Raw genomic sequence first — 53,400 nt, forward strand, 5'->3', positions numbered from 1 at the left:
TTAAAAGACGGGGCGTATGTTTCCCACTGGTTGTTGGGGCTATCTCTTTCCCTACACCCCACACCCCACACCCTACACCCCGCCCCAACGGGGCTTGGTCAAGTCGTTAACACTACCAAAACAATAAAAGGTGCTAATTTTTATCTTTATGGTATGAGATTTATTGCTATCTAGAATATGCAATGAGCAGAGAAAAAATATCAAACCTATGATGATGTTATCATAAACTATTTACACGATAATTTCCGCCCAGCGTAGGTTTTTATGAGAAAAAACAGGTAATTTGGTACGAGCTTTTTTCTCTGGTTGCTTAATAATTAAACGGAGGTAGATTCTGCCCAAATGCAAACTTATTAATTTTTCCGAAAAGTCATCTGCAAAAGTCGAAAATATTATTCCTTTTGCTTTGAATGTGCTTGTATTATGACAAATTATAAGTATAAACACGAAAAGTGTCCACTTATTTATTTATACTTTGAGATAAATTTAAAATTCCTTTATAAAATCTGGTATAGCAATTCTCGGTTACGTGAGGTACACCCGTAGGGGCACGGCACTGCCGTGCCCCTACACGCGACGATATAATGTTGTACCGCATCTGAATGGGAACTGCTATAATGCATTACGGTAACTTTATAAATTACAAGTATTCTTGTCTGGTAAATGGGGAGTAAGGGCTAGGTAAGTTAAATTTAATACTTTTTTTTCAAGCGACACATAAGGGGTATATTTGTAAATAAGGATAATATTTTTTACATAGATACTTAGAGAATTGAACTTACCCGCCGTGATACTATCGTGATTTGACTATTAGAGAAGAAATGATATGGTGCGGCTGATTTTGACAGCGATTTTGCTGTTACTATTGACAGCATGTGGTAGTGGATTTTTGCCAACTAGCCGATTGGTGCAAAAAGCGATCGCAATTCAACTTGAGCAAACCCAGCAGCAACTTGAGGGACAGCTAAATCTGGATTTTCGCGGTTTTGAAATCAATCGACTAAAAATTACTCAGGAAAAATCCTTAACGATTCAAAATTTACCAGTTTATCACATTCGCGGAACTTACAATCTCGTCTTTAAACTACCAGAACGCAAGTTAACGCAACCTCAAAAACCTTTTGAAGTTTATCTACAACTTCAAAAAGAAGGCAAAACCTGGCGATTGCTGCTTCCGCAAAAAGATAGCAACAATTCTCAATCGTCTTGGCGCAGTTATTTAATTGAAAGTTAGCAAAAAGTTATGAGTTATGAGTTGTTGATTCAAAACTCAAAACTTTCAATCTATAACTTTGAAATCTTAACTCCTAACTCCTAACTCCTACTTTGTTCTCCTAACTTTTTACAGTAACCCTGCTGATTCATACAATCGTTTAAGCATTGCTGTAATTTTGGTGCCATATTGCAAATCTGCTGACCAACGTCCTGATAATTTATCTATGGTTGGTGCTACACCACGAGTCACAAAGCGAAATCGAGGATCTACTAGTTCATTAACCAAAGGTTCTAGACTGGCGTAAGCTTTTAAATGTTGAATGTGCGCTCGTACTCCTGTTCTAGCATTATCAAACTTCGCCGCTTCTAAACTACCACCAATTGTGCCTAACCCGGCAAAGTTATTTTGCTCGGGTTTAACATCGCCGCCAAAGCGTAAAAATCCCGTTTCTAAACACATTTGACAAAAGGCGATGTCATAGTTTACCCCTTCTACAGTGGCTTCTTCTCGATAAAGTTTCGGCAAGTCGGGAAACTTCGCCAAAGCGCTTTCGTTGTTGTTTTTCAGGAACAGCTGTAACTGCACTTCTGAGGTATAACCACGCGCCATAATTTGGTCAATTTGATTGGGATTAATTACCAAATTGGAGCGTAAAGAAATAGTGCGGGTAGTACTGTCCCAGCTAATCGAAACGTTAAAATCTCGCAATTCGACTGCTTTGACATAAACAACTTTGCGATAGGTAATACGCCGCACGTTAGGTGCTTTTGATAAATCGATTCGCAAGCGATCTACTAAATCAATGGGGATGTATGCATTACCATTAATTAGTATTCCTTTTTCGGAATAATTTTGACCGTTAATTTTGATGTTGATTGGCGGATAATTTGGATCTGGTGTAGGAGCAGAACCCGGATCGATTGTACCACTCCAAGATGCAAGTCCATCGGCGATTCCTAAGGCAAAGTCGCGACGCCGATTTTGTAGTAAAGCGCGATCGTCCGGACTGCTGAGAAAGCCAACTTGCATTATCATTGAAGCGATCGCTGTTTGCCGACAAAATGCCAAACTACCCAATCCACTATCTGTATCTGGCTTGACTCCCCGATTTGGTAACTGGGGTACGCGACGCAATAACCCCACCAGCAGCAATTCGGCATTACTTCTACGCTCATCGTTGTTGGCGATGTAAAATACACTAGCCCCACGCACAGAAGGGTTACTAGCAGCATCAGCATGAATTTCTAACGCCACATCGCGATCGCGTGCGCGAGAATTGATCCAGTTAATAGTTTGCGCTGCGCTTAAGTCATCCGGAACCGCCAAAACTTCAACAGATCGCGATCGCAATTCTGTCACAATCAAATCTCGCAACAGTATCATCTCTCTCGCTTCGGTTGTACCACCCGCGATTGAACCGGGATCGATTCGTGTTGCTTCTTTGCCTCCGTGAGCCGCCGAAATAAAAATACGTCCCATATATGCGTATTTCCTCTGATAAAATTAAGCATTAGTGATTCTATACATCTTTCTTGGCTTTGGAACAAGAATATAATAGCGATCGGGAGATGGTTGTTGGGCATTGGGCAATGGGCAATGGGCATTGGGCATTGGGAATTGCGAATTGGTAATAAGAAATTCTTTCCATGATGCCAGTTGCGTGACTGCCGGGAAACCCGTCCAACGCACTGGCTGCCCCATGCCCCATGCCCCATGCCCCATGCCCCATGCCCTACTCCCCACTCCCCACTCCCCACTCCCCACTCCCAAAATGCAAATACCCCGCTTACATCCAGACACAATAGACGAAATTAAACAACGGGCTGACATTGTGGATGTCGTTTCCGAGTACGTGGTTTTACGTAAGCGCGGGAAAGATTTTGTTGGTTTATGTCCCTTCCACGATGAGAAAACTCCTAGTTTTACAGTTAGCCAAACCAAGCAGATGTACTTCTGTTTTGGCTGTCAAGCAGGGGGAAATGCCATTAAGTTTTTGATGGAGTTGGGGAAGCACTCTTTTGCAGAGGTGGTGCTAGATTTAGCACGGCGTTATCAAGTGCCGGTGCAAACACTCTTACCAGAACAGCGGCAAGAGTTGCAGCGTCAGCTTTCTTTGCGCGAACAGTTATATGAAGTTCTCGCTTCGACGACACAATTTTATCAACACGCGCTGAGACAACCCGCTGGGGAAAAAGCGATTGAATATTTACGCGATCGCCAAATCAACAAAGAAACAATCCAGCAATTCGGCTTAGGTTACGCCCCAAGCGGTTGGGAAACCTTATATCGCTATCTTGTGCAGGATAAACACTATCCAGTGCAACTGGTGGAAAAAGCGGGTTTGATTAAACCGCGTAAGGAGGGAGGGGGTTATTATGATGTGTTTCGCGATCGCCTAATAATTCCTATCCGCGATGTCCAAGGGCGCGTGATAGGCTTTGGTGGGAGAACTCTCACCGATGAACAACCCAAATATTTAAATTCACCAGAAACTGAGCTTTTTAGTAAGGGGAAAACTTTATTCGCTCTCGATCAAGCTAAAGCCGGGATTTCTCAAGTTGATTCGGCTGTGGTGGTAGAGGGATATTTTGATGCGATCGCTCTTCATGCTGCTGGTATAACTAACGTCGTTGCTTCTCTCGGTACAGCATTAAGTTTAGAACAAGTACGCCTAGTATTGCGCTACTGTGATTCTAAACAGTTGATACTCAACTTTGATGCTGATAAAGCTGGGACAAATGCCGCAGAACGAGCCATTGGAGAAATTGCCGAACTCGCGTATAAAGGCGAAGTTCAGCTAAAGATTCTCAACTTGCCTAATGGGAAAGATGCTGATGAATATTTGCGCGAATATAAGCCGGAAGATTATCGAGAATTGTTAGCAAATGCCCCACTGTGGTTAAATTGGCAGATTGAGCAAATTACTCAAGACCGCGACTTGAAACAGGCTACAGATTTTCAGCAAGTTTCGCAAGAATTAGTAAAATTACTGAAAAGAATAGAAAATAAAGATACGCGAAATTATTACGTTTCCTATTGTGCTGAAATACTCAGCTTGGGAGATAGCAGACTTATACCTTTACGAGTTGAGAATATTTTAACGCAGATTGCGCCTTTGTCTACGTCGTACCGTCAGCCAATACCGCTACGCAAGCACCCAAAAGCTCGTGTAGAAAAGGCAACTATAGATAATAGCGATACCTTCGGCACACTCCGTGAACGCGGTCTTTTAGATCAAGCAGAAGCTTTATTACTGCGGATTTATTTGCATTGTCCCGAACAGCGTCAAGCTATTATTGCAGCTTTAGAGGAGCGAGATTTACAATTTAGCCTTTCGCATCATCGGTTTTTGTGGCAAAAGATTTTAGAGATCCCCCTTGACATAGATGTTAATTTAGTATCCACTTTGCAAGATAGATGTCTGGAATTTTCGGAGGAAATGAAGTTAGTTTCGCATCTATTTCATGTGAGCGAGAAAGAACAAAAAGAAATTTTGCGTACACCCCAAGTGATTCAAGTTACGACTGCTTGTATGGAGCGAGTGCTGCGAGAAAAGCGCTGCCGTCACTATTTGGAATTGTGGAAGCAAACCGATCCAGAAGCTGAACCAGAGCGATATCAATCATATTGTGACGCCTTCTATGCCGAAAACCAGCGAATTCAGGAATTAGATCGGCAACGGCTATATTCGATTACAGATTTGTTGTCGGGTTGAAGCGTGCGTAGACGCGGAGCGGCTTGTCGATAGACATCGCCTACAACTCTACTTTGCAGTAGTTCAAGGAAAAATTCTATAAATGTCTTTGCGGTGAGCAATACGTTGACAGATTAATGTTTTTGTTTCTTGATCAACCGTGATGCCAATTCTGTAGTTACCCACGCGAATTTTATATTTATCGGTATAACCTTTCAGTTTTTCCAGATATCCTAATTCAAAGGGATTTTCGGATTCAAGTTCTTGAAATACGATGAGTTCTACACGGCTTTGAATCTCCACGGGCAAAGCAGCAAGTTCCTTCAAGAATCGCTTTGTGTATTCAAGTTGCCACATTGTCACCTTTTAGTGATTGATAATACTTTATAGCTTCATCTTTAGATAGTGGTTTTTCATTTTGTACTTCCTCCATCAGTTTTGCTAAACCGCAATCCTCAAGAATTGCTTCAATTTTCTCAAACTCGGCAATGGGAATTTGTACAGCGATAGGTTGCTGATTTTCGTCAAAAACGTAATTTTTGTGTATTTGAAGCATTTTAGTGGTTCCTATTGCTGAAAGTGCGATCGCTTTTATTCTTCAATCATCTCAAAAACATTGACAAGTTCGGCACGCGCTCCTAAAAGTGTTTGTCCCCAAGCGCTGCCTTCTAGGAATCGCTCTTTACATAAGCGACAAAAGTACCATTGTCATCGGGACGGATCACAACAGTGTAATCTTGTAGAGACTTCATGGGGATAACCTTACAGGTTTCATATATAATGTAGCGCGATCGCATTTTGGCGTAAGCTTTCGTTAGTTAAAAAATTTATCAAGTAGTTTGCCTGTCTTCAACTGCCAAAAACTCCCGTAGTTCTTCTATTGTAAGTGGAGCTTTGTAAATATTAAGTTCTGCCTCATAAACTTCAAAGGAAAGAGGCGATCGCTTCTTTAAGTTGCTTGATTGCTGTTTCTTGAGTTGTTCCCTGTCCTACCAACCCATTTTCTAAACATAAAGCAACCCAGTAACCCGCACTTTTTTTCAAAACCATTGTGTAGAAGTTCATTGGTATTTATCAACAGGAGGATAACCTAAGTGTAAAGCGATCGCGCTGACCTCTCCCCCAACCCCTCTTTGAAGCAAAGAGGGGAGTAAGATATTCTCCCCCTTCCCTCTCTTCTCCTGTCGGAGACGCTGCGCGAACGAGACGCTACGCGAACGCAGGGAAGGGAGATAGGGGGGTTAGGTCTGCATGTGTGGGGTGCGATCGCATAACTATGCTATTAGTGTTTCTTTAAAATTGATCTCAAGGTTGTGTTTCTTGAGACAGCATCGAATTTTTCACCGCTTGCGTTAGTTCTTGTTCTGTGCATTGATACAAATCCCGCAAGTGGAATACTTGCCATACCTCAAGCTTTGGCGTTGTTCTACCCTTTTCCCAGTTGCGAATAGAAGATTCCGCGCAGTCTAGTTCTTTGGCTACGTCAAAAGTTCTCAGCCCTGCACGTTCTCTCAAGGCTCTTAGATCCATAGCTGACTAGACGTTCTATCTATTTTTTCGTTAAGTATTAGCGTTAAGTATTGACAAAGGGTAATAAGTTGCACTTTAATCATGATTGAAGAGGCGTTAGTGCATCCCCGGCAAGAGACTCGCTAACGCCCTTCACTAAACTTTTTATGGACAACCTAATGATGCCACAAAATAGAGATTACAGCGATTCTTCGTCAGAAACGCAGGCGATCGCTTATAAAGAACGCTTGAATGATTGGGCTATTGCGCGTTTACTTCCCAACATGCAACGGGTAATTGTTGCTAGGTTTCGCAGTCGGTCTGATGCAGAGGGACACATGCAACTTCTACGTCAGTTGATACCCGATGCTTGCTTTGTAGTAGTGTTTGATTGTCAACGCGACGAAGCTGTGATTTGAAGTAATGGAAAAGCGAAGCGCGTTCCGCACCGCTTCGCTAACGCAGTCTTGGAGGTGAAGGTGCGATCACCAACCCTTTCAACGCGAACAAATGAACTAGTAAGAGTAAATTACGAAAAGTCTTTCTATGACTAAATTCTAAGACAAAGCGGGTAAGCGGTTACATTTACCTAGCCAAATAGTCTTTATACACTTGTAATCTTTATCAAAACTTTAAAATTTCTTTCCAGATTTTCTTTTAAATTAGACAAGAGAAGATTTAAAACGTTAGCCAAATTAATTTAGAACCAAAATTTATAACTTCAGATAAATAAAATAAACGAAGAGCAAAAGAACAACTTTTTACAAATTAAAGTTGGCAAAGTAGATACAGCAGATTGCAACTTAGTGAGGTACAGATTATTGTAAGGGCACAACAATGTTGTGCCCCTACCTGTGTACCTAATTTACCTGAAAAACGCTGTAACACACTAATGATGGTAGTGAAACAAAAAGCACCAATTTTTTGGGGTGCTTAGAAGCTCTTGAAAATATCCCTAACACTTTATAATTCAGAAAACAATATCCATGAAATTAGCTCATGTTTCTGCTTGGTTAGTCATGCTGTTAACGGCAGCAGTTACTCCTGCCTATGGCGCATCTTTGTCCTTTGTTCCCATAGGCTCACAGTTAGACAATGACTTGATCAACGACCTCCCCAAAAAGGTAGGTGATACCGTTAGTTTTGATTTACAACTCGATACTACCGGACTCACAGCTAATTTACAATCTTTGGAATTTCTCTTAGTTCGCAATACCACAGAACTAGGATTCATAGATGCTATTGGGACACCCGAACAGATAAGTGCCTTTCCTAATGAAGAAGTAATTATTAAAATCGATCCGGTACTACAGAATATCGTCGGTATCAATCGACTTTCTGGATCTGGAGTTCCTGCCAATACTGTTATCGACTTTGCCACCTTTAATTATCAAGCCCTGCCTGGTTTAACCAATGACGGATTAACCGACTTTACCATTGCTGTCACCTCAGCAATTGATGCCAATGGCACAGATGTAACCAATTTATTTCAACCATCTGAGCAGACCATCGACGTTCAGCCAGTTCCCGAACCCACTTCACTTTTTGGTCTTTTTGGATTAAGTGCGTTAGTAAGCATCTTCTATCGTCACCGAGGGCGCTCGTATGGCAATTGATCGATTTGAATTAGTCTTGTAGAGACTTCATCGGGATAACCTTACAGGTTTCATATATAATGTAGCGCGATCGCCTACGGCGGGGCTTCGCCCATCGCGCTTTTTGATAACAATTAAATGCTATGTAAAACTAGCGACTTCCACAAAACGTTCAACAACCAAGCTTTTACGGTTAAGTTTAATTCGCTCAATTTCATGAAGGGTTTCCGCCGTCAGGTAACTTTCGCCGCAATGAAGACAAGTTATCACGGGAATGTTTTCTATTACCAGCAGGTCTTGACCCTTGCCATAGGTTCTAGTAATCCTGCGGATTCTTGCTTTTTCGCTTCCACAAATATTACACACCATCTAGCATTTTCCTGGTATTTTGGACTTTAACAGTAAAGTGCGATCGCAATGATTGGAGATACAGGTGCGATCATTCTTTTACCGCAGTTGGTTAAATTCTTCTTCAGCAATACCCAACTGCTTGAGAATTTGATAAAACAACCAACTACCAATTTCAGCATTACCATGAATGGGAATTGTGGTTGCTCGTCCATCTGGATGTTGCCAACGAGCATAACTTCCCTTCTGTCGTACTTTTTCAAATCCAAGTTTCCGAGCAACTTTTTCCAATTCACTTGCTTTAACTGGCATTCGCAATCACCAGATCAACGTTTCCAGGAAGCGATCGCCCATATAATGCGTACTCTTCTTGAATCATTTCAAAAACATAGACGAGTTCAGTACGAGCTTCGTCTGGTGTTTGTCCCCAAGCGTGACAACCGGAAATCGCTCTTTACATAAGCGACAAAAGTATTATTGTCATCGGGACGGATCACAACAGTGTAATCTTGTAGAGACTTCATGGGGATAACCTTACAGGTTTCATATATAATGTAGCGCGATCGCCTACGGCGGGGCTTCGCCCATCGCGCTTTTTGATAACAATTAAATGCTATGTAAAACTAGCGACTTCCACAAAACGTTCAACAGCCAAGCTTTTGCGATTGAGTTTAATTCGCTCAATTTCATGAAGGGGTTGCGCGTGTTTTATGCTTCCGAAGGACTTTCCCAAGTGGAAAACTGTGTATCACTATTTCCGCAAATGGCGCTCATGTTGGAACATGGCAAGAAATTCACTCTCCTGTTGCGTTTATGGGTACGTGTATCCTGTTACCGAGAAGCATCCTAAGCGCGAGGCTATTATGGAACGCGACATACGGTTGAGACGGCTACAATGGTATCACTCGTAAGTCGGTTACGACTCTGGCAAAAAGATTAAGGGACGGAAACGCCATATACTCGTTGATACAATGGGTTTACTAATAGTTGTCGATCCGCACTGCCGCAAGTGTGAGCGAACAAGCTGGTGCAAAACAAGTTTTGGCGAAACTTAATTCTGTGCGCGATCGCTTCAATCGTTTGATCAAAATTTGGGTTGATGGAGGATATCGTGGTAAAGATTTTATGCACTGGGTCATTGATCTATATCACTGGATTTTAAGCGTTGTTACTCGTTATGAGGAGCAGAAAGGGTTTGTAGTATTGCCCAAACGTTGGCGCTTTGGAGCGGACATAGGGTAGGTTAAACTGGTGTCGGCGATCTCGTCAACGGATTACGAAGTCTTACCTGAGACGACTGAAGCGTTTGTTTATGTTGCGATGATTCGTTTGATGAAGACAGCAACTTGCGTAATTAAAATCACCTATCTAAAACTTTTCAGACGTCCTCTAAGAGAGGGAATATTTTTAGGCATAAACCTTCCTTAATTCATATATCTCAGAATCTTGTTCTTCTAACAATAAAAATTCGTGCATTTCTTCGATAGAAATAGGAGATTTATAAATATTAGTATCAGATTTATAAACATATTCAAAAGATTCAATAGCCTCTTTTAACTTGTTAATAGCAGTTTCTTGAGTATTTCCCTGTCCAATAATTCCATTTTCTAAACATAAAGCGACCCAATAACCTGTACTTTGCCTAAATACTACTGTGTAAAAGTCCATTTATGTTTACCTCGTAAAGTTGTAATGTAAGGTGGGCAATTGCCCACCCTACTTTAATTATCTCGCAGCCGCCGGCATACCCAAAATATCCTCAATCCTGGGCATATCTTCTAACGCAATCACTCTACCTTCATCCTCAAAACCTGTAATTTGATCGAAGTTCAAATACCGATACAAATCATCAGCAAAAGGATGAATTCTATTCGCCACAATGTCCATATATTCCTGCACTGAAGGAATGCGTCCAAGTAGCGCACAAACTGCGGCTAATTCCGCTGAACCAAGATACACCCGCGCATCTTTACCCATGCGATTATTGAAGTTGCGGGTAGATGTTGAAAATACCGTTGTCCCATCTTCAACTCGCGCTTGATTACCCATACATAAACTGCAACCAGGCATTTCTGTTCGCGCATTTGCCGCATCAAAAATGTTATAAACACCTTCTTCTTTTAGTTGGTATTCATCCATGCGCGTAGGGGGACAAATCCACAAGCGAGTGTTTACTGTTCCTGCACCTTCTAACACTTTCGCTGTGGCGCGATAATGACCGATATTTGTCATACAAGAACCGACGAATACTTCTTGCACTGGGTCATTCACAACTTCTGATAATAACTTAATATTATCAGGATCGTTAGGAGCGGCAACAATTGGTTCTTTGATTTCGTTCAAATCAATTTCAATGACTTCCGCATATTCTGCATCTGCATCTGCTGACATCAAAACCGGATTTGCTAACCATTCTTCCATTTTGATGACGCGACGCATGATGGTACGAGCATCGGCGTAACCGCGTGCTACCATGTTCTTTAATAGCGTAACGTTGGAACGCAGATATTCGGCGACTGTCTCGACACTCAGCTTAATTGTACAACCTGCACAAGAACGTTCTGCGGAAGCGTCGGTAAGTTCAAAAGCTTGTTCAACTTTCAAATCTGGCAAGCCTTCTATTTCCATAATCCGCCCGGAGAAGACGTTTTTCTTATTTTTCTTCTCGACTGTCAGCAAACCTTTTTGAATCGCAACGTAGGGAATTGCGTTCACCACATCCCGCAGGGTAATACCGGGTTGCAATTCTCCTTTAAAGCGTACCAAAACTGATTCTGGCATATCTAAGGGCATTGCACCCAACGCTGCTGCAAAAGCCACTAACCCGGAACCGGCGGGGAAGGAAATTCCCAAGGGAAAGCGGGTGTGAGAATCGCCACCTGTGCCTACGGTGTCGGGTAACAGCATCCGGTTGAGCCAAGAGTGAATTATACCATCACCGGGGCGCAAGGCGACACCGCCACGAGAGGCAAAGAAATCAGGTAATTCTTGCTGAGTTTTGATATCTACTGGTTTGGGATAAGCTGCGGTATGGCAGAAACTCTGCATCACTAAGTCTGCGCTGAAGCCGAGACAAGCGAGTTCTTTTAATTCGTCGCGGGTCATCGGACCTGTGGTATCCTGAGAACCAACGGTGGTCATAATCGGTTCGCAAGATGTGCCGGGACGCACACCTGGTAAGCCGCAAGCTTTACCGACCATTTTCTGTGCTAAGGTGTAGCCTTTGTTTGTGTTGGCTGGTTGGTGGGGACGCCTAAAGACGGTGCTGGGTTCTAAATTAAGTGCAGCGCGGGTTTTATCGGTGAGGGTGCGTCCGATGAGTAAGGGAATGCGTCCACCAGCACGGACTTCATCTAAGATTGTATCTGGTTTGAGGGTGAAGGTAGAAATAACTTCCCCAGCCTCGTTGGTGATTTCCCCTTTGTAGGGATGGATGGTAATCACCATGCCGGTTTCTAATTTGCTGACATCGCACTCGATGGGTAAAGCACCGGAATCTTCAGCGGTGTTGAAGAAGATGGGAGCGATCGCACTTCCTAATATATATCCTCCCGCCCGTTTGTTGGGGACATAAGGTATATCTTCCCCCATATGCCACAATACTGAATTTATCGCCGATTTGCGCGAGGAACCTGTACCGACTACATCCCCAACGTAAGCGACAGGATGCCCTTTTTTCTTTAACTCGTTAATTCTTTCTATACCCCCTGGCATCCGTGATTCCAACATCACCAAAGCATGTAAAGGAATATCCGGGCGAGTTGTGGCGCTTTGCGCGGGTGATAAGTCGTCGGTGTTGGTTTCGCCGGCTACTTTAAATACTGTGACGGTAATAGCTTTGGGTACTTCTGGACGAATCGTAAACCATTCCGCTTCTGCCCAAGAGTTTATCACGCGAAGAGCGAAGGGATTCGTTTTCGATAATTCTAAAATGTCGTGAAAAGCATCATACACTAACAAAATCTTACTCAGGGCAGATGCGGCGTATGCGGCTATTGGTTCCTTTCCTTGTCCCCCCATCACCAAAGGTGTTTCGGAAGAATCGGATACGGATACGGTGGGAACTTGCAGCAGTTCAATTAGCGATCGCACGTTATAACCGCCGATCATCGTCCCTAGCAATTCTACAGCATCGATGGGTGAAATTAAAGGGCTGGTGATTTCCTCTTTAGCAATACCTGTGAGAAATCCGGCTTTGACGTAAGCTGCGGGATCGACACCGGGGGGAACGCGATCGCGCAATAATTCCAATAATGTCTCTTCTTCCCCTGTCGGCGGATTTTTTAGTAATTCGCATAATTCTGAGGTTTGCTTCGCATCCAATGGTAAAGGGGGAATACCGAGTTGGGCACGTTCCGCAACATGTTGACGGTATTGGTCTAGCATTTTTATATTCTCCATTGGAATGTTATCCCTTTAATTATGAAATATTTTTAGGCAATACTTGGCTATCAAATTTTAGGTTACTTTTATTACTTAAAGTCTTACTGGTAATCGGTTCTTAGCATTAAGGTATAGTTTTCGTCAACCGAATATGTTTACACTTTGATAGAATACGAGCAAAGACAGTTTAGTATTGCTGTAAAATCGCAATCATGGTTAAAAATTGGCGTTGCTGATTTCATGTATGAAAATGATTGTGCGTGATGTCAAAACCCTTGTAGAGATGCGATATATCGCTCTACATCCGGATTCATACTGCGATTCAGCAACGCCTAAAAATTAATCTACTAATGATTTATCCTTCTTGTTGGTTTAACCAATTTTCTAAATCAGCAACACTAGAAAAGTCTAGCAATGCTTCTCCTAAATTCTCTAATTGTTCAATCGATAAGCCTTGAATTCGCTCGATTAATGATGCATCAATTTCACCAATACGGCGATTCAGTAAGCGTAGAACTAAACGTTGTTCTCCTGACTGTATAGCTCTTTGATAAAGTGGTTCTAATCGCATAATTAACTCTCTATCATCTGCTTCTAATTGTTGATTTACTCTCAAGTTTTCGCGCAAGTTGTAAACTAATTCCAGGGTTGCTTTCTGGTATGGATGATCTAATGGTAACGCTTGCAACTCGATAATCGCTTGTGATTGCACGCTTCCCCTTCCTAAAAGCCTCAACCATAACGTTTCCGGTGTTTGGGGTAGTTGGTGTATTGCTACAATTGCTGTCCGCAATGCATCTGGCAGAAAATGTACTCCCGATAACCAACTTTCTTTTTGCATAGTTCCGAAGCTAGACAATCTAGTTTCAGATATGGTAGGTGTAAGAACCCACAGTTTGGGTATTTCTGAGTCCTGAAGTTTGGTTTTATTTGCCTTAGCTTCTCGTCGCAATAAAGCCTTGATTTCTAATAATTTTAGAATACAGTCGCAGATTTCATCGGTAGAAGCTGGATTGCGAAAGGGTTCTATGATCGCAGGATTTTCAGCAAATCTTCCTAACAAACCGAGTATTTCTAAATTAGAGTTTTGCTGTTTGGCAGGAGTGAATAAAACATCTATTTCTTTAATCTCTCCTGTAACTTTTTCTGATGCTTTGACTTCTCCGTAATCTTTTAGTAGTTCTTCTAGATAGTCTTTAGCAAATTTATCATGTATAAACCGGGTCATTCATTTTGAAGATTGCCGAAGTTCTGGGTTGATGCAAAGTTTTATTATATAGCAGTCCTGAATCATTTATGAGAAAATAGCTTGGGCGAATATAATTCGCACGCCAGTCGCCTCAACGGGGGAAACCCCCGCACAGCGCTGGCTCGGCTACACAGACAAAACCCGCCTACGCGGGTTGAAAAACCTTGATTTTCTGTTAGTCCGCGCAGGCAGACTTCGTTTGTATAGTAGCGAATTATATTCGCTTTTCAAACATCCTCTAATGTCATACCAATTTAAATAATGTTTGCGACACATAATTTCTTCGTAGGGGCACGGCAATGCCGTGCCCCTACCCATCTGCCGTGCCCTTACCCATCTGTCGCATTCTTTTTTCAAATTGGTGTCACTTTTAATTTTTCATGCTTCGCCTAAAATGCACTTAACTTTACTCGCTTAAACTTCCGCGCAACGGTACTAGGGTGGTTATTGCATTTTCATCTAATGTTTTATCTGTGTTAGTTTTCAAGCGTGTCAATCTACTTTTACGGATACGATCGCTGTCTCGAACACCACCTGCAAGTTCATATTCATTGCTGTTTTTGCCGTACTTGAAACCAACACCCATCAGCATTTTGTCTGAAACCTGACTCAAGGTTTTTTCCATCTCATCCAACTTTTTTTTAGAAGAGTCAATCATAGCTATAGCAGCGTTATAATCTTCAAGCATATTGTGGAAATTCTCTATTAATTGAGTCAGGTTTTGCAAGTTGCAAGTATCATCAAATTTGATATTTGGATCAATAGCTTTCAGTCCGGCAACTCTAAACTCAGCTTTTTCTAGAATCCGGGAACTACGTTTTCTTCGAGACATAAATTTACACAGATTTTAAAGCTTTACAGAGCTATTTTGTCTCAATTAATCTGTATGCTGGTTCAGCAAAAAGCGCAATTTTTTAAGCAAAAGTTTTTACTTATGTCCGTAATTTCTCGGAATTTAATCAGCAAGGGTTGATTTTCAGGGAAATAATATTATGTTTAAGTTGCAGGAAAACTACAATATTGTTGCATAAGCGATCGCACTTTTACTTTTATAGCGGTTCTCGTTTGGATGCAGGTACAGCATTGCTGTGCCCTACAAATAATCTGTATTCTATGCAATTGAGAATCGCTATAGTCAACAGCGATCGCTTTAACCTTAAGCCTTAATGTTGTAAGCTTAAGGCTTGATGTTCTAGCTTTAAGGGTTAATGTTATAACCTTAAGCCTTAATGTTGTAACCTTAAGCCTTAATGTTGTAACCTTAAGGGTTAATGTTATAAGCTTAAGGCTTAATGTTGTAACCTTAAGAGTCATCAATGTTACAATGTTGACTAAAGTTTGTTGGTGAGTGCAATCATCGCTACATAGTGTATATTGTTGATTTACAGCTTCGTTGGGGAAGTCAAAAGTCAAAAGTCAAAAATAACACTTGAGCTTTGATATATGGGACTCATATTTGAATTTTGAAATACACGTAGGGGAGGCAAAAAGGGGTGTGGATGTTCCTCCCCCTTTAGGGTCCGTTGTGTTATGCCGTAGGAAGATCGCACCAAAAGCTTGGAATGGTGCGTTACGGAAGCCGTAACACACCCTACATATATTATCTAATTAATAGTCAACCTCATGCAGGGATTTTGATTGCTAAACGTAGAAGTTCCTATGAAATTGCCGAAAGAATTGCCATCCTTCTTGATAGTTTGACCGCAGACGAAATTGCTAATCAATTATTGTATATTTAGCACAATAATGCTACGACTTTTCATGGCTCGTCCAAAACGCAATTTACAATCAGGTTTTTCCTACCACATTACTACTCGCTGCAATAACCGCGAATTTCGTCTAACGCGCTTAGAATGCCGCGAAGTCTTTCTTTATGCCATCAAGAGGGCACAAGAAAAATATCAATTTAAGCTTTATGCTTTGTGCATTATGAGCAATCATGTGCATTATCTGCTGGAACCCAAACAGCCAGAAGATTTACCGAAAATTATGCACTGGTTGAATTGGTATACTGCTATGTGTTTTAACCGAATGCTCAACCGCACTGGGCATTTTTGGGAAAAGCGCTACCACAGTACAGGTTTTGCCAATACAGACCAACGTCGTGCGTTAAATACTCTGCGATATATTCACGCTAACCCGAAAGCAGCAGGAATACAGCAGGGATTTTTCTACGACTTCAGCAATTATGGCACTCATGACCGTTTGAGTAATGATGGTATCACTCAATGGCATTTGGCGTTTTTGCAATTGGGGAGGACGTTGGAAGAATGTGCGGCTAAATATCGTCAGTTTTGTAAGAAATATCGACCAAAGCCGAAGCCGGAAAAAAGGAATCATTGGGGTAGTAGTTTTTTGCCTTCTTTGAAGAATAAAGGTAAGAAGAAGTCACCGGGGCAGATGAGTTTACCTTGGGACAAGCAGAGAGTAACTGAAGATACTGAGGTGCAGGAGGTAGCAGAAAAGTTTATTCAAGCGAACGGTTATAACCCCGCAGTGCCAGGTATCGGAATTATGAAATGTTGATTCTACCGTTCATCTGGGGTTTGTAATAAATCTTTATAAATATCTGAAAGCCTTAGATGTTACAGTTTACAAGTCTCGATGCGAGAGAAGAGATTCCCACCCCTCCTTACTTCCATTTTCGGGAGGTGTCCTCTTGGGTAAGAGGTATCAAAAGTAACTGATGAGTAAGAGATCCAACTCCTATTCACTCTCCATCCGACGCGATCGCCTAACTTTTCCCAGGCTGATTTATAATACTTGCCGTCAGCTAATCCGCCAACGCTCAAGTAAATTTCCTTCTGGACGCTGAAGCCAAAGTGTCCATTGCTGTATTTTACCCACAAGCGGTCAATTGTGCGTAAGTCAGTGCAAGGAAAATTTAAGAGTTCGTCTTCGTCAAAGTAGTCGCCATCTTCTTTACCTACAGCCTGAATCATCACCCGATAGGTTTCTTGGTCGGCTTCCTTCCAGTTTTTTGCTGCTAGTAAGTTGCGCAGTTTGGTGTAGTCTATGCCTTTTTCTGAGGCTAGGTCATCTGTTTGAGGTGGTGACTGAATAACAGGATTCGAGTTAAGAATCTCTATAGACTGAACTGCTGAGGTGTCTGGCTGAACGAGTTGAGAAAAAACTGTCCTATCTATCTTCAGTTCCTCTCCAGTAATACCCCAATACAAACTCCAAAAAGCTTCAAAGTCTTTTTCAATTTCACATTCAAAACAAACTTGATGAAACTCTCTCAAAAAAATTAGATTTTCTGGAATATTTTTAACTCCAGGTAATAAAACCGGAATTACCGGAATGTCTTTTTCTACGCATTGACTTATAAAACTTTTAAGTTCTAAAGTTTGCCATTTTCCTAAACCGCTTGTACCAATAAAAACAGCAACACATGGGACTTGCTTGATTATTTGTTGTATAACATCTTGGTGGAGTTTCCCTGGTCTAATTCCTTTTTCATCAAGCCAGGGATTCAAACCTAATTGTTTTAGATATTTATAAATAATCCTTATTTTCGGCTTGTCCAAACTATTGTGAGCTAGAAACACATCAAACATAGGCTGTTGCATTTATCACTCCTCCACGCCGGCAATTTTTGCCAAAGCCTTCGCGTAATCTTCCAACCCACCGCGCAAAACTTCCAACTCACTTCGCAACTTGGCTTCCTCCAACCAACTCTGCTCATGTTCTTTAGGACTCACCCCCAGAGGTCGTCTTGCTTCCCACGCTTGCAACAACGGATGCCATTTAGCCAAAAACGGTCTTAAACCATTATTCAACACTGCGATCGCAATTCCCCCCACAGAATCACGAGAAGCACCCACATCGGGACCGGCGGCTTTGAGAACTTCGCGGGTTGTACCAAATAAACTATAAAGAGAGTTCATCGCTTCCCGTACCAAACCCTGGTCAACTTCTAATGGTTGCACAGCAATGCGCGTCACCAATTCGACATAAAGCGACCAAGCGGCTTTCCGTTCTGTGGGGTCAGTATTCCAAGACATCGAACCAATGCCAAAAGGCAGACTTACAGATACAGTTTTTAAGACAACGCGATCGCGCATATTATTTATAGTAAGCAAATTTAACTAAATTATTTAGGTTTATTATAGTAAAATTGCTCATCATAGCTGCACGCATCAGCCTTAAATCATATTGTCGCAGCAACGGACGCGATCGCACCCTGGATTGATCAATGATAACGCGATCGGGATTTGGGAAAATTTCAACATGGAAGTTCAACCAAAATAAATCAGGAATTATTAAGGCGATATTGAGTTTTACAGTCTAAATTCTTTGTTGGATGTAGGGTTACATTTGGCAGTAACAGTAAATCGTGATACATTAACAGAGATACTGCCAGAAATTTTATTAGTATGACAACTACAACAAACTCTCGTTATGTTACCCGACAGCCTGATATTTTATCAGGTGAACCGATTATTAAGGGAACTAGAACGCCTGTGAGAGCAATTGTTGAAAATTGGCGTTTGGGTATTAGACCAGAAGAAATACCGCTACACTTACCTCATTTAACTTTAGCGCAAGTCTTTGATGCTTTGAGTTTTTACTTAGATAATCAAGCAGAAATTAATGAATATATCGAGCGTAATCATGTCCCTGATGAATTAGTCCATCCAGCTATTAAAGCTAGATTAAATCAAAAATGACGATTTTTGCTCAAGTTTATATTGATGAAGATGTAGATGTTCTAGTGGCTACTTTACTCTTAGCAAGAGGTTTTGATGCAACAACAGCACGAGAACAACAAATGTTAGGAAAACCAGATCAAACACAACTAGCTTTTGCTGTATCTATTGGGCATTGTGTTTTAACTCATAACCGACTTGATTTTGAAGAATTACACACAAACTATCTAATTAATAGTCAACCTCATGCAGGGATTTTGATTGCTAAACGTAGAAGTTCTTATGAAATTGCCGAAAGAATTGCCATCCTTCTTGATACTTTAACCGCAGACGAAATTGCTAATCAATTATTGTATATTTAGCGCAACCACAGTGCCAGGTATCGGAATTATGAAATGTTGATTCTACCGTGCATTTGTGGCTTGTAATAAATCTTTATAAATATCTGAAAGCCTTAGATGTTACAGTTTACAAGTCTTGATGCGAGAGAAGAGACCATTAACCCTGGAAAAAGCCCAACCAGGACCCGAAAAAATAACGTCACCAGGGAGATGCCCTCTATGGGAGGCTGTATCAAAATTTATGTGTGAGTAATCAATCGAATTACTTTTCACTGTCCATCCTACGCGATCGCAAAACTTTAACCAGGCTTCTTCATCATACTTGCCGTCAGCTTTATTGCCAACGCTCAAGTAAATTTCCTTCTGGACGCTGAAGCCAAAGTGTCCATTGCTGTATTTTACCCACAAGCCTTCAATTGTGCGTAAGTCAGTGCAAGGAAAATTTAAGAGTTCGTTTTCGTGGAACCAGTCGAACCAGTCGCCATCTTTTTTACCTACAGCCTGAAGCATCACCCGATAGGTTTCTTTGTCGGCTTCCTTCCAGTTTTTTGCTGCTAGTAAGTCGCGTAGTCTGCTATAGTCTATGCCTTTTTCTGATTTAAGTATGTTGGGTTCATTCTGCTGCTCTCTTGGAGGGATGCTGTTAGTAAGCTTTGTTTCTGGTGTTGCAGTCTGAGATGGTTCAGTTTTTGTAGATTCATTCTGCTGCTCCCTTGGAGGGATGCTGTTAGTAGGCTTTGTTTCTGGTGTTGTAGTCTGAGATGGTTCAGTCTTTGTAGGTTCATTCTGCTGCTTGCTTGGAGGGATGCTGTTAGTAGGCTTTGTTTCTGGTGTTGCAGTCTGAGCTGGTTCAGCTTTTATAGGTTGATTATTTCTTACAACGGGCTGATTTCGTCGTTGACTCCAAATCTCTCCACCCACGACTGACGTTACTAAGCCTAGACTTCCCCAACCCACCCATTTCAAAAATTGTCTTCTGTCTGAAGGTTTTTGAGACGGTTGAGATAAAGTGATGGGTTGTGTTTTTGGCTTTTGTCCAGTAATACCCCAAATCAACTGTTCCATTGGATCGGGATTTTGTAGCCGAAAATCTACCCAATGAAAGCCTTTTAAGAATCTCGGAACTATATTTATAAGTTTATCAGGGCATCCAGGAAGAATAACTAAACCTATGCGAAGCTTATGATTCTTCGCAAACTCAACAAGAAACTCCCGCATTTCAATATCTGCCCACGGTCCTACACCAGAGGAACCGATAAATACAGCTACAGCTTTGACTTGAGGAATAATTTCTTCAAGTTGGTCTTGCCAACGTCGAAATGGCTCAAAGTCATACTTATCTAACCAAGCATCTATTCCTTTCTGTAATAGCTGCGCTCTAATTTTTTCTACCTCTGCTTTTTCTTTGCTATTGTGGCAAAGGAAAACATCCTTTGGCATTTATCACTCCTCCACGCCGGCAATCTTTGCTAAAGCCTTCGCATACTCTTCCAACCCACCGCGCAAAACTTCCAACTCACTTCGCAACTTCGCTTCTTCAGACCAACTCTGCTCATGTTCCTTGGGACTCACCCCCACAGGTCGTCTAGCTTCCCACGCTTGCAACAACGGATGCCATTTAGCCAAAAACGGTCTTAACCCATTATTCAAGACTGCGATCGCAATTCCCCCCACAGAATCACGAGAAGCACCCACATCGGGACCTGCTGCTTTGAGAACTTCGCGGGTTGTGCCAAATAAACTATAAAGAGAGTTCATCGCTTCTCGTACCAAACCCTGGTCAACTGACAATGGTTGCACAGCAATGCGCGTCACCAATTCGACATAAAGCGACCAAGCGGCTTTCCGTTCTGTGGGGTCAACTTTCCACGACATGGAACCAATGCCAAAAGGCAGACTTACAGATACAGTCTCTAAAGAAACGCGATCGCGCATATTTATAGTAAACAAATTTAACTAATTTCTCTATGATTATTATAGAACTCTGGTAAAACCCCCGAACACAAGCACGCATCAAACCAGTCTCAGGATGTTTTGTTTAAAATGCGATCGCACATAACTATAAATCAGCAACCCCTATGATAGTAATTACATCTGTGCATCCACCCGCAGGTGTTCATCCGATCGTCTCACCCTTAGCCCCAAGAAAGTTATGTCAGTTGCCCAAGAATTAGAACCAGCAGAAGATATAATATTTCCACCAGGAGATATCTACAGTGACGAACCACCATTGGAAAGCGATTTACATCTACGCCAAATTATTCTGTTATTACAATGCTTAGACTTGTGGTGGCAAAATCGCAATGATTTTTATGCGGCAGGAAATTTGACAATTTACTACAGCCAACGTCAGCTAAAATCAGAAGAATTTCGCGGTCCAGACTTTTTTGTGGTGCTTGGATGCGAAAAAAAACCGCGCAAAAGTTGGGTGATTTGGCAAGAAGATGGTAAATATCCGAATATCATTGTCGAGTTGCTTTCATCTTCCACAAAAGCCACAGACAAAGGCTTAAAAAAACAAATCTATCAAGATATCTTTCGCACACCAGAGTATTTTTGGTTTGACCCTGATAATTTAGAATTTGTGGGGTTTCATTTAGTAGACGCTCATTACCAACCAATAGAAGCGAATCCCCAAGGTTGGTTATGGAGTCAGCAGTTAGATTTATATTTGGGTGTGCAGGACAATCAATTACGCTATTTTACGGCACAAGGGCAGTTAGTGCCGACACCGCAAGAATTGGCTGAACAACAAAAGCAGCGTGCGGACGAGGAAAGACAGCGTGCTGAACAACAAAAGCAGCGTGCGGACGAAGAAAGACAGCGTGCTGAACAACAAAAGCAGCGTGCGGACGAAGAAAAGCAACGCGCAGAACGCCTAGCCGCTAAGTTGCGAGAATTAAATATTGACCCTGATAATCTATAAAGACAATTCGCAATTTGCAATAAAGCGACCAAGCCGCTTTCCGTTGTGTGGGGTCAACTTTCCAAGCCATCGAACCAATGCCAAAAGGCAGACTTACAGATACAGTCTCTAAGGAAACGCGATCACGAAGTGTGGGCAAAGCCCAATCGCGCATATTTACTCACTCTTTAACCTAAAGTTTTATGGTAATATCTGGATATTTTGAACTAATTCAGATAAACTAACACATTTGTCCGTTGCATCACCTTATGATTGTATATGTCTAAAACTTACACCGTTGAAATTTTACACCAAGGCAAAACTCACACTTTGCAAGTTGCTGAAAATGAAACCGTCTTATCAGTTGCCGATGCAGCTGGTTTAGATTTACCAAGTTCTTGTCATGCAGGTGTTTGCACAACTTGTGCGGCTCAAATTACTCAAGGATCTGTAGATCAAACTGATGGCATGGGTGTTAGTCCAGATTTACAAAAACAAGGTTATGCTTTACTTTGTGTCGCTTATCCGCGTTCTGATTTAAAAGTGGAGACAGAAAAAGAAGATATCGTTTATCAGTTACAATTTGGTAAAGGATGATAAATGTTAGTTGTTAATTGTTAGTTGGGAAAAAATTTGACTAACTACTATATGTTAACGACTAAAAATTATTTCAGCAGTATTGCAGTTAAGTCTTAATCAAGCTATTCACGCTCAAACACTAATCAAGCATAAACTAAGATGACTACGCATTTTATAACCGCAGAAATTGACTTGCAAGAAACTCCTTCAGAATTACAAAAAGCAATTGAGACAGAGTTGCAAAAAGAGGGAGAACCTCTGAGATGGGCAATTACTTCTGTAGATGTTGAAAAAGAATCATGCACTGTTGAAGCTGTTGTAACTGTTAGCTAATAACTTTGAATTTTGAATTGATTCGTCCATATACTGCTATCTTAATTGTACCAACTGGCGTTGGGGCAGAAATTGGCGGTTATGCAGGAGATGCATTGCCAGTTGCCAAAGTTGTATCTCAAGTTTGCGATCGCCTAATTACTCACCCCAATGTCCTTAATGGTGCAAGTTTGTATTGGAATTTGCCCAATACTTTCTACGTTGAAGGTTATGGACTTGACAAATTTGCCGCCGGATGCTGGGGTTTGCGTCCAGTTCATCAAAATCGCATAGGTTTGCTTTTAGACCAAGGAATTGAGCCAGAGTTGCGACTGCGACATTTGCAAGCAGCCGATGCCGCCAGAGCCACTTTAGGATTATCCTTGACAGATTATGTAATAACTGATGCACCTTTAGAAGTAGAATTGCGGTCATCGGCATCGGGTGCGAGTTGGGGGACAATTGGCAACCCAGATAGCTTGTTAAGGGCAGCAGAAGTACTGATAAATAAAGCGGGGGCGGAGGCGATCGCAGTTGTTGCCCGTTTCCCCGATAATATTGATGAACAAGCTGATCGAAACTACCGCCACGGTAAAGGAGTCGATGCGATCGCTGGGGCAGAAGCCGTAATTAGTCATTTAATAGTGCGAACCTTTCAAATTCCTTGTGCCCATTCCCCCGCACTTTCTCCCGCACCGTTAGATCCCGATTTATCTCCACGTTCCGCCGCCGAAGAATTAGGTTATACTTTCTTACCATGCGTCCTTGTCGGTTTGAGTCGCGCACCTCAATTTATTGTCCCCCAAACTCATCAATTGCCCGAACCGACTGACATTTGGGCTAATCAAGTTGATGCCGTCATCGTACCCGCAACCGCCTGTGGTGGTAGCACTCTGTTAAGCTTGAATAAGAGACGATGCCAAATCATCACCGTCCTTGAAAACAAAACTCAGATGCAAGTTCCTCCCCAACCCTTGGGAATCAAGTACATACAGGTAAACTCATATTTAGAAGCAGTGGGTGCATTAGTAGCACACAAAGCAGGCATCAACTTATCTGCCCTAAGTTCAAAAATATCGTCTTTGCAGTTATTTGTTAGTAGTTAGTGGTTAGTGGTTAGTTGTTAGTAGTTAGTAGTTAGTAGTTAGTTGTTAGTAGTTAGTTGTTAGTTGTTAGTAGTTAGTTGTTAGTAGTTAGTTGTTAGTAGATAGGTATTGGGCATTTATCCCCCTTGTCCACGCCAGACGCTACAACGGAGGGAACCTCCGCAACGCGCTGGCTCCCCTTGTCCACGCCAGACGCTACAACGGAGGGAACCTCCGCAACGCGCTGGCTCCCCTTGTCCCCCCTGTCCCCCTGTCCCCCTGTCCCCCCCTCCCCCCCTCCCCTCCCGTGGAACAGCAAAAGCAAGAACCAGAAATTCCCTACTTGACACGCACCCAAGTGCTTGTGGCAATGGGTGTGACTGCAATAATGTTATGGATAATTGCCAAGTTGTGGTTGCGTTTTGGCAACGTAGCGATATTTTCTTGGCATTGGCAGGAAAAAGATTTACTTTTAGGAATAGCCTTAGGGTTAATCATCACCGCTGTGAGTGGATTAGCTTATCGTTTTTGGGCTGCTTACCGCAAAAGTGCAGATTATTACTTAGAAATAGTACTTAAACCCTTAGCTTTGCCAGACATAATTTGGCTGGGGTTGCTACCAGCATTAAGTGAAGAATTGTTATTTCGAGGTGTGATGTTGCCGGCTTTGGGAGGAGATCATGTAGCGGTAATTGTATCGAGTCTCTGTTTTGGCGTCTTACACCTTAGCAGTCCCCAACAATGGACTTATGTAATTTGGGCAACTATTGTTGGATTAATATTAGGGTACAGCGCTTTAATTAGTGGTAACTTGTTAGTGCCGATTGTTGCTCATATGTTGACGAATTTGATTTCTAGTTATTTCTGGAAAATTCGGCGATTAGGTTAAAGTAGAGACGTAAGGCGTGGAACGTCTCTACTGCAAATTTTTATATACTATTTGCGTAATTTTTGGGAAAGTTGAGACATATGTCTGTATATAACTAGATATGCTCTCATCAAGGTTAAGCGGAGGCTTTTCCTATGCTTTTCCATTCAAAATCCCGCAGTAACAATACATATCGCTTTTCTAGCATCACCGCAACCCTCATTGTTTCCCTAGTTTATACGGTGTTTAGTCAAGCAGAAATTTTTAAGGCGATCGCACAAAAACCTAGTACAGCCGAAGTTACCCAGCCTTTACAAAACCGCAAGGCAGAAGCTGATAAACTTTTAGAAACGGGGACTAAGCAACTGGATGACGACGAAAATGAAGCTGCGTTGCAGTCCTTTGAAAAAGCACTAGCTATTTATCGAGAGATTAAAAACCGTCAGGGAGAAGGTAAAGCATTACAAAAGATAGGAAATACCTATCTTAATCAGGATAATAATGAGAAAGCGATTGAATATTCACAAGCTAGTTTAACAATTGCAAAAGAAATTAAAGACCGACAACTAGAAGGAAAATCTTTAAGTATTTTAGGTGCAGGTTATAAAGGCAGCAATAACTATAATAAAGCCCTAGAGTGCCAACAGCAAGCTTTAGGCATTGCGCGAGAAATTAAAAATGGTGAACTTGAATCTCATGCATTGCGACGCATTGGTCGTATTTACTATGCCCAGCAGAATTATCAGCAAAGCTTGGCAGTTGCAAAGCAAATTAATAATATTAAATTAAAAGGGTATGCTCTACGTTGATGCGATCGCTGCAACAATTAACAATACTAAAAAATTGGTAGATAACCAATTTAATTTGGATATTGTCTACTCGATGAATGACTACTCAATAGTACATTTGGCAACTCATGCTGCTTTTGTCGCGGGTCAGCCAGAGAATTCTTTCATTCTATTTGGTAATGGAAAATATGTAACTCTACGCGATGTGCAAAACTGGAATTTATCTCATGTAGATTTGGTGGTGTTGAGTGCTTGCGAAACAGGTAATGGTAATGGTTTAACTAACAAGTTGGGTGATGGTAAAGAGATTTTAGGCTTTGGTTATCAAATACAACGAACTGGTGCTAAATCAGCTATTTCTACTTTATGGTCTGTTGATGATGGTGGTACGCAAGCTTTAATGGATAACTTCTATACTATATTGCGAAAGCCCAATACCACCAAAGCTGAAGCACTCCGACAAGCCCAAATCGCTTTAATAACTAATAAAGGTGTATCAACACTTAACAATGATTTCAGCCATCCTCATTACTGGGCACCGTTTATTCTCATCGGCAATGGGCTTTAAAGAGGCGCAAAGTTAAACGTTATTACGTATATTAACTTAATTTAAATATAATTTTTTGTAAATGCAAATGCGATGGGCGCAGCCCCGCCGGAGGCGATCGCCTATCTGCATTTTTGTTCCAATAACATCACTTGGCTTGTAAGCCATAGTATATTTTGTGCTATTGTGTCGATATTATATTTTTAATTACCTAATAGGTAAGCAAATGGATAGGCGAACATTTCTGAAGTACTCACTGGCAACAGGTGTCGTTATCTGGGTGGGTGACAAACTCCCCAAGATGGCAGGAATGAGCAAAGATCGAGTCAAAAAATTGTTTGCTGTAGAATCTGCCAATGCTGTCACACCCATCTTTCCGCAGAGTGTAGCCTCAGGAGATCCGCAACCGCGTGGGATTACTCTTTGGACTCGTGTTGTTCCACCTCAACCTGGTCTGGTTGAGGCTGCCTTTGAGATTTCCACAGACTCTAAATTCAGCACATTCGTCTTGCGTGGTTTCGCACAGACAGATGCGTTCAAGGATTACACCCTCAAAGTTCGCCTGAATTCCAGGCACATCCAACCTTCTACCACCTATTACTATCGATTTATCTATAAAGGAACAGTCAGCAAAACGGGTCGCTTTAAGACACTGCCTGCTTCTAAATCTGAGGTTGACCAAGTTCGCTTCGCATACATTAACTGCCAGGACTACATTAACGGCTACTACAACGCTTATCGCTTTCTTGCAGAAGAGGAGATAGATTTTGTTGTATTTTTGGGTGATTACATTTATGAAACAGTGGGAGACACCAGTTTCCAGAACAATGGCATTCGTCCCCTACAGTTACCCAGTGGCGAACCTGCTGCTGCCACGCTTGAAGACTATCGATTCCTCTATCAGACGTGCAATGGAGATTCAGATTTGCAAAAGCTACGGGAGCGCTTTGCCTTTATCACCATTTGGGACGATCACGAGTTTGCCAACGATTGCTTTCAAGTGAATGCTCCTGACCAAGTTCCATTCTTTAAACCAAAGCTTCGTCAGTTAGCAAATCAAGCATGGGCAGAATACACCCCGACTAGTATTCCTTTCCTGGGTAACAGGGGTCCGCTGGCTTCTCTGCAAATCTACCGCACATTTAAATTTGGCAACTTACTAGAACTAGTAATGACGGACGAGCGCCTCTATCGGGACGGACCTCCCTGTGATAACCTTGAGGCGCAACAGCAGTATTATCTCACACAGAAGCGATATATCACCCCAGACTGTCCCGAACGAAGCAATCCAAACCGAACTATGTTAGGTCAAAGACAGCGTGAGTGGTTCATTAATCAAATTTGCAATTCTTCCTGTATCTGGAAGATTTGGGGCAATGAAGTAATGACCATGCAACTCAAGGTATTGTCAGCATTCGCAACACAATTTTTGGGACAAGCGACCCCGGATTTGTTCGTGGCGTTAGATCAGTGGGATGGCTATCCTGCTGAACGCACCCTACTGTTCCAAACTCTCAAAAACGCTGGAATTAAAAACTTTGTAACAATTACTGGTGACCTCCACTCATTTGTTACTGGATATCAAAAAGTGAACTTTGATGACCCACTTGATGCGCCGATAGGGGTAGAGTTTGTAGTTGGCTCAACCACATCCTCCAATTTTTCTGAAGAAAGTAGTCCTAGCTCGTTGGGAGTTCCCCTACCACCAATCGACCTGATTACTCAAGTGCTTACAGCTAGTAATGCACATATCCAATATTTTAACTCTGCAACCCACGGCTACAATTTGGTTGAAGTGACATCAGAGGCTTTGACTTGTACGTTAAAGGCAGTCAGCGATATTACAACACTAGGGGGAACACTCTCAACTCTGAAAGTTTTCCGGGTGCCCCGCGATCGAGTGTTAATTGAAGACGTTACCACAGAGAAGTAAAGGATTTTGAAAAAAGCTTTCCCTCAGGGGAAACGCATCTTATTTTTTATCTGAAATCAAACTTTCTCCCCCTCTCCCTCTCCCCCCTCCCCCTCTGGAGCCTCAACGAGAAAATTAAAAGCATCACAGCTTATTAGCTTTATTGACTCAAGATTAGTGTTGGGTTTCATTCGGTTCAACTTAATCTACCAAATATTATCAGCGTTGCGTAGGGTGCGTTACGCGCTTCACGATAACGCACCGTCAATGATGTTCGGTGCGTTAGGACTTGCGTCCATAACGCACCCTACCAAACTACCAAATATTATCAGTGTTTAAATAAACTTGATATAAGCAAACAAACTGTTACAAACTATTTGCTTAATTTTGCTAAATTTGAAAAAGAACTTAGTTTTCTATTAAATTGTTTTTCATCCAATTTAAGAACAAGCTTACCATGTATATAAATCGAAAATATTTTAAAAACAAGTCATATCGTTTATCTACACTTACTTCAATTATACTTTTTTCGCTCAATTTTCCTATCGTTCAATTGGCTGTAATTACACCGAGAATATCAACTGCTTTAGCACAGACACCAAACAATCAAAGTAATAAAGCCAAAGCTGATAAGCTTTTTCAAGAGGGTGTACAACTTTTGCGGCAAGGTTCACAGCAATCTCGCAAAGATTTGTTGCAACAAGCCTTGACTATTTTCCAACAAGTGCTAGCGATACGGCAAGAATTACGCGATCAAAAGGGTGAAGGGGAAACTCTGGATAATATTGGAGAAGTTTACAACGGTTTAGAGCAATTTCCTCAAGCTTTGCAAGTGTTGCAGCAAGCTTTGGCAATTCATCGACAAGTAGGCGATCGCACTAAAGAAGGAATATCTCTTTTAAATATAGGAGTAGCTTACAGAAGTTCAAAAGAATACTCTCGCGCTTTAGAATTTCTTAATCAAGCGTTGGTAATTAATAGACAGATAAACAATCAAGTTGCTTTGAGCAAGAATTTATTAAACTTGGGACTAGTTTATTACAACCAAAACCAGTATCCCAAAGCGCTTGAATTTTATCAACAAGCTTTGCCAATTGCGATAAAAATTAAAAATCGCGCTTTGCAAGCTCAAAGTTTGACAGCAATAGGATTAGTTTATCAAAAGCAAAATGAAAATTATCGTCTTGTAGAAGTTTATCAGGAATTATTGCCCATAGCGAGAGAAATTAAAAACCGAAAAATTGAGATGGCTGCTTTGTCTCTGTTGAGTCTTGCTTACTTTCAAAAGGAAAACTATCAGAAAGCAGTTGAATTTGGTCAACCTGCTTTAATAATTGCACGAGAAATCAAAGAGCGCAATGTAGAAGCGTATATTTTGGGAACTCTCGGTTATAGTTACTTTGTGCTAAATGATTATCAAAAAGCAGTTGAATATGCGAAACTTAGTTTAGCGATCGCACCCAAAGATCCAACTATTGCAACGATAAATTCGCTCACTCTCGGCAATGCCTATAATATATTAAATCAGCCTCAAAAAGCAGTTGAGCTTCTTGAACCAGCTTTCTTCATTGCAAGAGAAACTAAAGATCGTAAAATTGAAGGTTCGATTTTGATAACTCTAGGTGCTGCTTACGGTATCTTGGGAAACATTCCCAAAGCGGTTAATTCTTTTGAGCAAGGTTTAGTAATTGCCAGAGAAACCAAACAGCGCGAACTTGAAGGTTTGGCTTTAGCACAACTCGGATTAATTGACGTTTTGCAAGGAAAACCGCAAAAAGCAGTTGAATATGCACAAGCTTCTTTGAGAATATCTAAAGAAGTCAAAAATAATGAAATTCAAGCAATAGCTGTAGCTACTCTCAGCTTTGCTTACGCTTCACAGCCATATACACTGGGAGATCCGCAGAAAGCAGTAGAGTTTGCCAAGCTAGCATTAACACTGACACAACAAAGTAAGCAGCCATATTTAAAAGCGATGGCTGTAAATATTCTCAGCATGAGTTACGCTGCGGTTAATGATTCTCAAAAATCGATTGAATTTGCTAATCAAGCCTTAAAAATTGGACAGGAAATCAAAGTTACCCTATTGCAAGAATGGTCAATGAATCTGCTGGCAATTAATTATCTGGTACTGGGAGATTATCAACAAACGATTAACTTAGTTTCACAAAACTTACAATTTTCTCAACAATCAAAAAATCGCAGGCTGCAAGCAGAAGATTTGGGATTATTAAGCATTGCTTACATTGGAATAGGAGACAAGCAAAAAGCACTTAGTTCAGCACAAACAGGTTTTAACTTGGCACGAGAAATAAAAGATTCTCGATTAGAACGTTTTGCTCTTAGGAATTTAAGCCAAGTTCATAGTGCATTAGGCAACTATGAAAAAGCGATTGAATCTTCACAAGCTAGTTTAGCGATCGCCAAAAAAGTCCAAAGCCGTGATGGAGAAAAAGACGCATTAATTGATTTGGGAAATCTTTATAGTAAACTCGGCAAAACAACGCAAGCAATTAATGTTTATAAACAGTCCTTAGCAATTACCATAACAACTGAAGTTGCTGGCGATCAATTCAAAGCACAGGCTGGTTTAGCTCGCATTTATCGAAAGTTGAATAATCCGCAAAAAGCGATTAAATACTACGAGCAAGCTATTAACGATATTCAAAAGCAGCGTGTTAATATCCAAGGACTTTCTTCCAGATTGCAAGAATCTTTTTTGCAAAATGTTCAAGATAGAGCAAACAATGTAAAGACGGTTGATATCTATCGCGAATATGCAGATTTATTGCTGAAGCAAAATCAAGTTACTCAGGCTCAACAAGTATTAGATTTGTTGAAGTTGCAAGAATTAAAAGCTTATGGAAGCAGCGTACAAACAACTAGACAGCCGCAACCACAAACTCAAGTTGGTATCAACGCCATTTTAGACAAAGCAGTAGCATTAGGTAAAGAACTAGACACGCTAGAGAACATTAAACCTGTCAATAAAAGAACTCCCGCTCAACAACAGCGCGTCCAAGAACTACGAAAAATTCAGGGGCAAATTAATCAACAGTTTGAAGCTTTTCTCAAAAGTCCAGAAGTGGAAAAACTGGTGGCACAATTACAGCAAACTACCGGGGGAGAAGGTTTAAATCCTAATTATTTAAACAACTTACAAGATAACCTCAAACGACTTCAACAAGATGCCGTCCTTTTATATCCTCTCGTTCTCAAAGACCGTTTGGAGTTAGTTGTCGCAACTCCTTATGGTCCCCCGATTCGTCGCACAGTTGCTGTCACCGAAAAAGAACTCAACAGCAGCATAGCTCAATTCCGCAAAGATTTACAAACTCCTAAAAGTAATCCCAAAATTACCGCACAGAAGCTGTATCAATGGTTGATTAAACCTATCGAAAAAGACCTTGCCCAAGCGAAAACCAAAACTATTATTTACGCTCCCGATGGACAATTGCGCTATATTCCCCTAGCGGCTTTACATGATGGCAATCAATGGCTGGTGCAACGCTTCCGCATTAATAATATTACTGCCCTGAGTTTGACAGATTTTAATACCAAACCACAACCACAAATCCAAATTTTAGCTGCTGCTTTTGCTGACACTAAACGTAGTGTCACAGTTAAACTTGGTGAACAGCGATATACATTTCAAGGATTAGAATTTGCCGGACGTGAGGTGGAAGGTATAGCAAGCACAATTCGCAACACTAAGAAAGTTTTAAACGAACAATTCAACTCAGGTATTATTTACTCGATGAATGACTATTCGATAGTGCATTTAGCAACTCATGCGGCTTTTGTTGTCGGTCAACCTGAGGATTCTTTGATTATGTTTGGGGATGGCACTTATGTTACGCTTCGCGACGTGCAAAACTGGAATTTATCGCAAGTAGATTTAATGGTGCTGAGTGCTTGCGAAACTGGTTTGGGTAAGAAATTGGGCGATTTAGGCGATGGGAAAGAGATTTTGGGCTTTGGCTACCAAATACAACGAACTGGGGCAAGGTCTGCGATCGCCTCATTATGGGTTGTTGACGATGGCGGTACGCAAGCTTTGATGGATAATTTCTATACTATATTGCCAAAGCGCAACACTACCAAAGCTGAGGCACTCCGACAAGCCCAAATCGCCTTGATAACTAACAGTAAAAACGCTTTAAAGAAGCAACAAGGCACATCAGCAGCAGGCAATGACTTCAGCCATCCTTACTACTGGGCACCATTTATTCTCATCGGTAATGGGCTTTAAGAAGTTAGGAGTTAGGAGTTGGAAATTATTACGTATATTCATTGATGCAAAAATGTAATTTTTTTAAGCAATGAGTGCGATCTTCGCAGCTTACCGTAGGTATCGCCTGTGGTAAAATTCGATGTTCTAAGACTTTTGTCCAAAGTCCAATATTTCACCTTATGCGCGAACCCACAGATAGCACGACTCAAAGAAATAATCACGCTAAGACAGTAAAACTTCATTAAAACTCCCATCACAAGATATAATCAACAAATCAGAGAAAAATAAATCAACACCAGAAACGATATTAGAGAAGACAAAGCGAAAACCAAAAGAGGCATTACGCGCACATGTTGATTATGCAATTGTATACCCTTCGCTGATTCGTTTTTCTGCGGACTGAATTCTTACCAGAATGAGGGCATTCCTAATGATTTGATGGATTGTCAGTTTTGAGTGAAGTTCTTTAATTTGAGGAAAATATGACTCATTATATCGATGTAATGGAAGGACCGAGGTTTAAAAAAGTATATGAACTTATGAAGGATCAACCTCGAATCAAAACGGTTAAACGAATAAATTTACGGTCATTTTATGACCAATTTGATTTTATTAAAAGAGCAGGTTACCCAATTATAGTTACTGACTATGGTAAAGGATGTAGACAAACTATAGTCTCAAATCTTTGTGAAAAATACGGAAAAATAATTTTCCAGGTGAGAAAAGGTAATTACTATGACCCTATAGTAAGACTCACCTCATCTCGAGAATATGAATTTATAAGTGTTATGGATTATATGAATCTCATGTCCGAAGGAAAGGGTACTTCCCTTTACGCTGCAAAGCAGGTTATTGAGAACATAGCGCTATCAGATTTATTTACAAGTTACCCAGAAGTTTACACAAAAGAGGAATTTGCAAGGCCACGTCTGTGGATTGGTCCGAAAGGTTCAATCACTCCTTTGCACAAGGATTCTATAGACAATTTTATTCATCAAATTGTTGGATTAAAGAGATGGTCGCTTTACCCAGTTCGGGATATTCCTTGGCTTTATATGTCAATTCCTTCATCTAAACCTGATACAGACCTTGGTTACAGCAAGATCGACTTGAGAAATGTTGATTTAACTAAATTTCCTGATTTTGCTCAGGCTAAATGTGTAGAAGTTTTTACCATGCCTGGAGAAATGCTTTACCTTCCAATGGGTTGGGGGCATTATGTAGAGTGTGTAGAAGATTTTTCAATCATGGTAAATTATTGGCTAAAGTAGGTAGGCGTTGATAAACGGTAGTGGCTACATATTAGGGACTTCCAGAAAATAAAATATACAAATAATTAAAATAATAATCATTGTAAGGGGGATAGAGAGGCTGCCGCCGGCAGCCTCTCCCTCCCCCATTTAATAATGATTGAATTTTTGGGTGTCCAGAGGTGTCTATACAATTAACGGATTCACTGAAAAAAATATTGAAGGAAACCGCAGAACAATTAAAAGGTGCGGCTAGCCGTAAATTTATAGCACAAACAGTTATGGCTTTAGGACTAGGAGGACATTCACTTGCAAAACAAAAGTTAGGATGGAATCGCGTAAGTCTTTTAGACTTTGGACAAAAGACTTACGCACTGTACAAATAAACCTAAAGTGCATCAACGACACTGCGCCAAGCCGCACGTTAAGCGCTCTTCATATGCGAATTTAATTAAGCAAACGATAGCTTATACTATATTTTACATTTAGTTCCACCTATGGAAGTATATAGGTCTGACTCAGTTTTCCTAGGCGTTGGATACTTCTACAAATCGGTGTGGCGATCGCCTCTTTATGTAAGCGACATAACCAAACCTTATCACACCAACTAGAGAATAGCCGAAGTGTTTCTTGCTTTAATTACTTTTGGTTCTAACTATGAAGCTAAGTCCAACCTGGTCAAAGCGTTAAAAGCTCTCAATCAACAGGTACAGATATTGGCTGTATCTCCAGTATACGAAAACCCAGCCATTACCAAAACGACTGCAACACCTTATCTCAATGGTGCCTGCTTAGTAAAGACAAGTTTACAAGCACTTGAGCTGCATGAGCAAGTGTTGCGCCCTATAGAGGATAATTTAGGTCGAATCCGGGGAGACGAAGGCAAAGTTAAATGTAGCATCGACCTCGATCTTGTACTTTACGATAAAGAAGTTCTGTCAACTCCCAACCTGCAATTGCCAGCGCCGGATATTTTACAATACGCTTATGTAGCAGTACCACTAGGGTTTCTGGTGCCTAATTGGATTCATCCAATAACAAAACAGACGATGGCTGAAATCGCAAATCGATTTTCCCAACAAAAGGCTACCTTTTATCATCAAGTAGAGGTGAATGAAGCGATCGCAGCTGAGTTATCTGCCCATACCCTATCAACCATGAAACCGATACAACCTTGGCATTGGCGAAAGCTGCCTCTGGGTAAACTAAGTGGAGCGCAAGTCTTCCAGGCACTATTTTTCAATCCAAGTCGTTCTTCTGAACGTATTGCAACTCTTCTAGAAAGCCCAGTTACGCCTAGCACTCACCTAGCTCGATATTCTATTTGTGCAGGTTCTCCCCGCTTGATAGAGGGTCAACAGAGGCTATGGACACCGCCTTTAGGAGATATTCTTCAGTTTTTGCGCTGTCTGCTCAATCATCAAAATGAAGACGCGAGTATAAATGCAGAATCGATTGTGCCTCCTGAACTTCCCTTTACAGGTGGTTGGTTGGGATGGCTCGGATATGACTTAGCATGGGAGATTGAGCAACTGCCCCAACACAAAGTTGATCCGCTTCCTTTCCCGATCGCCTACTGGTATGAACCGGAATCGTTTGCAGTTGCAGATCATCAACAGCAAATTCTTTGGTTAGCCGCTACTGACTTAGCTCAACTTACAGTAATGCAAAGTCAGCTAGAGCAAGCAGATAAAGAAAGGCAAACGCAATCACCGCACGAACACAAAACTACTTCTGTAACTCCGACTTTCCAAATGTCTCAGGAAGATTATATAGCGGCGGTGCAGCAAGCTAAAAAATATATTCAAGCTGGCGACATCTTTCAAGCTAATTTGTCCTTAAGGTTTGAAGCGCATACCCCTTTTGATAGCTGGTCAATTTATCGAGCTTTGCAGCAAATAAATCCTTCCCCCTTTGCCAGTTATTGGCAAACTCCTTGGGGGGCAATTATTAGCTGTTCACCTGAGAGGCTAATACAGTTATCAGGAAGGCAAGTTCAGACTCGACCGATCGCCGGAACGCGATCGCGTGGCGCCACCCCCACGGCTGATGAGCAGTTAGCACAAGAGTTAATCAGCAACACCAAGGAAAGAGCGGAACACATCATGCTAGTTGACTTAGAGCGCAATGACATCGGCAGAGTCTGCGAGTGGGGGTCTGTAAAAGTCGATGAACTTTTGACAATTGAACGCTACAGTCATGTCATGCACCTTGTCAGCAATGTTATCGGTACGCTACATCCAAACTATGACGCTGTAGATTTGATTCGAGGTGTGTTTCCTGGGGGTACGATTACTGGCTGTCCTAAAGTTCGTTGTATGGAAATTATCGAAGAACTCGAACCTGTAAAGCGCAACTTATTTTACGGTTCCTGCGGTTATCTGGATTGGCGGGGAAACCTCGATTTAAATATTCTGATTCGCACGCTCCTATATACTGATATGAGCGATTCTACTGAGGCAATTGTTTGGGGACAAGTTGGTGCTGGCATTGTTGCAGATAGCGACCCTCAAAAAGAATGGTATGAGTCTCTACAGAAAGCACAAGCTCAACTCAATGCTCTAAATCTGGCTGTTGATATTTCATCAAAATACCGCCAGTAAGTGAGTTGTGCGGCTCCCTACCTGAGGCAGGGAACGAGAGAGAAATAGGACTTACGCAAAAACCCTCTGCAACTCTTATTCCTTCTCCTTCAAAGACGCGAAGCGCGAACGTGTCCTTTGCGTCTTTGTGGTTCGTTTTTCCGTTACCTGTGCGTAAGTCCTAAGAAAATATTTTCACGAGGACACTGTAGCCTGTGGTTGACGTTGTGCTGCCAGGGCGATCGCCTGTGGTAAAATTCGATGTTCCTCAACTTGAATTCTGGCGTGAAGCGTTTCTGGTGTATCATCAGGCAACACTGGCACCGCAGCTTGCATCAAAATTGCACCGCTATCCATTTCCAAACATACCAAATGCACCGTACAGCCTGCAATTTTCACACCAGCGGCAAGAGCTTGTTCTACGGCATTAACTCCTTTAAAACTGGGCAACAAACTCGGATGAATATTGATAATCTTATCAGGAAAGGCATCAATTAAAACTGCTGTCACCAATCGCATCCAACCTGCCATAATCACCCATTCTACATCATATTGCCGCAAACTTTGCACAATTTCCCTATCAAATTCTTCGCGGTTTTTGTATTTGCGGTGGTCTAAAAATACAGATGGTACGCCCCAATTTTCAGCGCGTACTGCTGCTTTCGCCGAGGAATTATTGTAAATCAAAACTTGAATTTGAGCGGCAAGTTCTCCATTTTTTATTGCTTGGGCAACAGCTTCAAAATTGCTGCCATTTCCAGAAGCCATGATTCCCAATTTTAAAGGTGCTGACATCAGCTTTTTGGGCAAAATATTGGGTGATATCAAGCTGGGGGTAACTGAATTCATACTCATGCTTTGTTAACGTAGAAGACTGGAACCTGCAGGACATTGAATTTGCCCCCCTTCCTTACTAGGGATAAATTTTAGCATTACTGGTGGTATTTTCGAAGGATTATTAGTCTCACAAATTCCAGCAATTGTCAAGTTTTCTTTATTAAGTTTAGTTACAAATACAGCACTAGTATAGCTTTTGCTTTCCGGACTTTTGGCAGTAGCTGTCATCATCACCCTGGAAGTTGATTTACCTTGAGGTAGAATTTTGTATTGGTAACTTTCAGTTTCTGGCTTAATACCAACAGCAAGTTGCTCAATTGTTGTCGCAAACTTATTGTTTTCCAAATAATAAGCTTGCTGTGCGCGGTTCATAGCGGTAATTATTTGTTTACCTTCCACTGCTGTCTGACTGCTAGCTTGATTTTCTGGTTCACCATTGAAAACTTGCACATTTTCTGGCAAAGTCGTTGCATCAGAAATTTTTTCAAATATCATTGCATTAGCAGAAAAAGCGTTTGGTCTGGGTTGTCCCGGATTAGTACCATGTAACTGCAATCGCATTTTCCCATCAGCAAGAAACTCAAAAATTGTTAATACCGGTTCTGCACTACTTGGTATTGTTACATCCAAGTGCATCGGTTTGAAAGTCGGATTAATGCGATACTGAAATTCTAAGGCAACAGGAGTATTCGAGTTAGATGGTAGCGAGAATAATTTTCCTTCTGGAGTGAAAATGAAAATTAACGTTTCTGAGGATGAAGGGTCTTTAGCCTTCCATTGCCCTAATAATTTCTGGTTAACATTTGTAGCGTTACCTCTTTGAGATTGAGGCGGTAACGGTGTAATTTGGTTTTGAGCTAATACTGTTGTGTTGAGTGTAGCCAGAAGCCCGATAATTATGCTATTGGTCAGCAATTGAAGAGTGTGCCGTTTGTTAATTTTTAGTAGGTTTGGATACATTATGCTTAGATACTAGTTGAATAACAGGATCTTAAACTCTTGTCAATTGATCCGCTACTCAGCAAACAGCCAGGATAAGTACCTGTAAAGGGTTATAGCTTTTTCAACTAAAATTTTGAATATTAACAAGCTTTTATGACATTACCACGATCGCGTCAATTTTTAGATAACGATACAGTAGCTGCTTGGATTTTTCTCACCCCAGCATTGATTTTACTATTCATCTTTCTTGTTTACCCGATCGCCTATTTATTTTTCCTCAGCTTCACCGCTGGTAGTTTCACTTCCACGGGCATTTATTGGGTAGGATTGAAAAACTACTTGCGTTTGTTAATCAACCCGGATTTTTGGCAAGTTCTCAATAACACGTCTTATTTTGCGATCGCCAGCGTCATTCCCAGTATAATTATTTCTTTAGGATTGGCGGCGTTATTAAATCGTAACTTGCCATTGCGAGGAATTCTCCGAAGTGTTTATTTTCTCCCTTCAATTATCTCTTTAGTTGCGGCTGGTTTAGGATTTCGCTGGTTATTTCAAACCTCAGGACCAGTTAACGCAGCTTTAAATTTGTTTGGTATTTCTCCTATTGCTTGGTTGGGAGATACATTTTGGGCAATGCCGGTACTGATTTTATTAAGTATTTGGAAACAACTTGGTTTCAATATGGTGGTATTTTTGGCAGGGTTGCAAGCGATTCCTCCCAGTCGTTACGAAGCAGCAGAACTTGATGGCGCAAATGCTTGGCAGCAATTTTGGTATATTACTTTACCAGGATTGCGACCGACTTTAATATTTGCGATCGTTACTACTGTGATTTTCACATTGCGGAGTTTTGAGCAAGTTTATGTAATTACAGGTGGTGGTCCATTGAATTCTACCAATTTATTAGTTTATTACATATACCAAGAAGCATTTGGTCAATTTGATTTTGGTTACGCAGCAGCGGCAGCAACAGTATTGTTAGCAGTGACGCTGGTATTAGTTTACTTACAATTGCGAACTTGGGGCGAGGATTGAGGGGGAGTGGGGGAGGGGGGGACAAGGGGACAAGGCGACAAGGGGACAAGGCGACAAGGGGACAAGGCGACAAGGGGACAAGGGGACGACTTGGGGGACAATTTCTTTCTATTACCTATTACCTATTACCTATTCCCAATGCCCAATACTTAATTTTTGGTTGTCAATTTGATAATAGCGGCAATTAGCTGTGCTGGTTCGACTGGTTTGGGGACATGGTATGAGAAGCCGGCTGAAATTGCTTGTTGGCGATTGTATTCTCCAGCATAAGCTGTGAGAGCGATCGCTGGAATCTCTCCTCCTTGTTCTGGCAACCACTTTCTCACTTGGCGAATCAGCATGTAACCGTCCATTTCCGGCATTCCAATATCGCTTAATAAAACATCTAATTTCGACTTTGCCAAAATTTGCAGTGCTGACAGCGCTGATGAAACTGCTATCACTTCAGCTTTCTCTTGTTGCAAGACGAAGCTGATAAAGTCTCGCGAATCAGCATCATCATCTACAATCAGTATTTTGATTTTTTCCAAATTAGGTGAATTAAGTTCCGCTTCTGATGTAAAATCACTACAAGTTGAATCTGTTGTTGACAACAATGGCAGCTTAACTGTAAATGTTGCTCCCTGTCCTTCGCCGAGACTTTCTACAAAGACTGTACCACCGTGGAGTTCTACTAACTGTCGCACGATCGCTAATCCTAATCCCAATCCACCAAATTTTCTCGTAGTCGCGCTATCTGCTTGGCGAAAGTAATCAAAAACATAAGGTAAAAATTCCAGACTAATACCTTTACCTGTATCGCTAACTGTAATTTTCGCATAGGAATTGGGTATGGGGCATTGGGCATTGGGAATTGGTAATTGGGAATTGGGCATTGGTAATTGTCCCCCTTGTCCACGGACACGTTCCTTAACGGGGACGCCACATGCTTCAACGGAGGGAACCTCCGCAACGCAGTGGCTTGGGAACCCCCGCACGGAAGTGTCCTCCCCTTGTCCCCCTGTCCCCCTGTCCCCCTGCCCCCTGCCCCCTGCCCCATTCCCCACTCCCCACTCCCCACTCCCCCCTTCCATCGACAATCGCACCTCTACCCGTCCGCCATTGGGTGTGAACTTAACAGCGTTAGAAAGCAAATTCCAAATAACTTGTTGCAAGCGACCTGCATCACCTGCGACTTGCCCCACATTCGGGTCGAAAATCGTCACAATTGAAATCGATTTCGCTTCTGCTGCTAAACGTACTGTCTCTAAAGCTGCTAAAATAATTGATGCTGGACTTACTTTGTCTACATTTAAAGTTAGTTTGCCGCGCAGTATTCGCGAGACATCCAGCAAGTCTTCAATCAGTTGTGCCTGTAATTTGGCATTTCGCTCAATTGTTGCTAAGGCTTCAGCGGTCTTTGTTTCATCAAACTTGCGGGTTCGCAGCAGCTTAGACCAACCGAGAATCGGGTTTAGTGGGGTGCGTAATTCGTGCGAAAGGACGGCGAGAAATTCGTCTTTGATGCGGTTTGCCGATTCAGCTTGGGTACGCGCTAGTTGTTCAGCTTCGTACAAGCGAGTATTTTCAATTGCTACAGATGCCATCTGTGCCAATTGTACCAAGATGGCTTCGTCTTCTGCTGTAAACTCGCCTGCGTCGTATTTATCAGATAATTGAATCAGTCCAATATTGCTACCATCCCGTCCTGTCAGGGGTGCAGCCAGCCAACCGCGCATAGGTGGATGTTTTGCGGCTTCTGCGCCAAATCCGCGCCACTGGGGATGTGCTTCTAGTTCGCTTTGAGTCATGCGGATGGGACGATTTATCTGACAAACGCAGGCATAAATGCCTGAGTTATCGGTTGGTTGTTTATAATCGCGCCATGCAGCATACTTATCTGAAAGTGAGACGGCGTTGATAGCCTGCGCCCAATTACGATCACTCGTCATGCTGGTAACTGATTGATGTGCGCCGATGATGAAACGCGATCGCTCGGTAATTACTTGCAGAACTTCTTCAATAGAAAGTGCTGAATTTATAGTTAATGATGCCTCAGTCAACCCACGCAGTTGACCGGCATATTGTTGAACCCGCACGAGCATTTCTTCTCGTTCGGCTTCAGCTTGTTTGCGTTGCATAGCTTGCCGATAGGCATCGCTAATGTCAATACACGAGCCAATATAACCGAGAAAATTACCTGATGATGTAAAACGCGGCACGCCGTTATCTAAAATCCACCGATACTCACCGTCATAACGTTGCAGCCGATACTCCATGCTAAATTCTTCACGGGCATCAAAGGCATTTATATAAATATCTATACAGTACTGTAAATCTTCTGGATGGACTTTTTCCGCCCAACCATTACCCATTTCTTGCTCAATTGTCTGCCCTGTAAACTCCAGCCAGGTTTTGTTAAAATAGTTACGAAGCTTACTCGGTTCGGACATCCAAATTAAATTAGGAGATGCATCCGCCATTTCCCGGAATCGTTTCTCACTTTCCCGTAATGCGGCTTCCATACCTTTGCGTTCGGTTACATCCAAAACTAGTGATAGCACTGAAACTAGCTTGCCGGATTCATCAAATAAAGTCGAGCTATACCACTCACAGTAAACAATTGAATTATCTTTGGTGTAATTGCGATTGTAACAAATATTACTATTTTTTACTCCGCCAGTTAGTTGAGTCACCGCATCTGTAACAACTTCTAAATCTTCCGTAAAGACAAACTGCCAGTCTTGGAAATTTTTACCGATTACTTCTGATGCTTGCCAGCCAAAAATTCGTTCAGCTTCCACCGACCAACGAGAGACACGAAATTCACGATCCCACTCAATCACCGCCAAAGGCGAGTTTTCTACATGAAAGTTTAACCTTTGCAGGGCATTTTGCAATGATGTTTCCGCAGCCTTACGAGTAGTAATATCGCGGAAATAAATACCCATTCCTTCTGCTGATGGATAAGCATGAACTTCCAACCATATCATTAATGGTTCGTACAGTACCTCAAAATGTACCGGAATTTGCTCTGCAAAAGCTTGACGATATTTTTGCTCAATTATTGTACCAACTGACCAAGACCACATTTCCCAGTGAGTTTTGCCAATTATTTCCTCTGGCTGCATATTGTTGAGCCTTGCTGTCTGTTGGTTCACATAAGTGATTCTAAATTCGCGATCCAGAGCAACAAAAGCATCGGTCATGTTTTCCAGAACGTTCGTTAAATGCTCGTTGGCATCTTGCAGCACTTGCTTCATGCTCTGGCGCATTCTGCTCAATTTTATAGTAGCCTCGACACGCGCCAGCAGTTCACGACCAGAGAAAGGTTTAACTAAGTAATCGTCAGCGCCGAATTCTAACCCCTCAATTCGCGACTCTTCCCCAGCACGGGCAGACAGCAAGATAATCGGTATCTCTTTGGTGAGTGGATCTTGACGCAGTTGCCGCAACAACTCAAAACCATCGAGTCCTGGCATCATAATATCAGTTAAAACTAAATCAAAAGGCTGCTGCCGAATAGCGGCTAAAGCAGCTAATCCATCTCCTACCGCTTCTACCTGATAATTTTGCTGAAGCATACGCTTGACATAATCGCGCATATCTGCATTATCATCGACAAGGAGAATACGGGATATTGAGGATTGGGCATAGGGCATTGGGCATTGGGCATTGGGAATTGGGCATTGGGCATAGGGCATTGGGCATTGGGGAGGCAGTGCGTTGCGGAGGTTCCCTCCGTTGAAGCATCTGCCGTCATTGGTAAAATTCCTCTCCCCCCTGCCCCCCTGCCCCCCTGTCCCCCTGTCCCCCCAGTCCCCAGTCCCTTCTGCTGGCAACCACCGCAAGGCTTCTTCAACGTAGGAGGCAGCCCCGACTGCGGTTGATGGTAATGTATTAATTGCGTCAATGTTAACGCTTGGTAAGTGAGCGTATCCTGTGGGAATAGATACTACAAAGCTGGTTCCTTGGTCAACAATGCTACTTACAGTGATGGTGCCGCCGTGTAGTTTTACTAATTCGTGGACTAACGATAAACCAATTCCAGACCCTTCAAAACTACGTCCCTTCGCACCTTCTACTCGGTGGAAACGCTCGAATAAATGGGGTATTTCTGATTCGGGGATGCCTGTGCCGGTATCGCTTATTTCTAACTCGACGTGATTTTGGCAATCGCGCAATGTTACGGTTATCTCTCCTTGGAAGGTAAACTTAAAGGCGTTGGAGAGCAAATTCAGCACAATCTTTTCCCACATTTGGCGGTCTACGTACACTGATGAACGCAGAGGTGGACATTGTACTATTAAGCGCATACCCGCTGCTTCAATTACTGAGCGAAACAAGCTAGCAAGTTCAGCAGTGAACGCGGAAATATCAATTGGTTCATATACAGCTTGGACTCGTCCTGCCTCAATGCGCGAGAAATCTAGGAGACTGTTGACCAATTTCAGCAAGCGCTGTGAGTTGCGATGTATTAATTGCAATTGTTCTTGGTCTTGTGGCGCAAATTCTGTTGCGCGATCGCCCAACATTTCCTCTAAAGGTGAGATAATTAACGTTAGCGGCGTGCGAAACTCATGGCTAATATTGCTAAAAAAAGTCGTTTTTGCCCGGTCTAACTCAGTTAGCGCTTCCGCTCGTTTTCGTTCTGTTTCATAGGCACAAGCATTAGCGATCGCTGTTGCAATATTACCCGCAATCAACTGAAAAAAACCGCTATACTCTTCATCTAAAGCACGTCGCGGATTGATTCCAACTACCAGTAAACCCGCAGGAAGATCCTGATTTGCTTGGGTTATCGGTAATATTAATGCCGAGTCAGCTAAGTCTGCATAGCTAGAGACACCCCAATTATCTACCCGCTCTGGTTCACCTGTCCGCACAACTTTTACCAACGGGAAGCTGTGTGTATCATCTGACAATAAATCTAAAGTTTCTTGGCAAGCTATTTCTTGAGGTGCTAATCCCCCTGCTTTTATCAACTTAGCTTGTTTACCTGCTTCATCCAGCAAATAAATTAAAGCAAAGGGAATATCAGCGACATTATCAGCTAAAGTTTCCATACTGAGTTCGCAAGCTTCTTCAACAGTCTTCGCTTGGGAAGTTTTTGCGGCTAACTCCCGCAGAGTGCGTAACCGTCGTTCGCTCAAAACCCGCTGAGTTGTTTCTGTAACAGCAGTAAAAACCCCACCTATACCACCTGTTTCATCTCGGATGGGACTATAAGAAAAAGTGAAGTAGCATTCCTCAAGATAACCATTGCGGTCTATTAAGAGTAACTGATCGTCAGACCAAGTAGCATTGCCTGTAATCATCACACCTTCGAGCATCGGTCCGATGATATCCCATATTTCTGCCCAACACTCCCGTCCTGCTTGACCTAAAGCTTGCGGATGTTTAGTCGCTCCCAGAATTGGACGGTAAGCATCGTTATAAAGCATGACCAATTCCTTACCCCACCAAATCAAAATTGGGAATCGAGAGGATAAGCAAATACTCAGAGAAGTACGCAAACTCTGATTCCAATGCTTAACAGAACCGATTGGTGTAACTGACCAATCGAGAGTCCGCATCATCAGACTCATTTCCCCATTGCCAGGAAAGATATCTTCTTGCTGATAATCTGGGGATGTCGAGCGATCGCTTTCTAGTTGGTAGTCCGATTCCTTGTCTTGCATTTTCACAGGTTAAATCAAAGGAGTGGGAATTTTTTGTCCAATATTAACCTACATTTAGGGTAATCTATTCTGGAGATACCGCTTCGGGCGATCGCAACCGTCCATATAAATTTTTGACGAAAATCGTAGAGACGTTCTACTAGAACGTCTCTACAATCGGCAGAACGTCTCTACAATACGTTGATATCAACATATATTGCAAAATTATCCCGTAAAAAAGCAACGCCAATTTTTTTACTTACATAGGACTTACGCAAAAAACCTGCCAGTTCCTTAATTTTGGTAGGGATAATTCATGAATTATCCCTACTTACGATCTGTTTTGCGCTCATTCCTGTTACATTTACAAAGAAGTGTTAATAAATTCGCGTCTTTGCTCTCTAGCTTGCTCTATATTATGTAAAGTATTTAAAGACAAAAAGCCAAAACCGACTTTAGAGGCTAAATCAAGCAATGTAAAAAACATTGTTTCCGCACCTTGAGCAAAAACGTTAAACCCCTCTGTTCCTAAAATCCACACAACTGGATAAAGCGTCCACAACACTAAATGCACAGTCACCAACTTACGGAATGCTTGCTTTGATTTTGGGTGATTGCGTTCAGCCTCAATCCGATACTGATTTAACAACATATAAGCAACTGCAAGATAAGCAGCGCAACTAACAATATACCAGATATAGCTAATAGGTTTGGGTGAAATCGTCGCTACAAAACCAGTAGCAATCATATAGGCATTTGCTCCTAACAAGCTACCAGTAATTGGTAAACTAGTTCTGCCTAAAAAAGTCAGATCCAGCAGCAACAGCGGAGTTGACAAAAACCAAGTTACATATCGTACCCAATAAGTAGGGCGATCGTTAATAATATTAACACCTTGTTTAAGTGCCATAGCTAGATAAAGTCCAGCAGCAATCAAGCAAATAAAGAAATTCAGTGTATATAATATTTTCCACTGCTCATTTTTAGCATTGTGTGCGCCAAATCCAAAAAAAATTCCACCGAAAGCCATACCAATGACACCAGTCCACAGCCAAGCTTGAATCATATTTAATTTCTCACTAATATTAATTAATCAAGTAAATTTTCACATCGGAAAGCTTATTTTTCATTTTGCCAGATTTACTCACTTCAACAATACTTCTAAATACATATTTTTGTAGTCAGTGCAGAGAGCGCTTAACTTCCCCCAAATCACTCTTCCAAGGAATTTTGACAGTAAAAGTAGTACCAACCCCAACTTTACTTTCTAGCTTAATACTACCACCGTGTAATTCCACACACTTTTTCACCACAGCTAATCCTAAACCAGTCCCAGTCACATCACCGACATTTTCCCCTCTTTGAAAAGCTTGATAAAGTTGTTCTTCCTCTTCTTGACAAATTCCTATTCCTTGGTCTTGTATTTGAAAAATAGCTTGTCCTGATTCATCTGCTAATGTGAAATAAATTTGGCTATCATCTGGTGAATACTTGATGGCATTATCAACCAAATTAGTTACAATCGAACGCAACATTCTTTCATCCATCCAAGCGATTCTTTGAGAACATTTGCTGACAAAAAGTATGTCTTTTTCAGCGCGAGTACTAAACTTGATTTCTTCTAATAAGGAAAAGCAAAAATCTTCTAAATCTAAAGGTTGCGGTCGAAATTCTAACTTCCCAGCTTCCGCTCTCGTTAAAGTCAGAATATCTGTTAACAATTGTGTCATCGTTTTCGCCGAAGATTGAATTCGATGAAGATTTTTCAGCTTTTTCTCTTCCGACCATTCTTTATTAGAGTTCTCCAAAACTTGCGCGGAAATTAAAATAGTACTTAAAGGAGTGCGAAACTCATGAGAAACCATTGAAAAGAAGCGAATCTTCAATTCATTTAATTCAAGTTCTTTTTCTAAATTTCGCTGAACTTCTTCTGCCCGCTTTCGTTCAGTGATATCTTGTGTAACTACGGCTCGACGATAAATTTTTCCTAACCTATTTTTAATCGGAAAACTGTGTTCCCAAACCCAGCGCACCGAATCATCTGGACGCACAATGCGGTATTCAATTTCAAATTCTTTTTTAATGTTGTTCTCAAGGTTAGCAATCACACGAGATTTATCTTCTGGATGAACAGCATCTAGAAATGATTGGGGATTTATATACAAACTTTCACAACTGCGTCCCCAAATTTTTTCATAAGCCGGATTAACATATAAAACTATGTCGCTTTTAGCATCTCTCATCCAAAAAATTTCATGAATATTTTCCGCAATTTGGCGAAACTTTTCTTCACTGGCAGCTAGCGCTGACTGTGCTTGCTTTTGTTGAGTAATATCGCGTGCTAATACTAATCTAGCAGGTCGTCCTTTAAATGTTAATTCGTGAGAGGTAATTTCTACATCAATTTCTGTACCATCCCGCTTTTTATGTCTCCTAGTTGCGAATCGTTTATCTGCCCAACGTAGCCCAGGAATTCTATCAAGAAGGGCTGGTACTTCTTCGGGTGGACGAATATCTTTAATTGTCATAGATAAAAATTCGCTTTGTGAGTAGCCATATTGTTTGATAGCTACTTCATTAACAGCTAAAAAATTTAAGTTTTCTAAATCGTAAACCCATAAAGGATGAGGATTAACTTCAAATAAGTTTCGGTATCTTTGTTGACTTTCTCGTAAAGTATCTTCTAATTGTTGGCGAGTACTAATTTGTCGATGTAATAATGAATAGACTATAAATAGTAGGGCAAAGCTAACCCAATAACCAGTTATTTTGGCGATGATTAGAAATCGAAAACTTGCATCTGAACGAGCTTGGTGACGCTGCACTAATGATTGCTCTTCTTTCTCAAGTTGAGTAATTATTTGCCAAATTTGGTCTTGAATTGTAATGCTTTTATCTGTAAAATATAATTGAATTGCTGTGTTAGATTTATTTCGTTTGTAAAAGTCAATAGACTGTTTGAGCAAACTTACTCTTTGGGCAATCAAAGGTTTGAGAATATCTAGTCTCTGCTGCTGTGTGGGATTATTGGTAGTAGCGCGTTGAGCATCTGTTAATTTAGCTTCAACACTTTGAATTGCCGTGTTGTATGTTTCTAAATAAGAATTGTTTCCGGTAGTAATGTAACTGCGTCTAGCTTTTTCAGCATCTCGCACTGTAGTTAGCACATCTCTAACTTTTTGTATCACTTCGTAGGAATATTCTAATTGTCTTTCTCTAGCGAATAATTTATCTGTATTTTGATATGAAATAATGTTAACGATCGCAATAATCAGCACTGCCAATCCAAACCCGACAGCAATGATTTTTCTTTCCAATGACCATTTCATATGCAATGCTTGTATGGTAAAAAAAATGGGGAATGGGGAATGGGGAATGGGGAATGGGAAATGGGGAATGGGGAATGGGGAATGGGGAATAGAAAAATAATTACCAATTACCAACTACCAATTACCACGTTCCCATCTCTGTTAACGTTATTTTGTAATTAATATGCGAATTCTACTTGTTGAAGATAATGCGCGTTTGGCGGAAGCGCTTTTAGAAGCTTTAACTGACCAATTGTATGTGGTAGATGTAGTCAAAGATGGGGAGTTTGCTTGGGATCAGGTTAAGGCGATCGCCTACGATTTGATTTTATTAGATGTGATGCTTCCTAAGCTAGATGGGATCAGTCTTTGTCAACGCTTACGTCACCACGGTTATTCTCTACCAATTTTGATGTTAACGGCTCGTGACACCAGTACAGATAAAGTTAATGGCTTAGACGCGGGAGCGGATGACTATGTGGTTAAACCCTTTGATTTACAAGAGTTATTAGCTCGTATCCGCGCTTTATTGCGTCGGGGAAGTTCTGCTTCTCCACCCATTCTGACATGGGGTAAGTTGCTTCTCAATCCTAGTACCTACGAAGTCACTTATTTAGATGTGCCTTTGCAGCTAACCCCCAAAGAATTTAGTTTGTTGGAACTATTACTTCGCAATGGTCGTCGCGTCCTTAGTCGTGCTGTAATTATTGATAGCCTGTGGAAAAGTGAAAGTCCACCAGAAGAAGATACTGTTAAGGCTCATATTAAAAGTTTGCGTCATAAACTTAGAACTGTAGCCGCTCCGGAAGATTTCATCGAAACGGTTCATGGCTTGGGATATCGTTTGAAGCAATTGTCTTGAAAATTGGGCATTGGGCATTGGGCATTGGGCATTGGGCATTGGGCATTGGGGAGGCAGTGCGTTGGGGAGCCAGTGCCGTGGGCGGGTCTCCCGACTTGAGGCATCTGGCGTCCGGCTCCGCCGACTTGAAGCACCTGCCGTCATCGGCTAGAGAAAGTTTATTTTCATCGCTTTGTTGTATGATGGGTTTTTCTTGGGGATCGATCTAAAATTGGTAATAGCTGTTAAGTATTACAATTTTTTTACATTATCAATCTTTGCTGACTTATGTCAGCTTTTTTTCTTTTTGAAACTACTTGTAGAGCGCATTTGCAGGTATCTTCCCGATTTATTCCCGATATTTTCTCCATATTTTCTCGATTCTTTCCTCAGCTTATATACTTCTGCGGTGTAACCTCAATATACAGTAACTATCATCACGAACGATTGATATAAGTGACACCCAGAGGTAAGGATCATGAGGAATTATGCTGATACACAGGAATTCATTCTAAATCAAATTACACAAAAATCTTTTAAACGAGAAGATTTTAGTGGATGTGACTTGAGTGGAATCGACCTAAGGGCAGTTGACTTAAGTGGAATTAATTTGATAGGAGCAGATTTAAGTGGGGCAAATTTGAGTGGTTCTGTGCTTGTTGGGGCAAATCTTAGCGGTGCAAATTTAAGCGGAGCCAATTTGCAGTCAGCTTATTTATATGAAGCTTCATTATGTGAGGCTAATTTGAAGAATGCTGATTTAACGCGAGCCAACTTGTGTGGTGCTTTTTTGTGGCGAGTAAATTTGACAAAAAGTAAGCTTTGGGGAGCATCTTTATGCAGTGCAGATTTGAGCGAAGCAAGTTTGAATGAAGCTAACTTGATTGAAGCCTCATTAATAGAAGCAAACTTAATGAGAGCAAATTTAATTCAAGCCAAGCTATGTGGCGCGATTTTGCTCGAAGCTAATTTAAAGAAAGCCAATTTAACCAGCGCAGATTTAACCAGTGCAAACTTAACCGAGGCAAACTTAAGTGGAGCGAACCTTTGGGAGGCAAAGTTGATTCATGCCAAGCTATGGGATGCTATTATGCCTGATGGAACAATTCAATATCCTCAAATCAAGTTTTGTTAATGAGTGATGAAGTCATTAGTCATTTATTATTGTCGTATTTGGGACTCATAACTAATGACTAATAACTAATAATTAAAACTCACGTTGGGAAAAGAGAAAGATAGCGATCGCTAACAAAATGACGCTGTAAAACAAGGCATAGCCAGCATTCGTAATTAGTGCCATTGAGTCAGGTAGCGCTGCAACACCATAAACAGCATCATTTTTTAAATCTAATCGAGATAAATCAGGCAAGATAAGATACAAGCCTTGAGTCAGGCTTTCAATACTCTTGTTGTTTCCCAAACGACCAAGTTTTACTAAATCTTGAGTAATGTTCCCGATTAAATAGACTGCAAATGTTAAAGCAGTCGCTAACAGGGAACTAGTAAACACACCTAAGGCAATAGCTACAGCGGTAATTAAGGCTAGTTGCAAGAATAAGAAAATGACAGCAATTAAAATGCTTGCAGTGGAATGAGGAACATTTCCAAACTGCAAAAATGCTAGATAAATCGCCGTCATAGCTGTAAGAAGTGCAGCTAGTACTGTTAATAACCCGAAATATTTACCAGTGATAAATTCACTGTGGCTGACTGGTTTGGTAATTAACACTAAAACAGTGCGTTTCTCAATTTCTTTGTTAACTAGTCCTGTACCCACAAATATGGCAACAATTAAGCCGAGGATATTCATCACTGCCAGACCAAAGTCTAAAAACATTTTATCTTCTGTCGAAGCAGCAAATTCAGGAAGTAAGCGGATGGCGACGGCGAGTATTACCGTATAAAAACCGATAATATAGAGAATGCGATCGCGTACCACTTCCCGAAACACATTCGTAGCTAGCACAAAAATTCTGCCCAAATTCATCGCTATTAAATTGTTAGTGGATAGTGGGAGCGTGGATAGTGGGAGCGTGGATAGTTGGAGCGTGGATAGTGGTTAATTGCAGCGTGGATAGTGGGAGCGTGGTTAGTTGTTAGTTGTTAGTTGGAGTGTGATTAGTTAACAAAAAGTATTACTAACTTTCCCCCTTGTCCCCCCTGTCCCCCTCTCCCCCTGTCTTATTTACTGCTGCGCTGGAGGTGAGCCGGCAATAAATTTAGGAAGGCGATCGCATTCAATTTCGGCTACGGTGGCTTTATCTGGTTTGCTGACGTTGGCAATGCTTGAGTTTGCCCTGGCTGCGATTGGGTCAACCCGACAAGACTTTTTCAGGTAAAATCCGCGTGGGTTAGAACTCGGACCTGTCCAGATACTTAACAAATCTAATGTATACCCAGATTTGGTATTAACTACACGCGGTCTAACAACCCACAATTCTTTCTCTTCATATTTTGCTAAGTTTCTTTCTATAACTCGTCTACCCAAATTTCCTACTTGTTGATCTGCATTTATTAGCCATCTTTCCACTTGCGACCAAGGTCTTCCTGCTATTTGTTCTTCTACTAATGGCTGAAGTTTATCGAGAATCACCACGCCATTTGCCGGTATTTTCTCTGGGGATTCGGTTCTAATTACAAAGGTACTTTGCTTAAAATTATCTGCCTGCAAACTCGGATATTGTCTTAACCAATTATCCGTAACAAAGTAAAACTGAATCCAGCAACTTAGTATCATACAACTGGCAACCATGACTATTAGTCTTTGGCGAATTTCTGGCTTAGGAATTTGTGTTTGCACATCAGTACCGCTTCCTTCAAAAAATTCGGGAATTGCTGTAATTAATGCTGAAATCGTTGGCCAAAGCACGATTGTTCGTGGTGTAATTACATCATCCCCTTGTCCAAAAGCAAAAACACTCACTAAAAATCCCGTTATTACTGCCCCTACTGGCATAAAAGTACCGGGGATTCTTAAAGGATCGTCAGTGGTATACCAAGATGTTCCAGCAATTAAAAATAACCAGCCGAAAAATGAAATTACATCTTTTATATAACCTACAGCCAATGATGAGGCGAACCAAGAAAAAATACTCAAATAAATTAATGTTTGCCAAGAGTAAGCTTTGGGCGGAACCAACAACCTTCTTACTCGCTCATAAACTCCTTCGAGAAATTTAAATACCCCAAATAAATCTTTTAAAAACAAGAAATTCATCTTTCACTCCTCTTAATTACTCTTTGAGATTTACCTTTTACTTACTTTTGATTTATCATTTAAGTAAACAACTAAATAAAATTACTCTTGACTAGTTGATTTGTTGGAAATTAAACATTTTTGACTTACTTAAATGATGTTTGATGCCAACATAGTTATCTAGAGCGAATCAACAAAATTATGGCAATTGCACTATAACTAAGTGAATTTGCTATTAGTATGGTAGTCACTAAATTTGTATTCTGCAATTTAGCTTTGCTAGCACGCCGGAAATTGCGACGTGGATATGGTTGAAGTTCTAATTCATTTTTTATTGGTTCAGCTAATGATAGCAAAACAAGCTTTAATAGAAAGTATTTCAGCAAGAAAGTAGCGAAGAAAATTATAAAAGCAATCAAAATCACTAAGGACTGGACATTATTAGTCCGAAATTGATTAAAAAAGACATAACTGATTAGTTGTGATTTTAAATTAACTGGTAAAACTGGCTCGATAAAGAAAAAAGTTATCCAACCAATCACAGCAGTAAATAGATTGATACAGATGGCATAAAAAATGCTAGTTTTTTTGTCAAATCTTAACCGAGCATTCAAAACGTATCCTTCTATGGGTATGGCTACCAATAAAAATAAAAAGTCAAACAAAATGGCACCAAGCGGAAAAGTTGTCGGAAGTTCAGGAAATTCAAACATAAAAGGGTGAGCGCTAAGGGTTGACTTGAGATAGTAAACTAGTGAAATTGAGAATGATGGGGAAAATTATCTCACTCTTCCAGTCTTTTACCATCTTTTTGTTCTTTTGGTTATGGCAAAAGCAAAACTTTACCAAATTGGGGAATGGGGACAAGGGACAGGGGGACTTTCAAAGACAGGGGGGGACTTTCTTGAGTTGGGAGCTGGGGGAGCTGGGGGAGCTGGGGAGAAATATTTCTTCTTTCTTGCCCTTTACCCCGATGTGGACGCACCCGAACCATAACAAATAAAATAAGGTGATAGCTTAAAGTTGCGCTTTGGGCGCTTTGCGCCCGCACTCTTGTGCGATCGCATTAAAACGAGATACACAACTTTCCACCACTACATAAGCGTAACTTTGTGTATTGTGGTAAAATGACTCAAAATTAGCCAGCAATGAAGGTAAACGGAAACGGGCAAGGCAAGATTTTAACTTCTGATGAGTTGAGGCTATTATTTGCGCTCAGGATTTATTTCAAAGCGCGATCGCACTTTCAGAGCGCATCTGTTTATTCATCGGTCGCCTTAGTGAGGCGCTAGCCCTTCAAACCACAGACATAAAAGGCGGCACAGTAACTTTTAGGAAATCTACCACAAAAGGGAAACTTAAAACCCGCGTCGTAGATATTCAGCTTGGACTGGCAGCAATATTAGCAGATTACAATCCCAAGCCTGGGGCAATGTTCCCAGGTAAGCGCGGTGGATTACTAAATAATAAAATTACTGGATAAAGCCGGACATCTCCGGCAGTTTTGTTCTTAAACATTGCCCATGCTAAAGTACTAAAATACCGACATCTCC

Annotated in this window: 49 protein-coding genes and 5 pseudogenes; 28 read left to right on the forward strand and 26 right to left on the reverse strand. The window is 41.3% G+C overall.

The window, feature by feature from the left end:
- Positions 1-826 precede the first annotated feature (826 nt).
- A complete protein-coding gene (locus AABK37_RS15245) occupies positions 827-1,234 on the forward strand; it encodes a hypothetical protein (RefSeq protein WP_432552407.1) in 408 nt (135 codons plus the stop codon).
- Between the two features lie 108 nt (positions 1,235-1,342).
- On the opposite strand, the gene tftA is transcribed toward AABK37_RS15245, so the two are convergent.
- Together tftA and AABK37_RS15255 are read right to left on the reverse strand one after the other, a co-directional pair.
- Positions 1,343-2,695 (reverse strand): hormogonium tapered terminus morphoprotein TftA, encoded by a 1,353-nt coding sequence (tftA, locus tag AABK37_RS15250; protein ID WP_432552408.1) that lies wholly within the window; start codon positions 2,693-2,695, stop codon positions 1,343-1,345.
- A gap of 40 nt (positions 2,696-2,735) precedes the next feature.
- The gene (locus AABK37_RS15255; RefSeq protein ID WP_432552409.1) at positions 2,736-2,945 is read right to left on the reverse strand and encodes a hypothetical protein; all 210 of its coding nucleotides are present in this window, start codon (positions 2,943-2,945) and stop codon (positions 2,736-2,738) included.
- Positions 2,946-2,987: 42 nt separating this feature from the next.
- On the opposite strand from AABK37_RS15255, the gene dnaG reads away from it, so the two are divergent.
- Positions 2,988-4,931, forward strand: coding sequence for a DNA primase (gene dnaG / locus AABK37_RS15260; RefSeq protein WP_432552447.1), 1,944 nt, complete (start codon positions 2,988-2,990; stop codon positions 4,929-4,931).
- A 63-nt stretch (positions 4,932-4,994) separates the two neighbouring features.
- Here the strand turns inward: dnaG and AABK37_RS15265 are convergent, their stop codons facing one another.
- The 4 genes from AABK37_RS15265 to AABK37_RS15280 form a co-directional block, all read right to left on the reverse strand.
- A complete protein-coding gene (locus AABK37_RS15265) occupies positions 4,995-5,267 on the reverse strand; it encodes a type II toxin-antitoxin system RelE family toxin (RefSeq protein WP_432552410.1) in 273 nt (90 codons plus the stop codon).
- Positions 5,254-5,466 carry a hypothetical protein gene (locus AABK37_RS15270; RefSeq protein WP_432552411.1) on the reverse strand — a complete coding sequence of 71 codons (213 nt, stop codon included), beginning with the start codon at positions 5,464-5,466 and terminating at the stop codon, positions 5,254-5,256. The genes AABK37_RS15265 and AABK37_RS15270 overlap by 14 nt, the downstream gene beginning before the upstream one ends.
- A gap of 368 nt (positions 5,467-5,834) precedes the next feature.
- On the reverse strand, positions 5,835-5,975 hold the full coding sequence (locus AABK37_RS15275; RefSeq protein WP_432552412.1) for a type II toxin-antitoxin system HicB family antitoxin: 141 nt from the start codon (positions 5,973-5,975) through the stop codon (positions 5,835-5,837).
- Positions 5,976-6,215: 240 nt separating this feature from the next.
- Complete coding sequence (locus AABK37_RS15280) at positions 6,216-6,440, reverse strand: helix-turn-helix transcriptional regulator (protein ID WP_432552413.1); 225 nt, start codon at positions 6,438-6,440, stop codon at positions 6,216-6,218.
- 161 nt (positions 6,441-6,601) lie between these two features.
- Here AABK37_RS15280 and AABK37_RS15285 point away from each other — a divergent pair, with 161 nt between their 5' ends.
- Both AABK37_RS15285 and AABK37_RS15290 read left to right on the forward strand, forming a co-directional pair.
- Positions 6,602-6,838 (forward strand): hypothetical protein, encoded by a 237-nt coding sequence (locus AABK37_RS15285; protein ID WP_432552448.1) that lies wholly within the window; start codon positions 6,602-6,604, stop codon positions 6,836-6,838.
- A gap of 567 nt (positions 6,839-7,405) precedes the next feature.
- Positions 7,406-8,035, forward strand: a complete 630-nt coding sequence (locus AABK37_RS15290) for a PEP-CTERM sorting domain-containing protein (protein ID WP_432552414.1) — start codon at positions 7,406-7,408, stop codon at positions 8,033-8,035.
- Positions 8,036-8,155: 120 nt separating this feature from the next.
- On the opposite strand, the gene AABK37_RS15295 is transcribed toward AABK37_RS15290, so the two are convergent.
- The 3 genes and pseudogenes from AABK37_RS15295 to AABK37_RS15305 form a co-directional block, all read right to left on the reverse strand.
- Positions 8,156-8,383, reverse strand: a complete 228-nt coding sequence (locus AABK37_RS15295) for a type II toxin-antitoxin system MqsA family antitoxin (protein ID WP_432552415.1) — start codon at positions 8,381-8,383, stop codon at positions 8,156-8,158.
- A gap of 78 nt (positions 8,384-8,461) precedes the next feature.
- The gene (locus AABK37_RS15300; protein ID WP_432552416.1) at positions 8,462-8,674 is read right to left on the reverse strand and encodes a type II toxin-antitoxin system HicA family toxin; all 213 of its coding nucleotides are present in this window, start codon (positions 8,672-8,674) and stop codon (positions 8,462-8,464) included.
- Positions 8,664-8,886: pseudogene (locus AABK37_RS15305) on the reverse strand (type II toxin-antitoxin system HicB family antitoxin). The gene AABK37_RS15300 and the pseudogene AABK37_RS15305 overlap by 11 nt, the downstream one beginning before the upstream one ends.
- A gap of 390 nt (positions 8,887-9,276) precedes the next feature.
- Between AABK37_RS15305 and AABK37_RS15310 the strand changes: the two are divergent.
- Together AABK37_RS15310 and AABK37_RS15315 are read left to right on the forward strand one after the other, a co-directional pair.
- Positions 9,277-9,380, forward strand: a pseudogene (locus tag AABK37_RS15310) (transposase); the annotation flags it as partial.
- A 41-nt stretch (positions 9,381-9,421) separates the two neighbouring features.
- Positions 9,422-9,604 (forward strand): hypothetical protein, encoded by a 183-nt coding sequence (locus tag AABK37_RS15315; RefSeq protein WP_432552449.1) that lies wholly within the window; start codon positions 9,422-9,424, stop codon positions 9,602-9,604.
- 165 nt (positions 9,605-9,769) lie between these two features.
- Here the strand turns inward: AABK37_RS15315 and AABK37_RS15320 are convergent, their stop codons facing one another.
- From AABK37_RS15320 to AABK37_RS15335, 4 genes are all read right to left on the reverse strand, one after another.
- A complete protein-coding gene (locus AABK37_RS15320) occupies positions 9,770-10,030 on the reverse strand; it encodes a type II toxin-antitoxin system HicB family antitoxin (RefSeq protein WP_432552417.1) in 261 nt (86 codons plus the stop codon).
- Positions 10,031-10,087: 57 nt separating this feature from the next.
- A complete protein-coding gene (acnB, locus tag AABK37_RS15325; protein WP_432552418.1) occupies positions 10,088-12,748 on the reverse strand; it encodes a bifunctional aconitate hydratase 2/2-methylisocitrate dehydratase in 2,661 nt (886 codons plus the stop codon).
- 352 nt (positions 12,749-13,100) lie between these two features.
- Entirely contained in the window at positions 13,101-13,973 is an 873-nt protein-coding gene (locus tag AABK37_RS15330) for a DUF4351 domain-containing protein (RefSeq protein ID WP_432552419.1), read from the reverse strand.
- A gap of 427 nt (positions 13,974-14,400) precedes the next feature.
- Positions 14,401-14,826 carry a hypothetical protein gene (locus AABK37_RS15335; RefSeq protein ID WP_432552420.1) on the reverse strand — a complete coding sequence of 142 codons (426 nt, stop codon included), beginning with the start codon at positions 14,824-14,826 and terminating at the stop codon, positions 14,401-14,403.
- Positions 14,827-15,556: 730 nt separating this feature from the next.
- Between AABK37_RS15335 and AABK37_RS15340 the strand changes: the two genes are divergently transcribed.
- Both AABK37_RS15340 and AABK37_RS15345 read left to right on the forward strand, forming a co-directional pair.
- Positions 15,557-15,733 carry a hypothetical protein gene (locus AABK37_RS15340; RefSeq protein ID WP_432552421.1) on the forward strand — a complete coding sequence of 59 codons (177 nt, stop codon included), beginning with the start codon at positions 15,557-15,559 and terminating at the stop codon, positions 15,731-15,733.
- A gap of 22 nt (positions 15,734-15,755) precedes the next feature.
- The gene (locus AABK37_RS15345; RefSeq protein ID WP_432552422.1) at positions 15,756-16,520 is read left to right on the forward strand and encodes a transposase; all 765 of its coding nucleotides are present in this window, start codon (positions 15,756-15,758) and stop codon (positions 16,518-16,520) included.
- Positions 16,521-16,579: 59 nt separating this feature from the next.
- On the opposite strand, the gene AABK37_RS15350 is transcribed toward AABK37_RS15345, so the two are convergent.
- Entirely contained in the window at positions 16,580-17,566 is a 987-nt protein-coding gene (locus AABK37_RS15350) for a GUN4 domain-containing protein (protein ID WP_432552423.1), read from the reverse strand.
- A 3-nt stretch (positions 17,567-17,569) separates the two neighbouring features.
- Positions 17,570-18,061 (reverse strand): hypothetical protein, encoded by a 492-nt coding sequence (locus AABK37_RS15355; RefSeq protein WP_432552450.1) that lies wholly within the window; start codon positions 18,059-18,061, stop codon positions 17,570-17,572.
- A 312-nt stretch (positions 18,062-18,373) separates the two neighbouring features.
- Here AABK37_RS15355 and AABK37_RS15360 point away from each other — a divergent pair, with 312 nt between their 5' ends.
- Both AABK37_RS15360 and AABK37_RS15365 read left to right on the forward strand, forming a co-directional pair.
- A complete protein-coding gene (locus tag AABK37_RS15360; protein WP_181931288.1) occupies positions 18,374-18,667 on the forward strand; it encodes a DUF433 domain-containing protein in 294 nt (97 codons plus the stop codon).
- Entirely contained in the window at positions 18,664-19,008 is a 345-nt protein-coding gene (locus AABK37_RS15365) for a DUF5615 family PIN-like protein (protein WP_432552424.1), read from the forward strand. The genes AABK37_RS15360 and AABK37_RS15365 overlap by 4 nt, the downstream gene beginning before the upstream one ends.
- A 99-nt stretch (positions 19,009-19,107) precedes the next feature.
- Here the strand turns inward: AABK37_RS15365 and AABK37_RS15370 are convergent, their stop codons facing one another.
- Complete coding sequence (locus tag AABK37_RS15370; protein ID WP_432552425.1) at positions 19,108-20,427, reverse strand: GUN4 domain-containing protein; 1,320 nt, start codon at positions 20,425-20,427, stop codon at positions 19,108-19,110.
- Between the two features lie 3 nt (positions 20,428-20,430).
- Complete coding sequence (locus AABK37_RS15375) at positions 20,431-20,922, reverse strand: hypothetical protein (protein ID WP_432552451.1); 492 nt, start codon at positions 20,920-20,922, stop codon at positions 20,431-20,433.
- Between the two features lie 217 nt (positions 20,923-21,139).
- Between AABK37_RS15375 and AABK37_RS15380 the strand changes: the two genes are divergently transcribed.
- The 13 genes and pseudogenes from AABK37_RS15380 (at position 21,140) to AABK37_RS15440 (ending at position 36,070) form a co-directional block, all read left to right on the forward strand.
- A complete protein-coding gene (locus AABK37_RS15380; protein ID WP_432552426.1) occupies positions 21,140-21,913 on the forward strand; it encodes a Uma2 family endonuclease in 774 nt (257 codons plus the stop codon).
- 258 nt (positions 21,914-22,171) lie between these two features.
- Positions 22,172-22,489, forward strand: coding sequence for a 2Fe-2S iron-sulfur cluster-binding protein (locus AABK37_RS15385; RefSeq protein ID WP_432552427.1), 318 nt, complete (start codon positions 22,172-22,174; stop codon positions 22,487-22,489).
- A gap of 141 nt (positions 22,490-22,630) precedes the next feature.
- Positions 22,631-22,804, forward strand: a complete 174-nt coding sequence (locus AABK37_RS15390) for a hypothetical protein (protein WP_432552428.1) — start codon at positions 22,631-22,633, stop codon at positions 22,802-22,804.
- A 20-nt stretch (positions 22,805-22,824) separates the two neighbouring features.
- Entirely contained in the window at positions 22,825-23,889 is a 1,065-nt protein-coding gene (locus AABK37_RS15395) for a DUF3326 domain-containing protein (protein WP_432552452.1), read from the forward strand.
- Positions 23,890-24,175: 286 nt separating this feature from the next.
- Positions 24,176-24,757: a CPBP family intramembrane glutamic endopeptidase gene (locus AABK37_RS15400; protein WP_432552453.1), complete on the forward strand. Its 582-nt coding sequence runs from the start codon at positions 24,176-24,178 to the stop codon at positions 24,755-24,757.
- A 134-nt stretch (positions 24,758-24,891) separates the two neighbouring features.
- Complete coding sequence (locus AABK37_RS15405; protein WP_432552429.1) at positions 24,892-25,545, forward strand: tetratricopeptide repeat protein; 654 nt, start codon at positions 24,892-24,894, stop codon at positions 25,543-25,545.
- A pseudogene (locus AABK37_RS15410) lies at positions 25,541-26,092 on the forward strand (CHAT domain-containing protein); the annotation flags it as partial. The gene AABK37_RS15405 and the pseudogene AABK37_RS15410, both read left to right, overlap by 5 nt.
- Positions 26,093-26,297: 205 nt before the next feature.
- Positions 26,298-28,004 carry an alkaline phosphatase D family protein gene (locus AABK37_RS15415; protein WP_432552430.1) on the forward strand — a complete coding sequence of 569 codons (1,707 nt, stop codon included), beginning with the start codon at positions 26,298-26,300 and terminating at the stop codon, positions 28,002-28,004.
- 532 nt (positions 28,005-28,536) lie between these two features.
- Positions 28,537-32,235: a tetratricopeptide repeat protein gene (locus tag AABK37_RS15420; RefSeq protein WP_432552431.1), complete on the forward strand. Its 3,699-nt coding sequence runs from the start codon at positions 28,537-28,539 to the stop codon at positions 32,233-32,235.
- A 464-nt stretch (positions 32,236-32,699) separates the two neighbouring features.
- Positions 32,700-33,488 carry a cupin-like domain-containing protein gene (locus AABK37_RS15425; protein WP_432552432.1) on the forward strand — a complete coding sequence of 263 codons (789 nt, stop codon included), beginning with the start codon at positions 32,700-32,702 and terminating at the stop codon, positions 33,486-33,488.
- A gap of 167 nt (positions 33,489-33,655) precedes the next feature.
- Positions 33,656-33,805 (forward strand): annotated as a pseudogene (locus AABK37_RS15430) (ISAzo13-like element ISMae28 family transposase); the annotation flags it as partial.
- A 285-nt stretch (positions 33,806-34,090) separates the two neighbouring features.
- Positions 34,091-34,465: pseudogene (folK, locus tag AABK37_RS15435) on the forward strand (2-amino-4-hydroxy-6-hydroxymethyldihydropteridine diphosphokinase); the annotation flags it as partial.
- A gap of 159 nt (positions 34,466-34,624) precedes the next feature.
- Complete coding sequence (locus AABK37_RS15440; protein ID WP_432552454.1) at positions 34,625-36,070, forward strand: anthranilate synthase component I; 1,446 nt, start codon at positions 34,625-34,627, stop codon at positions 36,068-36,070.
- 174 nt (positions 36,071-36,244) lie between these two features.
- Here AABK37_RS15440 and purN read toward each other — a convergent pair whose 3' ends face one another.
- Both purN and AABK37_RS15450 read right to left on the reverse strand, forming a co-directional pair.
- Positions 36,245-36,904 carry a phosphoribosylglycinamide formyltransferase gene (gene purN, locus AABK37_RS15445; RefSeq protein WP_432552433.1) on the reverse strand — a complete coding sequence of 220 codons (660 nt, stop codon included), beginning with the start codon at positions 36,902-36,904 and terminating at the stop codon, positions 36,245-36,247.
- Between the two features lie 6 nt (positions 36,905-36,910).
- Complete coding sequence (locus AABK37_RS15450; RefSeq protein WP_432552434.1) at positions 36,911-37,801, reverse strand: type IV pilin-like G/H family protein; 891 nt, start codon at positions 37,799-37,801, stop codon at positions 36,911-36,913.
- Between the two features lie 180 nt (positions 37,802-37,981).
- Between AABK37_RS15450 and AABK37_RS15455 the strand changes: the two genes are divergently transcribed.
- Positions 37,982-38,863 (forward strand): carbohydrate ABC transporter permease, encoded by an 882-nt coding sequence (locus AABK37_RS15455; RefSeq protein ID WP_432552435.1) that lies wholly within the window; start codon positions 37,982-37,984, stop codon positions 38,861-38,863.
- A 6-nt stretch (positions 38,864-38,869) separates the two neighbouring features.
- Positions 38,870-39,016 (forward strand): hypothetical protein, encoded by a 147-nt coding sequence (locus tag AABK37_RS15460; RefSeq protein ID WP_432552436.1) that lies wholly within the window; start codon positions 38,870-38,872, stop codon positions 39,014-39,016.
- Here AABK37_RS15460 and AABK37_RS15465 read toward each other — a convergent pair.
- From AABK37_RS15465 to AABK37_RS15475, 3 genes are all read right to left on the reverse strand, one after another.
- Positions 39,013-44,523 (reverse strand): ATP-binding protein, encoded by a 5,511-nt coding sequence (locus AABK37_RS15465; protein WP_432552437.1) that lies wholly within the window; start codon positions 44,521-44,523, stop codon positions 39,013-39,015. The two genes, AABK37_RS15460 and AABK37_RS15465, sit on opposite strands and share 4 nt — an antisense overlap.
- Before the next feature lie 343 nt (positions 44,524-44,866).
- Positions 44,867-45,568, reverse strand: coding sequence for a bacteriorhodopsin (locus tag AABK37_RS15470; protein WP_432552438.1), 702 nt, complete (start codon positions 45,566-45,568; stop codon positions 44,867-44,869).
- A gap of 115 nt (positions 45,569-45,683) precedes the next feature.
- A complete protein-coding gene (locus tag AABK37_RS15475; protein ID WP_432552439.1) occupies positions 45,684-47,945 on the reverse strand; it encodes a PAS domain S-box protein in 2,262 nt (753 codons plus the stop codon).
- 49 nt (positions 47,946-47,994) lie between these two features.
- Here AABK37_RS15475 and AABK37_RS15480 point away from each other — a divergent pair, with 49 nt between their 5' ends.
- Entirely contained in the window at positions 47,995-48,672 is a 678-nt protein-coding gene (locus tag AABK37_RS15480) for a response regulator transcription factor (RefSeq protein ID WP_432552440.1), read from the forward strand.
- Here the strand turns inward: AABK37_RS15480 and AABK37_RS15485 are convergent.
- Entirely contained in the window at positions 48,636-48,806 is a 171-nt protein-coding gene (locus AABK37_RS15485; RefSeq protein ID WP_432552441.1) for a hypothetical protein, read from the reverse strand. The two genes, AABK37_RS15480 and AABK37_RS15485, sit on opposite strands and share 37 nt — an antisense overlap.
- A 323-nt stretch (positions 48,807-49,129) precedes the next feature.
- On the opposite strand from AABK37_RS15485, the gene AABK37_RS15490 reads away from it, so the two are divergent.
- On the forward strand, positions 49,130-49,786 hold the full coding sequence (locus tag AABK37_RS15490; protein ID WP_432552442.1) for a pentapeptide repeat-containing protein: 657 nt from the start codon (positions 49,130-49,132) through the stop codon (positions 49,784-49,786).
- A gap of 72 nt (positions 49,787-49,858) precedes the next feature.
- Here AABK37_RS15490 and AABK37_RS15495 read toward each other — a convergent pair whose 3' ends face one another.
- From AABK37_RS15495 to fraC, 3 genes are all read right to left on the reverse strand, one after another.
- Positions 49,859-50,638: an ABC transporter permease gene (locus AABK37_RS15495; protein WP_432552443.1), complete on the reverse strand. Its 780-nt coding sequence runs from the start codon at positions 50,636-50,638 to the stop codon at positions 49,859-49,861.
- A 198-nt stretch (positions 50,639-50,836) separates the two neighbouring features.
- Positions 50,837-51,868, reverse strand: coding sequence for a septal junction protein FraD (fraD, locus tag AABK37_RS15500; RefSeq protein ID WP_432552444.1), 1,032 nt, complete (start codon positions 51,866-51,868; stop codon positions 50,837-50,839).
- A 155-nt stretch (positions 51,869-52,023) separates the two neighbouring features.
- The gene (gene fraC / locus AABK37_RS15505; protein WP_432552445.1) at positions 52,024-52,560 is read right to left on the reverse strand and encodes a filament integrity protein FraC; all 537 of its coding nucleotides are present in this window, start codon (positions 52,558-52,560) and stop codon (positions 52,024-52,026) included.
- Between the two features lie 112 nt (positions 52,561-52,672).
- Between fraC and AABK37_RS15510 the strand changes: the two genes are divergently transcribed.
- On the forward strand, positions 52,673-52,843 hold the full coding sequence (locus AABK37_RS15510) for a hypothetical protein (protein WP_432552446.1): 171 nt from the start codon (positions 52,673-52,675) through the stop codon (positions 52,841-52,843).
- The last annotated feature ends 557 nt before the right edge of the window (positions 52,844-53,400 follow it).

The sequence above is a fragment of the Tolypothrix sp. VBCCA 56010 genome (assembly GCF_050875635.1).
Taxonomy (GTDB): domain Bacteria; phylum Cyanobacteriota; class Cyanobacteriia; order Cyanobacteriales; family Nostocaceae; genus Hassallia.

Bases quoted from the DNA above. Each gene is read 5' to 3' on its own strand.
- AABK37_RS15245 (WP_432552407.1), top strand. From the start codon at position 827: ATGGTGCGGCTGATTTTGACAGCGATTTTGCTGTTACTATTGACAGCA.
- tftA (WP_432552408.1), bottom strand. From the start codon at position 2,695: ATGGGACGTATTTTTATTTCGGCGGCTCACGGAGGCAAAGAAGCAACA.
- AABK37_RS15255 (WP_432552409.1), bottom strand. From the start codon at position 2,945: ATGGGGCATGGGGCATGGGGCATGGGGCATGGGGCAGCCAGTGCGTTG.
- dnaG (WP_432552447.1), top strand. From the start codon at position 2,988: ATGCAAATACCCCGCTTACATCCAGACACAATAGACGAAATTAAACAA.
- AABK37_RS15265 (WP_432552410.1), bottom strand. From the start codon at position 5,267: ATGTGGCAACTTGAATACACAAAGCGATTCTTGAAGGAACTTGCTGCT.
- AABK37_RS15270 (WP_432552411.1), bottom strand. From the start codon at position 5,466: ATGCTTCAAATACACAAAAATTACGTTTTTGACGAAAATCAGCAACCT.
- AABK37_RS15275 (WP_432552412.1), bottom strand. From the start codon at position 5,975: ATGAACTTCTACACAATGGTTTTGAAAAAAAGTGCGGGTTACTGGGTT.
- AABK37_RS15280 (WP_432552413.1), bottom strand. From the start codon at position 6,440: ATGGATCTAAGAGCCTTGAGAGAACGTGCAGGGCTGAGAACTTTTGAC.
- AABK37_RS15285 (WP_432552448.1), top strand. From the start codon at position 6,602: ATGCCACAAAATAGAGATTACAGCGATTCTTCGTCAGAAACGCAGGCG.
- AABK37_RS15290 (WP_432552414.1), top strand. From the start codon at position 7,406: ATGAAATTAGCTCATGTTTCTGCTTGGTTAGTCATGCTGTTAACGGCA.
- AABK37_RS15295 (WP_432552415.1), bottom strand. From the start codon at position 8,383: ATGGTGTGTAATATTTGTGGAAGCGAAAAAGCAAGAATCCGCAGGATT.
- AABK37_RS15300 (WP_432552416.1), bottom strand. From the start codon at position 8,674: ATGCCAGTTAAAGCAAGTGAATTGGAAAAAGTTGCTCGGAAACTTGGA.
- AABK37_RS15320 (WP_432552417.1), bottom strand. From the start codon at position 10,030: ATGGACTTTTACACAGTAGTATTTAGGCAAAGTACAGGTTATTGGGTC.
- acnB (WP_432552418.1), bottom strand. From the start codon at position 12,748: ATGCTAGACCAATACCGTCAACATGTTGCGGAACGTGCCCAACTCGGT.
- AABK37_RS15330 (WP_432552419.1), bottom strand. From the start codon at position 13,973: ATGACCCGGTTTATACATGATAAATTTGCTAAAGACTATCTAGAAGAA.
- AABK37_RS15335 (WP_432552420.1), bottom strand. From the start codon at position 14,826: ATGTCTCGAAGAAAACGTAGTTCCCGGATTCTAGAAAAAGCTGAGTTT.
- AABK37_RS15340 (WP_432552421.1), top strand. From the start codon at position 15,557: ATGGTGCGTTACGGAAGCCGTAACACACCCTACATATATTATCTAATT.
- AABK37_RS15345 (WP_432552422.1), top strand. From the start codon at position 15,756: ATGGCTCGTCCAAAACGCAATTTACAATCAGGTTTTTCCTACCACATT.
- AABK37_RS15350 (WP_432552423.1), bottom strand. From the start codon at position 17,566: ATGCAACAGCCTATGTTTGATGTGTTTCTAGCTCACAATAGTTTGGAC.
- AABK37_RS15355 (WP_432552450.1), bottom strand. From the start codon at position 18,061: ATGCGCGATCGCGTTGTCTTAAAAACTGTATCTGTAAGTCTGCCTTTT.
- AABK37_RS15360 (WP_181931288.1), top strand. From the start codon at position 18,374: ATGACAACTACAACAAACTCTCGTTATGTTACCCGACAGCCTGATATT.
- AABK37_RS15365 (WP_432552424.1), top strand. From the start codon at position 18,664: ATGACGATTTTTGCTCAAGTTTATATTGATGAAGATGTAGATGTTCTA.
- AABK37_RS15370 (WP_432552425.1), bottom strand. From the start codon at position 20,427: ATGCCAAAGGATGTTTTCCTTTGCCACAATAGCAAAGAAAAAGCAGAG.
- AABK37_RS15375 (WP_432552451.1), bottom strand. From the start codon at position 20,922: ATGCGCGATCGCGTTTCTTTAGAGACTGTATCTGTAAGTCTGCCTTTT.
- AABK37_RS15380 (WP_432552426.1), top strand. From the start codon at position 21,140: ATGTCAGTTGCCCAAGAATTAGAACCAGCAGAAGATATAATATTTCCA.
- AABK37_RS15385 (WP_432552427.1), top strand. From the start codon at position 22,172: ATGTCTAAAACTTACACCGTTGAAATTTTACACCAAGGCAAAACTCAC.
- AABK37_RS15390 (WP_432552428.1), top strand. From the start codon at position 22,631: ATGACTACGCATTTTATAACCGCAGAAATTGACTTGCAAGAAACTCCT.
- AABK37_RS15405 (WP_432552429.1), top strand. From the start codon at position 24,892: ATGCTTTTCCATTCAAAATCCCGCAGTAACAATACATATCGCTTTTCT.
- AABK37_RS15415 (WP_432552430.1), top strand. From the start codon at position 26,298: ATGGATAGGCGAACATTTCTGAAGTACTCACTGGCAACAGGTGTCGTT.
- AABK37_RS15425 (WP_432552432.1), top strand. From the start codon at position 32,700: ATGACTCATTATATCGATGTAATGGAAGGACCGAGGTTTAAAAAAGTA.
- AABK37_RS15440 (WP_432552454.1), top strand. From the start codon at position 34,625: ATGAAACCGATACAACCTTGGCATTGGCGAAAGCTGCCTCTGGGTAAA.
- purN (WP_432552433.1), bottom strand. From the start codon at position 36,904: ATGAGTATGAATTCAGTTACCCCCAGCTTGATATCACCCAATATTTTG.
- AABK37_RS15455 (WP_432552435.1), top strand. From the start codon at position 37,982: ATGACATTACCACGATCGCGTCAATTTTTAGATAACGATACAGTAGCT.
- AABK37_RS15465 (WP_432552437.1), bottom strand. From the start codon at position 44,523: ATGCAAGACAAGGAATCGGACTACCAACTAGAAAGCGATCGCTCGACA.
- AABK37_RS15470 (WP_432552438.1), bottom strand. From the start codon at position 45,568: ATGATTCAAGCTTGGCTGTGGACTGGTGTCATTGGTATGGCTTTCGGT.
- AABK37_RS15480 (WP_432552440.1), top strand. From the start codon at position 47,995: ATGCGAATTCTACTTGTTGAAGATAATGCGCGTTTGGCGGAAGCGCTT.
- AABK37_RS15490 (WP_432552442.1), top strand. From the start codon at position 49,130: ATGAGGAATTATGCTGATACACAGGAATTCATTCTAAATCAAATTACA.
- AABK37_RS15495 (WP_432552443.1), bottom strand. From the start codon at position 50,638: ATGAATTTGGGCAGAATTTTTGTGCTAGCTACGAATGTGTTTCGGGAA.
- fraD (WP_432552444.1), bottom strand. From the start codon at position 51,868: ATGAATTTCTTGTTTTTAAAAGATTTATTTGGGGTATTTAAATTTCTC.
- fraC (WP_432552445.1), bottom strand. From the start codon at position 52,560: ATGTTTGAATTTCCTGAACTTCCGACAACTTTTCCGCTTGGTGCCATT.
- AABK37_RS15510 (WP_432552446.1), top strand. From the start codon at position 52,673: ATGGCAAAAGCAAAACTTTACCAAATTGGGGAATGGGGACAAGGGACA.